This window comes from Rhodococcus sp. NPDC059234, assembly GCF_042754225.1.
Lineage (GTDB): Bacteria > Actinomycetota > Actinomycetes > Mycobacteriales > Mycobacteriaceae > Rhodococcus_G.
In genome coordinates, this window is record NZ_JBHZAH010000014.1 from 1 (window position 1) to 57,671 (window position 57,671).

Sequence of the window (57,671 nt, forward strand, 5' to 3'; positions counted from 1 at the left end):
GCGCGGCCCCGGGGAGAACCCGGTAGGCCGCGCCCCTCGTCGTTTCGGCTCAGGCCTTGATCTCGTCGCCGAGCAGGGCCGCCCCGGCGACCGAGTCGCGGGCGAGCGCCGCGAGGAACGACTTGGCCCAGCGGTCCACGTCGTGCGCGAGGACCTGTCGACGCAACGCGCGCATCCGTCGCCTGCCCTGTTCGCGATCCTGCTCGAGGGCCTCGACCATGCTGTCCTTGACGCCGTCCAGGTCGTGCGGGTTGGTCAGGTAGGCCTGACGCAGTTCCGCTGCGGCACCGGTGAACTCGGACAGCAGCAGCGCCCCTCCGAGGTCGCTGCGGCAGGCCACGTACTCCTTGGCTACGAGGTTCATGCCGTCGCGCAGCGGGGTCACCAGCATGACGTCGGCGGCGACGAAGAAGGCGACCAGTTCCTCCCGCGCGATCGGCCGGTGCAGGTAGTGCACCACCGGCCGCCCGACCTGACCGAACTCGCCGTTGATCCGGCCGACCTGCTGTTCGATGTCGCCGCGCATCTGGATGTAGCTCTCGACCCGCTCACGGCTCGGGGTGGCGAGCTGGACCATGACGTTGTCGGCGGGATCGAGTCTGCCTTCCTCGAGCAGTTCGCGAATGGCGTTGAGCCGGACGTCGATGCCCTTGGTGTAGTCGAGTCGGTCCACGCCGAGCATGATCTTGCGCGGGTTGCCGAGCTCCTTGCGGATCTGCTTGGCGCGGTCGCGGACGGCCTTGGTGCGCGAGAGCTCGTCGAGCTTGCCGGAGTCGATCGAGATGGGGAAGGCCCCGACCCGAACGTTGCGGAAGCCGACCTGGACCACGCCCAGCTTGGATCGGACACCGACATTGCCGCGCGAGGTCGGCTGGCCGGCGAGCCGCCGCGCCAGGTACAGGAAGTTCTGCGCGCCGCCGGGCAGGTGGAATCCGATCAGGTCCGCACCGAGCAGTCCCTCGACGATCTCGGTCCGCCACGGCATCTGCATGAACAGCTCGACCGGCGGGAACGGGATGTGCAGGAAGAACCCGATCGTCAGATCGGGCCGCAGCATGCGCAGCATCTTCGGTACGAGCTGGAGCTGGTAGTCCTGGATCCAGACGGTGGCGCCCTCGGCCGCGGCTTCCGAGGCGGCCTCGGCGAAGCGCCGGTTCACCTCGACGTAGGCGTTCCACCAGCTGCGGTCGTAGACGGGTTTGACGATGACGTCGTGGTAGAGCGGCCACAGGGTGGCGTTGGAGAAGCCCTCGTAGTAGTCGGCGACTTCCTGCGCGCTGAGCCGGACGGGGTGCAGCTCGATGCCGTCCTCGACGATGGGGCCGAGATCGGTGTCGGGCACCCCGGGCCACCCGACCCAGGCGCCGCTCTTGCCGCGAAGAATGGGTTCGAGTGCGGTGACCAGGCCGCCTGGACTGCGCTTCCATCGGGTGCTGCCGTCGGGGAGTTTCTCCAGGTCGACGGGCAGCCGATTGGCGACGACGACAAACTCCGAGGCGGCTGAGCCCACTGTCTTCCTTCGGGTCGGGGGCCGCGTGATCCGTCAGCCCTGAGCTTTCGGAGCTGACGGAAGCGGCGAGCTAGTCGATCTTGGCCGAGGGGCCGATGCCCAGCATAGACAGCAGCATCCGGCATTCGTCGGCGTCTTCCGCATACGCGGCGACGACGCGCTGTGCCTGACGTGCGGTCTCGTCGGCGACCGGTTCGAGCTCCTCGTCGGCGATGTCGTTCTCGGTGGTGGTGTCGGTGGCCATGGTGCTGGTTCCTCCCAGGCGAGCTGCCGAATGTGCAGCTTGTCGTTCGTCTGAGCGACTCTAGGAGAACCAGGCTGTCCTGCGCCAGTTCCCCGTCGGTTAGGGTTCGCTAACTTAACGAAACGAGGGGGTCGGATGGGGCGCACACCCACCCGCATCGGCGGTGGCGCAATCCTGCGTCGCACGCTCGGCAGGCACCGCGGCAGGTTGGCCGTGGGCACGGCGCTGCTGGTCGTGCACCAGCTTGCGGAGACCGCAGTGCCGATCGCGATCGGCGTGATCGTCGGCAGGGCGATCACGACCGGGGCGACGGGTGCTCTGCTGTGGTCGGTGGCGGGACTGGGCGCACTGTTCCTGGTGCTCACCGCCGCGTGGCGCACCGGTGCGCGGCTGATCGTCGCCGCCATGCAGAGCGAGGCGCATCTGCTGCGGGTGGAGGTGGCCGGCCGGATCCTGCATCCGCGCGGTGTCCGGACCGATCTGCGCTCCGGCGAACTGCTGACGGTCGCGACCTCCGACGCGGAGCGTGAGGCGTGGATCCTCGACGTACTGCCGCGGATCGTCGCTGCGCTGACCGGTGTGGTGGCCTCGGCGGTCACGTTGCTGCTCATCGACGTCCCACTGGGCCTGGCGGTCCTGCTGGGCACCCCGGTGATTCTCGGGCTGATGCAACTGGTGGCCCCGCTGATCACCCGCCGGGCCACCGCGCAGCAGGAGGCGACCGCCCGCGCGTCGGGCATGGCGACCGATCTGGTCGCCGGGCTACGGCCGCTGCGCGGGATCGGTGCCGAGGCCGAGGCGACCCGGCGTTACAGGGAGGTCAGCGGGCGCGCGCTCGACGCCACCCTGCGGGCCGCCCGGACCTCCGGCGCGTTCCTCGGCGCGTCGGTGACGGTCAGTGCGTTGCTGGCGGTCGGCGTGGCCGGATTTGCCGGCGCCTTTGCGCTGGAGGGCAGAATCACCGTCGGCGAGCTGATCACCGTGGTCGGGCTCTCGCAGTTCGTCATCGAGCCGCTCGGCATGCTCGCACGGGTGCCGGGGTACGTCGCGAACGCCCGCGCGTCGGCGGACCGCCTCGCCCTGGTGCTCGACGCGGAGCCGATGGTGCCGGCCGGCTCGCATCCGCTGCCCGCCACCGCCGACCTCGAGCTCGCCGACGTGCACTACCGCTCGTTGCGCGGGCTGTCCCTGCGCGCGGAGCCCGGAGAGCTGCTCGGGGTGCTCTCGCACGGCCCGCAGGACGGCGAGGCACTCGCGCAGTTGCTGTCCGGACACGTCCCGCCCGAGGAGTACCTGGGGAAGGTCACCGTCGGCGGTGCGGGCCTGGCCGAACTCGACCTCGCGCAGGCCCGCCGGGCGCTGCTGGTCGAGCCGCACCACACCGACCTGTTCGCCGGCACCGTCGGCTCGAACGTGGCGGCGGGCAGGCCCGACGCGGACCCGGCGGCCGTCCGCCTGGCGCTGGAGGCCTCCGCCGCGTCGGAAGTCGTCGGAGCCCATCCGCACGGACTCGATCTCGCCGTGACCGACCGCGGCTCGAGCCTGTCCGGCGGGCAACGGCAGCGTGTCGCGTTGGCGCGGGCGCTGCTCGCACAGGCGCCGGTGCTCGTGTTGCACGATCCCACCACCGCCGTCGACGCGGTGACCGAACAGGCCATCGCGGAAGGCATCTCGCGGCTGCGGCACGCCTCGGACGAACCCCGGCTGCACACCACCGTGCTGATCACCAGCAGCCCGGCGCTGCTGTCGGTCGCGGACCGCGTCGTCGTGCTCGCCGACGGCCGCGTCGCGGGCGAGGGCACGCACGGCGAACTCGCCGCGGCCGACGAGAACTACCGGAAGGGCGTGCTGCGATGAGCGCACTCGGCGCGGCGACCGATGTGTCGCAGGCGAATGCCGTTGTCCGCCTGCCGATCGCGTCGGCGCGGGAGAGCTGGGCCTGGCTGCGCGCCGAATTCGGCCGAGCCCGAGGGCTGACCGCGGCGACGGTCGCCGTCGGCCTGGTCGGCGCCGCGGTGTCGCTGGTGCCGATCTACGTGTTCGGCGTTCTGGTGGACCAGGTCCGGGCCCACGAGCCCGTGTCCGCGATCGTCGGCGTGGTCGTGGTGATCACCGTCGCCGCGATCGTCGGCGGGGTGTTCGCGGGCTGGGGTTCGGTGCTGATCAGCAGGCTCGGCGAGAGTCTGCTCGCCCGGCTGCGTGAGCGGACGGTCGAGCGGGCCCTGACCCTGCCGGTCTCCACCGTCGAGCGAGTCGGCAAGGGCGACTTGCTCTCCCGGGTCGGTGACGACGTGTCGGTGATCGGCAAGGCGGTGTCCGAGGTGGTGCCGAACCTGGTGTCGGCGGTGCTGCTGGTCGGGCTCAGCATGGTCGCGATGCTCGGCATCGACTGGCGCCTCGGTCTCGCCGGGGCCGTCGCGTTGCCGATGTACGCGCTCGCCCTGCACTGGTACCTGCCGCGGTCCGGACCGATGTTCGCGGCGGAGAGGGTCGCCATGGGGGAGCGGTCCCAGTCGCTGATCGCCAGCATGACCGGCGCCCGCACGGTCCGCGCCTACGGGCTCGAGGAGCAGCACCTGGCCGAGATCGACCAGGCCTCCGGTCGTGCCCGCGACATCGCGACCGGGGTGTTCGCCCTCTTCACCCGGTTCGCGGGCCGCGGCAACCGGGCGGAGTTCGTCGGGCTGTCGTCGATCCTGGTGGTCGGGTTCGTGTTGGTGAAGGGGGAGCTGGCGACGGTCGGCGAGACGACCGCCGCGGCGCTGCTGTTCCATCGGCTCTTCAACCCGATCGGCATGCTGATGTACACCTTCGGCGAGATCCAGTCCGCCGGCGCGAGTCTGGCCCGGCTGGTCGGCGTGGTCAACATCCCGGCACCGCGGACCCAGGCGTCCGGCGCGATGCCCGCGACCGCGGAACTGCGACTGTCCGGCATCCGGCACAGCTACGACGGTGACCGGGAGGTGTTGCGCGGCATCGACCTTCGAGTCGCGCCCGGCGAGCGGGTGGCGTTGGTCGGGTCGACCGGCGCGGGTAAGAGCACGGTGGCCGCCGTCGCGGCGGGTTCGATCGTTCCGGCCGCGGGCTCCGTCACGATCGGCGGTGTGCCGCTCGCGGAGCTGGGCGGCGACCTGCGCGGGCAGGTGGTGATCATCAGCCAGGAGGTGCACGTGTTCGCCGGTCCGCTGATCGAGGACCTGCGCCTGGCCCGGCCGTCGGCGAGTGTGCCCGACGTCGAGGCGGCCCTGGCGACGGTCGGCGCGCTGGAGTGGGTGCGCGCGCTCGACGCCGGGCTCGACACGGTGGTGGGGGAGGGTGGGCACCCGCTCACCGCCGCGCAGGCTCAGCAACTGGCGCTCGCGCGGCTGGTACTGGCCGACCCGCCGGTGGTCGTGCTCGACGAGGCGACGGCCGAGGCGGGCAGCGCCGGTGCCCGCGACCTGGAGGCGGCCGCGGACGCCGCGACGCGAGGGCGCACCGCGTTGGTGGTCGCGCACCGGCTGACCCAGGCCGCGGCCGCCGACCGGGTGCTCGTGCTCGAGCACGGTGAGGTGGTCGAGAGCGGCGCCCATGCGGACCTCGTTGCAGCGCAGGGACGGTACGCACAGTTGTGGGCGGCGTGGGAGGGTCGCTGACCGGTGATGTTTCGACGGGATCGCGGCGCAGCGATGGCGCGCGGTCGGTAAACGTGCGACGCTGGCCCAGCGAGCAGGTCTCCCGAGGATGTGCAGGTGATCGACGATGCCCATCGACAACGATGTGTACGACCGAGTCGGCGCGACCTGGTGGGACGAGGACAACCCGCTCAACATGCTGCACGGGAGCCTGACCCCGGGGCGTTTCGCCTACTTCCGGGAGGTGCTCGCGCAACGGTTGGGACACGACTACGCGGGCCTGCGTGCGCTCGACATCGGCTCGGGCGGCGGCTTCCTCGCGGAGGAGTTCGCCCGCATCGGGTTTCGGGTCGTCGGCGTGGATCCGTCGGTGGTGTCGGTCGACGCGGCCCGACGGCACGCCGCGACCGGTGATCTCGACATCGACTATCGGATCGGGGCCGGTGAGCGGCTGCCGGTGCCGGACAACACCTACGACGTCGCCTACTGCTGCGACGTCCTCGAGCACGTGACCGACCTCGACGCGGTCATCGGTGAGACCGCTCGTGCGTTGAAGCCGGGTGGGCTCTACCTGTTCGACACCATCAACCGGACGATGGTCAGCAGGATCGTGGCCATCAAGATCATGCAGGAGTGGCGGCTGACGCGACTGTTCGACACCGCCGTGCACGACTGGTCCATGTGCATCAGACCCGACGAACTGGTCGTGGCCCTCGACCGGCGCGGGCTGCGGACCGGTCAGGTCGTCGGGCTGGGTCCGCGGTCGAAGAATCCGCTGCGGGTGCTGGACATGGCGCGGGCGGCGCGCGGGCGCCTGTCCTGGGGAGAGGCGAGTCGGCGACTCGACTTCGGCCGGACCAGGACCACCGCCATCTCCTACATGGGCTACGCGGTCAAGGCCTGACGGCAGCCGCTAGGTCAGGAGTTTGGCGCGCAGGGTGTCGATGGTGGCCTGGTCGAGTCCGAGGCCGTCGCGCACGTACTTGTCGAAGCTGCCGTAGATCCGGTTCATCTGGTCGAAAGCCGCGTCGAGCCAGGACAGGTCGACGGCGTCGGTGCGGCCGAGGTAGGTGTTCGACGCCATGAAGTCGGCATTGACCATGTCGCGAGGGACTCCGAGCAGGGTGAGCAGCACCGCGGTGCTCCAGCCGGTGCGGTCCTTGCCTGCGCTGCAGTGGTACATCGTGGCGCCACTGTCGTTGTGCGCGATCGCCTTCAGCAGGTCGCCGAACGCCACGTCCGAGCCGTGGTAGCTGACCATGAAGGGGTACCCGACGGACTGCCCGATGTTCGAGGACCCGCTGACCGCGGCGTCGATCAGCGCGCGTCCGAGCGTGAGCGGCACGAACTCGTGGAACCAGAAGCCGTTGTCCAGGCCGACCACGTCGGCCACCTGATATCGCACGCCCGGCGGAAGCCGGTCCGGCGCCTCGGCGCGTTCGGAGGCGTTGCGCAGGTCCACGTCGAGCGTGACGTTCGCGGCGGTCAGCTTCGCCAGGTCCGAGTCGGTCAGCGAGTCGATCTTGTTGGAGCGGTAGACGACCGCCGTGCGAACCTTCCGGCCGTCGGTCGTGGTGTAGCCGCCGATGTCGCGGAAGTTCTTCGCTCCGTCGAGTCGGACCGCGTCCGGGGCGGGGGCGGGCAGTTCCGGGAGCGGCGCCGACGGCCCGGACGAACCGAACTGCGACGACCCGGACATCAGTGACCCGGCCGAGATGTCGGACGATTGCGCGGCGGCTGTCGCGGGCCCGACGAGGGCAGGTGTCAGGGCGACGAAGGTGGCGATCGCGAGACTCAGGGGCCGTGCCCCTCGGCGTGCTGTCAACGTCGTACTCCCTCGAACGTCCCGGCGGGAGGGTCTGCCCCCGCAAACCCGTGCGAGGTTACAAGCCCGCGGCCGGACGGGGGCCGTTTTCCTGTGACGGGTCATACGCGTGAGACGGCGGCGTCGTCGGTCCTGGTGGTGCGGGTGATCAGCCAGCCGAAGGCCGCGGCCACCGGGAACATCACCACGCCGTACACCGCCGCAGGCACCGCCAGTCGCACGCTGTCGAGCAGGCTGATCGCAATCGTGATGGCGAGCGTGCTGTTGTGGATTCCGATCTCCATCGAGCAGGCGACCGACTGGCGGTCGGTGATCCCCAGTCGGCGCGGCACCACGTAGCCGACGGTGAGGCTCAGGACGCAGAACGCGACGGCGATCAGGCCGATCGCCGCGGCATAGTCGGCGATGTTCTCTCGCTCGGAGACCACGGTGCCGACGATGACGAGCGCCAGCACCGCCGCAGACCCGATCCGCACCGGACGGTCCGCCCGGTCGGCGAGGGCAGGCGACCGGCGTCGGGTCGCGATGCCCAGTGCCACCGGCACCAGCACCACCGAGAAGACCTGCAGCACCTTGGTGAACTGCAACCCGAGGCTGCCGCCGCCGTCCGCCGGATCGAAGTAGCCGAGCGCAAAGTTGGTGATGACCGGCAGTGTCACCACCGCGAGCACCGAATTGACCGCGGTCAGAGTGACATTGAGCGCGACGTCGCCGCGGAAGAGGTGGCTGAACAGGTTGGCGGTGGTGCCGCCGGGCGAGGCCGCGAGCAGCATCATGCCCACGGCGAGCAGGGGGTCGAGGTCGAACGCCGTCACCAGGCCGAAGGCGATCGCCGGCAGCAGCACGAGCTGGCACACCAACGCGATCGCCACCGCCTTGGGATGGCGTGCCACCCGGGCGAAGTCGTCGACGGTCAGGGACAGGCCCAGACCGAACATGATGATCGCCAGCGCGGCGGGCAGCGCGACCGAGGTGAGTGCGGAATCCATGGTGGGCGGCTACTTCCGGGCTCGGCGGTGGGATGTCCGCCCGAAGCTACAGCGCCGCCCGAAATGTCGGGGTCGTTTCCGTCAGGACAACCCGGTGGTGTGCGGGCTCGAATCCGCACACCACCCGAACGACTAGACGCCCAGGTAACCGCCGCCGTGCGGGAAGAACTCCTTGCCGGTCATCTCCGTGCCGTCGTCGAGGCGAACCCGCTCGATGGACAGGCCCTTGTTGCGGCCGCTCCAGGCGTCCGGGCCCGCGACGATGACCATGCCGTCGCCCTCGTGGATGAACACCCGGCCGGGGGTACCGCCGTAGCAGCCCTGCGACACCGACGACTCGAGCACGCGGACGCGCTGACCCTTGAAGGTGGTGAACGCGTTGGGGTACGGATCGGACTGGGCGCGCACGAGACGTTCGATGACCTCGGCGGGCCAGGTCCAGTCGATCCGGCTGTCCTCGGGGGCACGCTTGTGGAAGAAGGTGGCCTGCGAGCGGTCCTGCGGGGTCCAGTCGGTGCGACCGGACTCGATCAGGTCGAGGGCGTCGACGGCGATCGGGCCGATCATGTCCACGGTGCGGTGGAACAGGTCGGTCACGGTGTCCTTCGGCCCGACCGGGGTGGACCGCTGCAGCACGATCGCGCCGGCGTCGAGTTCCTCGTCCATCAGGTGCGCGGTGAGGCCGACCTCGGACTCGCCGTTGAGGAGCGCCCAGATCAGCGGTGAGAAGCCGGTGTACTTCGGCAGCAGCGAGTCGTGGATGTTGAGAGTGCCGTACCGGGGGCGGTCGAAGACGTCCTTCGGCAGCCAGGTCCGCCAGTTGTTGGCGACGATGATGTCCGGGTCGGCCTCGGCGAGGGCGGCCTTGAACGCCTCGTCGGGCTTGTTCGCGATATGCACCGGCACGGAGTGTTCGGCTGCGAGATCGGCGACCGAGTCGGCCCACATCCGCTCGTAGGCGTGATCGCTGCGGGGATGGGTGACCGCGAGTACCACCTCGTGCTTGGAGCCGAGGAGGGCCTGCAGGGTACGGTGACCCCAGGTCTGGTATCCGAGCGTGGCGACTCTCAAGGGTTCTCCTCCTGGGGCGAGCGCGTCTGTGTGCCGTCGAGGGGATCGACGCGGGCTAGCTTAGGCTAACCATATGTTTCGGGTAGCGGGCCGTCCCGGTTCCTCGCCAGAAAGGTTCGTCGATGCCGCTCGCCACGATCAATGGGATTCAGCTGAATTACCAGGTCAAGGGCTCAGGTGACCTGGTCGTGCTGATCATGGGGACGGGCAGCCCCGGGCGGGTGTGGGACCTGCACCAGGTGCCCGCGCTGCTCGAAGCGGGTTACCGCGTGTGCACCTTCGACAACCGTGGCATCGCGCCGACCGACGAGTGCGCGGGCGGCATCAAGATCGAGGAGATGGTCGCGGACACCGCGGCGCTGATCGAGCACCTCGGCGGCGGTCCCGCCTATGTCGTCGGCACCTCCCTCGGTGCCCGCATCGCGCAGGAACTGGCGCTCACGCGCCCCGAGCTCGTGCGCAGGGCCGTGTTCCTCGCGGCGCACGGCAGGCGCGACGCGCTGCAGAAGGCGCTGTCGGAGGGCGAGCGGGAACTCGACCGCAAGGGCATCACGCTGCCGAGCAGTTACCGCGCGGCGATCACCGCGGTGCTGAACCTGTCGCCGGCCTCGATGGTCGACCAGATGGCCGCGCAGGACTGGCTCGACATCTTCGCGTTCTCGAAGTCCGAGACCTCGCCGGGCGTCCGGGCGCAGCAGAATCTCGACGACTTCGGCGACCGGCTGTCGGCGTACGGCAAGATCACCGTGCCGTGCCTGGCGGTCGGCTTCGCCGACGACCGGCTGGTGCCGGCGCATCTCGCGGCCGAGGTGGCCAAGGCGATCCCCGGAGCCCAGTACGTCGAGCTCTCCGACTGCGGCCACTACGGATACCTCGAGCGTCCGGACGCCGTGAACTCCGCGGTGCTCGACTTCCTCGCGGGGGAGTAGATCCGGCAGCTAGTTTGCCTACCCTAATGCGGGATAGCCTATCCTAATCTCCGAACCTGACGCCGAACGTTGGCGTCGCACCACGAGGATCGGACGTGCATGGCTTCCCCCAACGACCTGACGGCAACCCCGAACGTGACCGGCAGCTGGCTGCCGGTCACCGCCGCTCAGTCCGAGGTATGGGTCGCCCAGCGGCTGGCCCCGCAGAGTCCGGCCTACAACATCGCGCTGACCATCGAGGTGAACGGTCCGCTCGACATCGCCCGGTCGGCCGAGTCCGTGTACCTGACCATCCGCCGCGCGGAGGCGCTGCACGTGCGGTTCGCGGTCGGGCCGGACGAGGTGCTGCGGCAGCAACGACTCGATCCGGGCGCGTGGACGCTGCAGGTCGTGGACCTGCGGGACCGGCCGGATCCCGCGGCCGCGGCCCGTGCCTGGGTCGAGAGTGACATGCAGACCGTCGCCGAGCTCGAGAGCGACGAGGCCCTGTTCACCCAGGCGATCCTGCGGATCGACGACGACCTGACCTGGTGGCACCAGCGGTACCACCACAGCATCGTCGACGGGTACGGGATCGTGCTGCTGGTCGAGGAGGTCGTCGGCAGGCAGGAGCACCCGGACCTCCTGTTCGACGAGCGGGACTGGTCGCTGCAGACCGCGATCGATGCGGACGTCGAGTACCGCTCCTCGGGCCGGCTCGAGGCGGACCGCGCGCACTGGCTGGAGTGGCTGGCCGACGCCCCCGAACCTCCCGTGCTGCTGCCGCCGTCCCCGGACCCCTTCGCCCCGCCGATCAAGGCCAGCGTCGAGCTCGACGCCGAGACCGTCGCGGGGCTGTACCGGTTCGCCGACGCCCAGGGCATCCGGCGTACCCGGATCCCGTTCGCGATGATCGCCGCCTACCTGCAGCGGGTCAGCGGGCTGTCCGACCTCATGCTGTCGGTGCCGCTGACCGGCCGCACCGGGCGGGCGCTGCGGCACCTGCCGTCGATGGCCTCGACCATTCTGCCGATGCGGCTGCAGGTCGACGGCGACGGCACGCTCGCCGCGCTGACGGCGGACATCGACCGACGGTTGATCGGCCTGCTCAGGCACGGCCGGTACCGCGGCGAGGACCTCGCCCGGGAGATGCGTGCGCTGGACCCGTCCAGGCGGGTGTTCGGTCCCGGCGTCAACATCGTGCTGTTCGAGCACTCGATGAGCTTCGGCGGCAATCCCGCGTTCGCCCGGAACATGGTCACCGGCGCGACCGGCGAGCTCGACTTCACGGTCCAGCGCGGTCAGGAGGGCGAGTCGATCCGGATCGACCTCCGGGTGGGTGCGGGTCTCGAGGACGACCTCGAACGGCATCGCGTGCAGCTCACCCACTTTCTCGGACAGCTCGCCGCCGACCCGGGCGCGCCGTTCTCGCGCTTCGACGTGATGTCGGACGAGCAGCGCCGCCGCGTGCTGGTGGACTTCAACGACACCGCGCGGCCGCAGCCCGCTCGGACCGTGCCGGACCTGTTCTCGGCGCAGGTGGCCGCGACGCCCGACGCGGAGGCGCTGGTCGCAGGCGAGACGCGGCTGACGTACCGGGATCTGGGCCTGCGGGTCAACCAGTTGGCGCGGCACCTGTCCGATCGTGGACTGCGGCCGGAAGAGGTTGTCGCGGTGGGCTTGCCGCGATCGGCGGAGATGGTCGTCGGGCTGCTCGCGGTCATGGTCGCCGGCGGCGCCTTCGTGCCGCTGGACCCGGCCTGGCCGACCGACCGGCGCGAGCAGGTGCTCGCCGACGCCGGTGCCCGTCTGGTGCTCACCGGCCGGGGCGGCGTCGAGGTCGACGCCGAGTCCGCGGTCGCCGTCGACCTCGGCGACTGGGCGCACGGGGAGCGCTCCGGGGAGCCGGTCCACCCGCGGCTGGACAGCAGATCGCTCGCCTACGTCATCTTCACCTCCGGGTCCACCGGCAGGCCCAAGGGCGCGATGATCCGGCACGAGGCGATCTGCGCGCGGTTGCTCTGGCAGGTCGAGGAGGTGCTGCACTTCGGCGCGGACGACGCGTCGCTGTTCAAGGCGCCGCTGTCCTTCGACATCTCCGTGAACGAGATTCTGCTGCCGCTGGTTTCGGGTGGTCGGCTGGTGGTCGCCGAGGCGGCCGGGGAGCGTGACCCGCACTACCTGCTGGACCTGATCGAACGCGAGCGGGTCACCTTCGTCTACCTGGTGTCCTCGATGCTCGCCGTCCTGCTCGACCTCGCCGAGGACACGGCCGCGCTGGACGGGCTGCGACACGTCTGGTGCGGCGGGGAGGTGCTCACCCCGGAGCTGTTCGACCGGTTCCGGGGTCAACTCGGCACCACGCTCTACCACGGGTACGGGCCTGCGGAGGCGACCATCGGTGTCTCCCATGTGATCTACCGCGAGCGCGCGGAGCGCATCGCCACCTCGATCGGCAGGCCGAACCCGAACACCCAGCTGTACGTGCTCGACTCCCTGCTGCGGCCGGTGCCGCCCGGGGTCGCCGGGGAGCTGTACGCCGGCGGCTACCTGCTCGGCCGCGGCTACGTCGCGGCACAGGCGCTGACCGCCGCCCGCTTCGTCGCGAACCCCTTCGCCGACAATGGTTCCCGCCTCTACCGCACCGGCGACCTGGCGCGCTGGTCGGAGGACGGCACGCTCGACTTCGTGGGCCGTGCCGACAACCAGGTGAAGATTCGCGGCATGCGGCTCGAGCTCGAGGACGTCGAGGCCGCGGTCACCGCCCACCCCGGGGTCCGGCAGTGCGCGGTGCTGGTCCGCGAGAACGGCGGCGCCAGGTACCTGGCCGCGTACGTGCTGCCCGACGGCGACGACCTGGACGGCACCGCGGTCCGGGACTGGGCCGCGACGAAGCTGCCCGACTACATGGTGCCGACCGCGGTGGTCGTCCTCGACGAGTTCCCGCTCACCGCGAACGGCAAGCTGGACCGGCGTGCCCTGCCGGAACCCGATCTGCGCGCGGGTCTTTCGGGGCTGGCGCCGCGGACCGAGCTGGAACGAACGCTGGCGACCGTCGTCGCGGGCGTGCTCGGACTGGACGAGGTCGGCGTCACCGACGACTTCTTCGCCCTCGGAGGCGACAGCATCGTGGCCATCCAGGTGGTCAATCACGCGCGAGCCGCCGGGCTGCGTCTGACCGCCCGCGACATGTTCGCGCTGCGCACGGTGGCCGCGCTCGCCGTCGAGCTCGAGAGCCGGGGCGTCGACGGGGTGGTCGGCATCGAACCGGACACCGAGGACGAACCGCTCGGCGAGATCCCCGCGACCCCGATCGTCGCGCGTGCCCAGGAGACGGGCGAGGCTGTCGCCCGGTTCCATCAGTCGGTGCTGGTGCGCACCCCGGCCGGACTCGCCGAGTCGGCGATCCGGGACGCGCTGGCGGCCCTGCTCGACGGGCACCCCGCCCTGCGGGCCCGGCTGGTGCGGGGCGAGCGCTGGACGCTCGAGGTGACCGAGCCGGGCGTGCCTGACGCCGGGGAGCTGTTGCGCACCACAGTGCTTCCGGGCGCACCTGACCTGGCCGCCGAGGTTTCACGCGAAACATCCTCGGCCGCAGGACGGCTCGACCCGGACGCCGGCGTGATGCTGCAGGCCGTCTGGTTCGACGGCGGCGAGTCCGGACCCGGTCGGCTGCTGCTGGTGGTCAACCACCTGGTCGTGGACGGGGTGTCCTGGCGCATCCTGCTCGAGGACCTGGCCCGGGCGGGCTCGGCCGCGACAGTCGGGGCACCGATCGACCTGCCGCCCACCGGCACCTCCCTGCGGCGCTGGTCGCAGCTGCTCGGCGAGCGCGCGCGAGCCGGTGCGTTCGACCACGAGCTCGACTACTGGCGGTCGGCGGCGCTGCCGGACGTCGCGCAATTGGGAACGCGGGCACTCGATCCCGTCCTCGACTTGTGCGGGGCCGCGGAGTCCCTGACCGTGGACCTGGCGCCCGAACTGACCGGGCCGCTGCTCTCCTCGGTGCCCGCGGCGTTCGGCGGCCACGTCAACGACGTGCTCCTGACGGCACTCTCGGCCGCTCTCACCTCGTGGGGTGGCAACGACTCGGTGGTTGTCGACCTCGAGGGCCACGGACGCGAGGAGGAGGCTGCCGGGCGGCCGGTGGACCTCGGCCGGACCGTCGGCTGGTTCACCAGCCTCTACCCCGTCCGTCTCGACACCGGGCGCCTCGACCCCCGTGACCCCGCCGCGCTCGCGTCCGCGCTCAAGGCGGTCAAGGAACAGCTGCGCGCGGTGCCGGGCAACGGGATCGGCTACGGCGCACTGCGGTACCTCACCGACACCGGCGCCGACCTCGGCCTGGCCGCCGACCCCCAGGTGCTGCTGAACTACCTCGGGCGGGTCACCGCGGGGGCCGGTGCCGACTGGCTGCCCGAGACGATGACCGGCGCCGCGGACCCCGACGCCCCGATGCGGCACGCGATCGAGATCGACGCCGTAGCCGAGGACGGTCCGGCCGGGCCGACGCTGCGCACCACCGTCACGTGGGCGCCCGGCGTCCTGGGCCGCGACCGCGTCGAGGCCCTGACGCGGGAGTGGACCGCGGCGCTGACTGCGCTCGCCGGCGCTGCCCACCTGGGCGGGGCCACCCCGTCCGACTTCCCCTCCGTGCGACTGGCCCAGTCCGACGTGCACCAGCTCGAGACCGCGGTGCCGGAACTCGCGGACGTGCTCGCGATGACACCGCTGCAGGAGGGCATCTACTTCCACAGCGCCTTCGAGGACCAGCGGCCCGATCCGTACGTGGTGCAGCAGATCATCGAGCTGACCGGACCCGCAGAGCCGGCCGCGCTGGCAACCGCGCTGCAGACGCTGGTCGACCGCCATGCGGCGCTGCGCACCGGACTGCACGCGCTCGCCGACGGCCGGGTCGTGCAGGCGGTCGCCACCTCGGTGCCCGTGCCGATGGACCACGTCGACCTGACCGGTCTCGACCCGGACGAGGCGGAGGCCCGGATCCGGCGGATCCTCGACGAGGAACGGGTCCGCGGGTTCGACCTCGAACGGGCGCCGCTGGTGCGGTACGTCCTGGTGACGTTGGGACGGGCGGGCGAAGCTGCGGTCGAGCACCGACTGTTGCAGTCGATCCACCACATCGTGGCCGACGGCTGGTCGGTGCCGGTGATGCTGCGCGAGCTGATGGCGCTCTACGCCCCCGACGGACCAGCGCCCAGCCTGCCGACGCCGGAGCCGTACCGGAACTACCTCGGCTGGTTGGGTTCCCGCGACCGTGAGGCATCGCTCGAGGTGTGGCGGGCCGCGCTCGCCGGGGTGGCCGAGCCGACCGGCGTGAGCAGCGGCGAGCCGACCGGTACCGGCGCCGTCGCCGAGATCACCGTCGCCCTGCCCGCCGACCGGACCGCGGCGCTCGCCGCCTTCGGTCGGTCGCACGGCCTGACGCTGAGCACGATCGTGCACGGCACCTGGGGTCTGCTCCTGGGCCGGCTCACCCACCGTCGCGACGTGCTCTTCGGTTCGACCGTGTCCGGGCGCGGCGGCGACCTGCGCGGCATCGAGTCGATGGTCGGGCTGTTCATCAACACGGTTCCAGCGCGGCTGCGGTTCCGGCCGGAGGAGTCGGCGGTGTCTGCGCTCGCGCGCTGGCAGGACGAGCAGTCGACGCTGCTCGATCACCAGTACCTCGGGCTGAGCGAGCTGCGCCGCCTGACCGGGCTGCAGGAACTCTTCGACACCCTGGTCGTGTTCGAGAACTACCCGATCGGCGAGGGCGCGGTCGCCGACCCGACCGGTCGGCTCGAGATCACCGGCATCACCTTCCAGGAGAACCCGCCGTACCCCGTGACGCTGATCGTCGCACCGGGCAACGAGCTCCGGCTCGAGGTGAAGTACCAGACGGCCGTTGTCGATTCGGCGACCGCCACCTCCCTCGCGAACGGCATGGTCGCCTTCCTCGGCGAGCTCCTGCGCGGCGGCGAGCAGCCGATCTCCGGACTCGCACTGGTCTCCGACCGCGAACGCGAGGAACTCGAGGCGGGATGGGCGGCGTCCGCGAATCCGATCGAATCGCGCACCCTCACCGACCTGCTCGACGAGCAGGCCGCGCGCACACCCGACGCCGTCGCGGTGGAGTTCGGCGACGACTCGCTGACCTACCGGCAGTTGCACGGGCAGGCGAACCGGATGGCGCGCAACCTCGTCGAGCTGGGTGTGGGCCCCGAGTCCGTGGTGGCGATCGCGCTCGGGCGCTCGATCGAGCTGATGGTCGCGCTGCTGGCGGTCGGCAAGGCGGGCGGGGCATACCTGCCGCTGGACCTGGACTACCCCGCCGAGCGGTTGGCGTACATGCTCACCGACGCGTCGCCGGTGTGCGTGCTCACCGACGGGACCGTCGTCGACACCGACGTTCCCCACTTGGTGGTGGATCTGTCGGCACTACAGGGCGATTCGGAGGCCGCCCCGGTGGCCGCAGACGCGGTCGCGACGAACCCCGTCTACGTCATCTACACCTCGGGATCGACCGGCCGGCCGAAGGGCGTGCTGGTGCCGCACCGCGGCGTGGTGAACCGTCTGTTGTGGATGCAGTCCGAGAATCCCCTCGAGGTGGGGGACCGGGTGCTGCAGAAGACGCCGTCGAGCTTCGACGTCTCGGTACCGGAGTTCTTCGGTCCGCTCGTCGCGGGCGCGACGGTGGTGCTGGCCGAGCCCGGCGGGCACCGGGACCCGGCCTACCTGGCGGGGCTGATCGCGGACCGCGGCATCAGCCGGGCCCACTTCGTCCCGTCCATGCTCGAGCTGTTCCTCGCCGAACCCGCTGCCGCCCAGTGCGGCTCGCTCGAACTGGTCGCGTGCTCGGGAGAGGCGCTGCCGGCGACGTCCGCACGCCGGTTCGCTGAGGTGCTCCCCGGCGTGCGGCTCGACAACCTGTACGGGCCGACCGAGGCCGCGGTGGAGGTCAGCTACTTCTTCGGTGCGCAGGCGCTGCCGTCGGACGCGACGACGGTGCCGATCGGGTCGCCGGTCGCGTCGACCCGGCTCTACGTCCTCGACCAGTACCTGAACCTCGTGCCGTCGGGTTCCGAGGGTGAGCTGTATCTGTCGGGGCCGCAGCTGGCGCGCGGCTACCTCGGGCGGTCCGCCCTCACCGCGGACCGTTTCGTCGCCGACCCGTTCGTCTCGGGTGAGCGGATGTACCGCACCGGTGACCTGGTGCGCTGGGCCGATTGGGTCGACGACGCGACGGGGACGACGACACGCGAACTGGAGTACGTCGGCCGCGCCGACGATCAGGTGAAGCTGCACGGCTTCCGGATCGAGCTCGGCGAGGTCGAGGCGGCGCTACTGGCCGCCCCCGGTGTCGCCCGCGCCGCGGTCATGGTGCGTGCGGACGTGCCCGGCCGCCAGCAACTCGTTGCCTACGTGGTGCGCTCCACGCAGTGGAGTGGAACCGGAGTCCAGGATCTCCACAGCCGCACCACCGCGGCGTTGCCGCAGCACATGGTGCCCAGTGCCTTCGTCGAACTCGACGCGCTGCCGCTGACGCCGAGCGGAAAGCTGGACCGGAAGGCGTTGCCCGCGCCCGACTTCTCGGTCGCGGTGTCGGATCGGGCGGCCGGCACCGGCGCCGAGGGTCGGCTCGCCGGGCAGTTCGCGGAGGTGCTCGGCCTCGACCGGGTGGGTGTCGACGACGACTTCTTCACCCTCGGCGGTGACAGCATCCTCGCGATCCGGTTGGTGAACCTGGCTCGGCGCGACGGCATCACGCTGACCCCACGGCAGATCTTCGAGCTGCGCACCCCCGCGGCGATCGCCCGGCTCGTCGACGAGACCGTCGCGGTCGCGGGGGCACCCGCCGCCGACGCGACGCCCGCCGTCGACGGTGTCGGTGAGGTCGTGCCGCTGCCGGTCGTGCACCGGCTGTCCGAATGGTCCGGCGGCACCGACCGTTTCAACCAGGCGATGCTGTTGCACACCCCCGCCGGCGCCGACGCAGCAAGCGTGGCGGCGGCTCTCGGCGCCATCCTCGACCATCACGACGGACTGCGAGCCCGGCTGACCCGGCACGCGCCGGGCGTGTGGACCACCGAGACCACCGGCGCGGGCTCGACCGCCGTCGGCCCGTTGCTGACGGCCGTCACCGTTGAGGACCAGGAGTCGCTGCGCCGCACCGTCACCGAGCAGTCCGAGGCCGCCACCGCACGGCTGGACCCCGCCGCGGGCGTGACGGTGCAGGCAGTCTGGTTCGATCTGGGACCCGACGCGGCGGGCCGGCTGCTGATCGTCGCGCACCATCTCGTCGTCGACGGGGTGTCCTGGCGGATCCTGCTCGAGGACCTTGCGATGGCGTACGTCGCGGTGTCCTCCGGCCAGCAGCCCGTCCTCGACCCGGTGGGTACCTCCCTGCGGGGGTACTCCGCGCTCGTCGCCTCGGACGCCCAGCGGCGGGATCGGGTCACCGAACTCGATCACTGGACCGCGACCACGCGGCCGGGTGCCGCGCTCGTGCCGGAGGCGACCGGGCCCGCCACCGTCGGAACCGGTGCCCAGCACAGGATCTCGCTCTCGATGGACGACACGGTCGCCGTCCTGACCGCGGTGCCGGCGATGGCGCACGCCGACGTGACCGACGTGCTGCTCACCGCGCTGCGGATCGCCGTCACCCGCTGGCACACCGACACCGGTCGCGCCGAGTCGGACCTGCTCGTCGACCTGGAACGGCACGGCCGCGAGGAGCTGGCACCGGGCGTCGACCTGTCCCGGACGGTCGGCTGGTTCACCAGCATCAGCCCGGTCCGGCTCCGTCCGGGCCTCGATCCGCTGGCCGAACTCAAGGACGTCAAGGAGCGCCTGCGCGGTGCGCCGGACGGTGGCATCGGCTACGGCATGCTGCGGTACGCCAACGCCCGCACCGCCGGAGTGCTCGGCGGCCGCGAGCAGTCGCAGATCCTGTTCAACTACCTCGGCAGGATGCCCTCCGCCGAGCTGGGCGGAGCGGCCGCATGGACGCCCGCGCCTGAATCCGACTCGCTGTCAACGGATCCCGACGCCGATATGGGCGGCCCCTACCGGCTGATCGTCAATGCGATGTGCGAGGACACCTCCGACGGACCCGTCCTGACCGCGGTGTTCGGCCGTTCCGAGCTGGGGCTGACGGACTCCGACGGCGACGCGCTGAGCCGTGGCTGGGCCCAGGCCGTGCGCGAGCTGGTCGCGGCCGCGGCACGGCACGACGGTCCGGGCGCGCTGACGCCGTCGGACGTGCCGCTGCTGGCGCTCACCCAGCCCGAACTGGACCGGATCGCCGAGCTGTCCCCGGCCGGCGTCGACGCCGTGTGGCCGCTGTCGCCGCTGCAGGAGGGACTGTACTTCCAGGCGACGTTCGACGCGGGTGCCGACATCTACACCGCGCAGTTCTCGCTGGACTTCGAGCACCACCTCGACGTCGACCGGCTGGATCGGGCCATGCGCACCCTGCAGCGTCGAAACCCAACGCTGCGAGCGGGTTTCGTCAGCGAGGGCCTGGGATCTCCGGTGCAGTTCGTCACCGCCTGCCTCGCCGTCCCGATCACGGAGTACGACCTGCGTGAGCTCGATCCGGCGGACCGGGAGGCCCACGCGGCCGGGCTGTCGGCCACCGACCGGCTCACCCCCTTCGACCTTTCCGCGCCACCGCTGTGGCGCGCGATGGTGATCCGACTCGACGACGATCGCGATCGACTGGTGGTCAACCGGCAGTTCCTGCTGTGGGACGGCTGGTCCAACGGCATCGTGGTCAGTCAGCTGCTCGCGCTGTACGAGTCGGGCGGCGACGACAGCGCGTTCCCGACCGTCACGGGCGGATTCGAGGACTACCTGGATTGGTTGTCGGGACGCGACGCCGACGAGGGGCGCGCCCGGTGGCGCGAGGCGCTGGCCGGACTCGACGAACCCACCCTCGTCGGCTCCGCGGTGCCAGGCGAACCCGTAGCGCCGCAGCGCCGCGACGCGGTGCTGCCGGCGGACCTCGGCGAGCGGTTGCGGACCCGGGCGGCCGGCACCGGGGTCACCCTCAACGCCATGCTGAGTAGCGCGCTGGCGCTGGTCCTCGGCACCCAGACCGGCCGGTCCGACGTGGTGTTCGGTACCACCGTCGCCGGCCGGCCGCCGGAGGTCGAGGGCCTCGACGCGGTCGCGGGACTGTTCCTCAACACCGTCCCGGTCCGGACCACCCTCCGGCCGGCCGAGACAGTCGCGGAACTGCTGCGCCGCAGCCAGTCCGAGCGGCTCGGGCTGATGCCGCACGACTACCTGGGCCTGGCCACCATCCAACGCGAGTCCGAGCATCGCCAGCTCTTCGACGTGCTGTACGTGCTGCAGAACTTCGTCGACGAGAACCAGGTGTCGGCGCTGAACGACGCGCACGACATCAGCGGCGGCGACAGCATCGACCACACCCACTACCCACTCACGGTCGTGGTCACGCCCGGCACCCGGATGCGGGTCAAGTTCGAGTTCCGGCCCGAGCGGATCGAGGCCGAGACGGTCGAGGCGATGCTGGCCCGATTCGTCGCGCTGCTCGAGGGATTCGCCGCCGACGTCAGCGTCGCGGTGGGCTCGTTGGACCTGTCGCTGGCGGGGGAGCGGGTCGCGCTGACCGCCCGGCCCGCCCTGCGGGAGCTGCCCGAGGCGACGATCGCCGACCTGTTCGCGCAGGCCGCCGAGCGCACGCCCGACGAGGTCGCGCTGGTCTTCGGTGCGCGGCGGGTCACGTACCGTGAGCTCGACGGGCGGATCAACGCAGCGGCCCGACTGCTGCTGGCCCACGGCGCCGGCCCGGAACGCATTGTCGCGCTGGGCCTGCCGCGGTCGGTGGACATGGTCGTCGCCCTGTTCGCGGTGCTGCGCACCGGATCGGCGTACCTGCCGCTCGAGCTGGACCATCCCGCGGAGCGGCTGCTCGGGATGCTCGACGACGCACGGCCGGTCGTGCTGGTGACCACGCCGGCGATCCGCGAGACCCTGGCCGGATTCGACGGTGCCACGGTCCTTCTCGACGAAACTGTCGCAGGCCGTGCCTCCGGTGCGTTGACGGACGAGGAACTCGGGGCGTTCGCGCCCGGAACCCCGGGCCGACTCGACCACCCGGCGTACGTCATCTACACCTCCGGTTCGACCGGTAAGCCGAAGGGCGTGGTCACCGGGTACCGCGGGTTGACCAACATGCAGTTCAACCACCGCGCCGAGATCTTCGATCCCACGATCGCGATGACCGGGGGCCGCAGGCTGCGGATCGCGCACACCGTCTCGTTCGCCTTCGACATGTCCTGGGAGGAGTTGCTCTGGCTCGTCGAGGGCCACGAGGTGCACATCTGCGACGAGCACCTGCGCCGCGACGCGGAGGCGCTCGTGGCGTACTGCGACACGCACCGCATCGACGTGGTCAACGTGACTCCGACCTACGCGCAGCACTTGTTCGAGGAGGGCCTGCTGGACGACGGACCGGGCAGGCATCGGCCCCCGCTGGTCCTGCTCGGCGGCGAGGCGGTGCCGGACTCGGTGTGGAATCGCCTGCGAGACACCGACGGAACGTTCGGCTACAACCTGTATGGTCCCACTGAGTACACCATCAACACACTCGGTGCGGGCACCGGTGACTCGGTCACCCCGACCGTCGGCACACCCATCTGGAACACTCGCGCGCACATCCTCGACGGCTGGCTGCGGCCGGTGCCGGACGGAGTGCCGGGTGAGCTGTACATCGCCGGTATCGGTCTGGCGCGGGGCTACCTGGACCGTTTCGGCCTGACCGCGGAGCGATTCGTGGCGGACCCGTTCGAGGTCGGCGGTCGCATGTACCGCACCGGCGATCTGGTGCGTCGCGGCGCTGACGGACAGATCGACTACCTCGGTCGCACCGACGACCAGGTGAAGATCCGCGGCCACCGCATCGAACTCGGCGAGGTCGAGTCGGTGCTCGCCGGGCTCGACGGGGTACGGCAGTGCGCGGTGATCGCGGCACCCGGACCCGGCGGCGTCAAGCGCCTCGTCGCGTACGTCGTGCCCTCCGGGACTGTGAGCGATGTGCACCCCAACTGGGGTGTTCAGCACGCGCAGGCGCTGCGCGCGAGCCTGCCGGAGTACATGGTGCCGAGCGCCTTCGTCGCGACCGAGTCCCTGCCGATGACCGTCAACGGCAAGCTCGACGTGCGCGCGCTGCCTGCGGTCCCGGAGGCGGTGGGCGGCGGTTCCCGCGGGCCGGCTGATCACGTCGAGGAGGTGCTGTGCGCACTGTTCGGTGAGGTGCTCGACGTGACCGAAATCGGCGTAGAGGACAGCTTCTTCGACCTCGGCGGGCATTCGCTGTTGGCGACCCGACTGATCAGTCGCGCCCGGTCGGCCTTGGCCGCCGAGTTGTCCATGCGCGACCTGTTCGAGGCGCCCACCGTGGCGGAACTGGCGCAGCGGGTCCGGGGCCGCGACGGCGCCGTTCGACCGGCGCTGACGGCGACGGCGCGACCGGAGGTCCTGCCGCTGTCCGCCGCCCAGCAACGGCTCTGGCTGATCCAGCAGATCGAGGGGCAGTCGGCCGCCTACAACTTCCCGATCGTGCTGCGCCTGCGCGGTGACCTCGACACCGTGGTGTTCGGCGCCGCGCTCGCCGACGTCGTCGCCAGGCACGAATCGCTGCGCACCGTGTTCACCGAGACCGACGGCGTTCCGGCGCAGCGGATCCTCGACACGGCGACGCCCGAGCTGACGGTGGTCGACGGCACCGAGGACGCCGTCGCGGACCTGGTCCGGGAGGCCGTGCTGCGGCCCTTCGACCTGACTCGCGAGATCCCGGTGCGCGGCAGCGTGATCCGGCTCGGCCGCGATACCGACGGATGCGGCGACCAGGTGCTCGCGCTGGTGCTGCACCACATCGCCACCGACGAGTGGTCCGACCGGCCCTTCCTGCGCGACCTGATGGTGGCGTACGCGGCGCGGTCGGGCGGCCAGGCTCCGCACTGGGAGCCGCTGGCGGTCCAGTACGCCGACTACACGCTCTGGCAGCGTGACCTGCTCGGCGACGCCGCCGACCCGGAATCGGTACTGAGCCGGCAGCTCTCGTACTGGGAGACGCTTCTCGACGGGGCGCCGGAGGAGCTGGCGCTGCCCACCGACCGGGCCCGGCCCGCGCGGCCGAGCTTCGCCGGCGGGGCCGTCGAACTAGACCTCGACGCCGGGACCACCGCGCGACTGCGGGCGATCGCCGCCGAACGGGGCGCGAGCATGTTCATGGTGCTGCACGCCGCCGCGGCAGCGTTGCTCTCCCGGCTCGGTGCGGGCGAGGACCTGCCGCTGGGTGCGCCGATCGCCGGTCGCACGGAGGAGGGACTCGACGACCTGGTCGGCTTCTTCGTCAACACCCTGGTGCTGCGTACCGACGTCTCCGGCAATCCGACCTTCACGCAGCTGCTCGACCGGGTCAGGGAACTGGACCTGGCGGCGTTCGCCAACGCGGACGTCCCCTTCGAGTCGGTGGTCGAGCGCGTGAACCCGGCTCGCACCCTGGCGCGAAACCCGCTGTTCCAGGTGATGGTCGGCTACCACAGCCGCACGGCGGACGTGACCAGCAGCGCTGACTCCCGAGCCGGAGGCCGAGAGGTGGGCGACCTGACGCTCGAGGCGGTGCCGCTCCAGGAGCGCACCGCGAAGTTCGACCTGGTGTTCAACTTCACGGAGTACCTGCACGAGGACCGGATCGCGCTGCGGCTCGAGTACGGCGCGGACCTGTTCGACCGGTCCACCGCCGACGCCGTCGCTCGCCGGCAGCTGGCCCTGCTCGTCGCGGTCGCGCGCGACCCGGAGGCCCCGGTGGGTGCGGTCGACGTCTTCCTGCCGGGCGAGCGGGAGCGGGTTCTGGTGGCGTTCAACGACACCGGTCGCGTGGTGCCGGAGGAGACCCTGGACGAATCGTTCGCGCGCTGGGTGCGGGCCACGCCCGACGCGGTTGCCGTCGTGGACGAGCTGGGCGCCGCGACCTACGCCGAGCTCGATCGGCGATCCGACCGGATCGCCGCGTTGTTGGCCGCGCGCGGCGTCGGCGCGGAATCGGTGGTGGCCCTCGCCGTGCCGCGATCGGTGGACATGGTGGCCTCAGTGCTGGCGGTGCTCAAGGTCGGAGCGGCGTACCTGCCCCTCGACCTCAACCACCCCGCCGACCGGATTGCGTACCTGCTCACCGATTCCGCCACGGCGGTACTGCTGAGCACTCGAGCGGAGTCCGAGCGGATCGCGCAGGTGCCGGGGCTGACCCGGGTGCTGCTGGACGAGCCCGGCACGGTCGCCGAGCTCGCCGCGGCGGTCGCGCCGCGGCGAGTCGTCCCGGCGGGCATCGACCACGCCGCGTACGTCATCTACACGTCCGGTTCCACGGGCCGGCCGAAGGGCGTGGTGGTCTCGCACGAGGGCATCTCGAGCCTCGTCGCGACCGCGGAGGACCGGATGCGGCTGACCCCGGGTTCGGTGGTGATGCAGTTCGCCTCGGTCGGCTTCGACGTCGCCGTGTTCGAGCTGTCGATGGCGCTGTGCACGGGGTCGCGGCTGGTGATCGTGCCGGACCGGTCCCGGGTGGCCGGGCCGGAGCTGACCGACTTCATGCACGAGCACGCGGTGACGCACGCGATCATCCCGCCGTCGCTGATGGCCGCGCTGCCCCCGGGGTGCGTGGTCCCCGAGGGCTGCACCGTGCTGGTGGGCACCGAGACAGTGCCGCCGGACCTGATCGGTCGGTGGGCGGAGCGGCTGAATCTGCTTGCCGCCTACGGCCTCACCGAAGCCACGGTGAACAACACGCTGTGGCAGGCGCAGCCCGGATGGAACCAGGCGGTCCCGATCGGCATCCCCGACCCCAACGAGCAGGCGTTCGTCCTCGACGCGCGGCTGCGGCCCGTTCCGGTCGGTGTGGCGGGCGAGTTGTACATCGCCGGTCGTGGCCTGGCCCGCGGGTACCTCGGGAAGCCCGGTCTGACGGCGGGACGGTTCGTCGCCAACCCGTTCGGGCCCGGCCGGATGTACCGCACCGGTGACCTGGCGCGTTGGCGAGCGGACGGCAACGTGGACTTCCTCGGTCGCGTCGACGACCAGGTGAAGATCCGGGGCTTCCGGATCGAGCTCGGCGAGATCGTCGCCGCGCTGGCCGATCACCCGGAGGTGAACCAGGCCACCGTGATCGCCGATCGGGACGGCGGAATCGCCCGACTGATCGGGTACGTGGTGCCCGTCGACGGCGCGGTCGTGGACCCCGCCTCGGTGCGTGCGCACGTGGCGGCGTCGCTGCCCGACTACATGGTGCCGAGCGTGGTGATCGCGTTGGTCGGGGCGTTGCCGCTGACCCCGAACGGGAAGCTGGACCGGAAGGCGCTGCCCGCGCCGGACTGGGCCGAGCTGACCGGTGACGTCGCGCCGCGCACGGAACGCGAACGGGTGCTCGCGGAACTGTTCGCGGAGATCCTGCACCTGCCCTCGATCGGCGTGCACGACAACTTCTTCGAACTCGGCGGGCACTCGATGGCCTCGATGCAGTTGGTCGGGCGGGTGCGGGCCCGGCTCGGCGCGCAGCTGAGCATCCGGGAGGTGTTCGACTCGCCCACCGTCGCGGAGCTCGCCGCGCTGACCGAACGGGCCGGGGCGGGGGAGCGACCGCTGCTCGTCCCGGTGCCGAGAAGCGATGGCGACGTGCGGTTGTCGCCCCCGCAGCGCAGGCAGTGGCGGCACTACCGGGACTCCGCGACCGCCAGCCACGCCCTGTCGCTGTACCCGGAGCGTCCGCTGGACGCCACCGCGCTGGCGGCGGCCCTGGCCGACGTGGTCTCCCGGCACGAGCCGCTGCGGACCGGGTTCGTCGAGCGCGACGACTGTGCCGAAGGTCGCTCCGCGGGCTCCGCTCCTGCCGTGTTCGGCCGGGCGGTGCCCGCGCCGGAGCTCGATCTCCTCGACGCGGGCGACGGGGACCTGCGCGCGCTCGTCTACGAGCTCGCTCAGCGTCCGATGGACCTGGGCGCGAATGCGCCCCTGCGTGTCCACCTGGTCGAGGGCGCCGGCGGCGAGCAGGCGCTGCTGTTGGTGATGCACTACCTCGCCGTCGACGAGTGGTCGGTGGTGCCGCTGCTCGGCGAGCTGCTCGCGGCCTATACCGCCCGCGTCGCGGGATCGGCACCGGTGCTGCCGGAGTTGCCGGTGGGCTACCGCGACTACGTGGCGTGGTCGGATCAGGTGCTCGGCGATCCCGCGGACGAGTCGAGCAGGCACGCAACCCAACTCGCTTACTGGCGGGACCGACTGTCCGGGCTGCCGGAGCATCTCGCCCTGCCGGGCGAGCGGCCCGGTGGTGCGCCGCGCGGCGAGGTGGTCGGCCTGCCCATCGACGAGCGGCTGCACGAGGACATCGACGCACTGGCGCGCCGGACCGGGTCCTCGATGTTCATGGTCCTGCAATCCGCTCTGGCGGTAGTGCTGACGGAATCGGGTGTGGGCGAAGACCTTCCGATCGGAGCCCTCGTCGCCGGTAGGCCGGAGGAGGCGTTGTCGGGGTTGATCGGTTGCTTCTTCGGCACTGTCGTGCTGCGGACCGACACCTCCGGAGATCCGACCTTCGCCGAGCTGCTGGCGCGGGTCCGTGAGAGCAACCTGTCGGCCCTCGATCACCAGGACGTCGGGTTCGACGAGGTGGCAAGTGATCTCGGCGGTGACGTGTTGCGCCCCCAGGTGACGATCGTGCATCACGAGCAGGCTCGCCTCGACGTGGTGGACGGCGTGTTCGGCGGTCTCCTGCCGGTCCCGGTCGGCGCACCCGTCTCGGACCTGACCTTGAGCTTCTACGAACCCGTGGGACCGGGGCCGGTGCACGCGGTGCTGGGCTATCGGGCCGACGCGCTGGAGCAGGATCGGGTACGTGCGCTCGCCGATCGGCTGCACGCGGTGCTCGTCGCCGTGTGCGCGGACGAGGGGCTTCGGGTCGGGGAGGTGGGCCGGTGAGGGCGAGCGTCTTCTTAATTAGGATAGGCTGCGCTACTATTCGGCGCGGGCCGAGTGTCGGGGCCCGAGCATTGTCAGCAACGAGCACCGCGGCCGCCGGACCATCCGGCGAGGATGGATAACTGTCATGGAATCGACACGCACGGACGAGGTGCTGGACATCGTCGGCGTGGGCTTCGGCCCGTCGAACCTCGCGTTGGCCATCGCCATCGAGGAGCACAACGCCACGTGTGCGCCCGCCGACCGGATCACCGCGCGGTTCGTCGAACGCCAGGAGCGGTTCGTCTGGCACCCGGGCATGCTGCTCGACGGGGCGACCATGCAGATCGCGTTCCCCAAGGATCTGGTGACATTCCGCAACCCGGCGAGCACGTTCAGCTTCTTCTCGTACCTGTTCGACCGCGGCCGGCTCGTCGACTTCGTCAACCACCAGACCTTCTTCCCGACCCGGCACGAGTTCAACGACTACCTGCAGTGGGCCGCGGGCCGAGTGCACGCCGACGTCCGCTACGGCGCGGCGGTCACCGGGGTGACCGGCGTGCGCGGGCCGGACGGCGTCGTCGACGAGTTCGAGGTCGCGACGGCGGACGGGCAGATCGCCCGGGCCCGCAACGTCGCGGTCGGGGCGGGCCTGCGCGAGCGCATCCCGGAGTGGGCGACGACGTCGCCGCGGTGCTTCCACAACCACCAGTTCCTGTTCCGCATCGAGGAACTGCCCGAGGTGCGGCACCAGCGCTTCGTGGTCCTCGGTGCCGGGCAGAGCGCGGCGGAGGTGGTCCAGTACCTGCACCGCCACTACCCGCAGGCCGAGGTGCACAGTGTCTTCGCGCGCTACGGGTACAGCCCCGCCGACGACAGCCCGTACGCGAACCGGATCTTCGACCCGGCCACCGTCGACGAGTTGCACGGCGCCGCGCGCGAGGAGCGGGAGCGCCTGCTGTCGCTGCACCGCAGCACCAACTACTCGGTCGTCGACATCGAGCTGATCAACGAGCTGTACACGACCGAGTACCAGGAGATGGTCCGGGGCGCGCGCCGGCTCTTCATGCGCCGCGCGTCCGAGATCTCGTCCGTCGTGGACGGGCCGGACGGTATCGAGGTCAGCGTCCGCAGCAACCTCGACGGGCTCACGGACACGCTGATGTGCGACGCGGTGGTCCTTGCCACCGGGTTCACCCCGACCCCGCTCAGCACCCTGATCGGCGATCTCGCGCCCGCGGGCGGCGAGGTGACCGAGGTGCGACGGGACTACCGGCTGGTGACCTCGCCGGACGTTCGGGGCGGGATCTACCTGCAGGGTGGCACCGAGAAGACACACGGGCTGACCGCCTCGCTGCTGTCCAATGTCGCGGTTCGGGCGGGTGAGATTCTCACTTCGGTGCTGGTTAACCGATCCGGTTCGCCCGTTGTTGATATTGTCGAGGCTTCCACAGGGGTGGATAGTTCGAAGAACGAGTTTGCGACAAGCGAGGCCAGATGAGCACCAATCCTTTTGACGACGAAGACGGTCGCTTCTACGTTCTCGTCAACGACGAGGACCAGCACTCGCTGTGGCCGACCTTCTCCGAGGTGCCGCAGGGTTGGCGTGTGGTCTTCGGCGAGGACAGCCGACAGGCGTGCGTCGAGTACGTAGAGAAGAACTGGACCGACATGCGTCCGAAGAGCCTGCGAGAGGCCATGGAGAAGGACAAGGCCGCCGGTAACGGCTAGGACCTTTCCTTTCGGTCGACCCGCTCCGGGTCCGTTCTGCGGTGACGCAGGATCGGACGCCGGAGCGCGTCTGTTTTACGGAGCATGCGCGGCCGACGGAGGGTGCGCGCCGCCCACTCGCCGAGCGTGACGCCCGCCGCGAGCGCCACTCCGATGCCGAACGCGGACAGCAACGACCCCAGCCCGTCCAGCAGCTGGTCGTTGAGCAGCGCGTACAGGCTGCGGTACAGGGCCAGGCCGGGTAGCAGCGGTGTGATGCCGGCGACGGCGATGACCTGCGGCGGGGTCAACGCGCGGCGGGCCATCAGGCCGCCGACGAATCCGACCACCGTCGCGGCGACGGCCGAACTGATCACCGGACCGACGCCCAGGCCCAGGACCAGGTAGTACACCAGAATTCCGGCCGCACCGCCCAGTCCGGCCGCGGTCAGCGCACGCCTCTCCGCGTAGCAGGCGACGGCGAAGAACAGGGACGTGAACGCGCCGGCGACGACCTGCACGTGGATCTGGGTCAAGGCCGGCGAGAGTGCGGGTGGCACCGTCACTGGCAGGGTCGAGCCCGCCGCCGCCGCGATGCGCAGCGTGATCGCGACACCCGCGATGATCCCGCCCGTCATCATGAGGACCTCGAAGAACCGGGCGACGGCGGTGACCGGCGCGCCGGTGATCGCGTCCTGGACCGAGCCGACCAGCGCCAATCCGGACAGCAGGACTATGACGCCCGCGGCGATGACCAGGGAGGGCTGGATGCCGGATCCGATGTGGTCGCGGAAGGCGTAGAGCACGCCGGCGGGCGCCGCCGCGATCATGCCGCCGGTGACCTGCTGGAAGAAAAACGGCAGACCGATCCGGTTGAGCCTGCGGTTGACGCGGTCGATCACCATCGTGGTCAGGAAGCTGATGATGGCGACCAGCCAGTTGCCGCCCAGCAGCACCGACGCCGACCCGGCCATCGCGGCCCAGGCGAAGGTCGCGGTCCAGCGGTTGTAGGGATGTGCGGCCGCGGTGATCGCCTCGAGCGCCGCGAGTGCCTCGTCCGGCTCGACGGCCTCGGTGCGCAGCCGACGGGTGAGCCTGTCGACAGCGGCGAGGCGGGTGAAGTCCAGCGACCGGTAGTGCACGACCCGCATGCTGGTGGCGGGCGGCATGGTGGGGCCGCGTTGTGCGCTGACGCGGATCGCGTTGTAGGTGACGTCGACGTCGCACCGGGCGAGCCCGTAGGTCGCGGCCACGAACAGCACCTGGTTGGTGGTGTCGATGGCGGAGGTGCCCGACGCGAGCAGTACTTCGCCCGACCGCACCGCCAGGTCGAGCACCTCGGCGACGCGGGCGTCGTCAGTGAGGTCGATCGGTCGCAGCGGGGTGGGCGCGGCGGTCGGGGCGTCGACCACCGCGCGCTCCTCGCCGATGAGCTTGTTCAGCGAGGTGACTGCGCCGCGCCACCTCGACACGTCAGGAGACCGCGTCCTTTTCGCTGAGATCGGTTGCGGCGAAAGCAGATTCGAGAGAATCGTGCCGGAAGACGGAGGTGACCTGGTCGTCCACCACGCGGAAGGCCGTCGCGGTGGTCGAGGTCTGGCCGTCGAGCGTGGTCTGCTCCTCGACCACCACCACCCCGTGGTGCACGAACATCCGGCCCGGCGTCATGGTCAGCCCGGAGGTCGAGGCCCACTCGCGCAGGGTGGTCAGGCCCTGGCCGGCCCCGGTGTGGTCGCCGATCTCGACGTCGTCGCTGGACAGTGCCAGGAGAGTGTCGATGTCGGAGTCGTTGAGCGCGTCATGCCACGCGAGGACCGTGGCGATCTCGGAGGTACTCATGACGCTCACGCTAATCGGTTTCGGGCCGCCTGGTGGGGCAGGAAACGGGTTTATGCTGCTTGAGTGTCGACGCGGGACGTCGGCGCGTGCACGATCCGGAACGGGGCAGCCCGATGGTCGCGAATCGTCGAAGGCCGATCACCGTCGTCGCGTCGCTGATCGCGTCGATGGTGCTGATTCTCGCCGGATGCAGTTCGGGTGGATCGGGCACGAGCACCACGCCGGGCGTCAACGTAGGTGCCCACGGTGCCCCGGCCGCGTACCGGGAGCCGGTCAAGCTGTCGAGCAGGGACGGCGTGCTCGAGGTGCGACTGTCGGCGCACCAGGGCACAGTGGCCCTCGACACGACCTCGCGCCCGGTCTCCAACTTCCTGGTGTTCGCGTACGAGCTGATCCGTGGGACCGCCTCGGACGGGTCCACGAAAGGCGACGACCTCTATCCGGCACCCACACTGCGGGTCGATCCGGGCGAGCGGTTGATCGTGCACTACGACAACGACCTGCAGGGCCTGACGATCGCGGACTTCTACGACCCGGCCTTCACCCCCGCGGGCGGGGACGTGCCGGTCTACCCGCCGGCGCTCACGTCCGCGCCGCTCAACCTGCACACCCACGGGGTCCACGTGAGCCCGGACGGCAACGCCGACAACGTCCTGCTCGACATCCCCGCGGGCATGGGCAACGTCTACGACTACGCGGTGCCGACGGACATGCCGAATGGCATGTACTGGTATCACAGTCACCGGCACACGGTCACCGCACAGCAGACCTACCTGGGGCTCGCCGGTATGCTCGAGATCGGCCGGCCCGACGGCAACCTGCCGCTGGTGACGCGGAACGACGTCCCGATCCGAGACATGGCGCTGCAGTACAACTTCGTGTTCGACCGAAGGGGCGGCAGCCACCAGCTCAACGACCCGAGCTGGCCGCAGTACGTGAGTACCCTCGAGCCTCCGCAGGGCTCGCAGCTCGCCGACGGCACCTACACGCCGAGCCTGGCCCCCGTGAACTTCTCGCAGACGACGAAGGGTTCCCGGTACGTCACCAACTGGTATGCCGGACCGCTGTCGCCGGCAAACCACCGTGGAGAGAACCAGTTCGTGCCCGGCAACCTGCAGACCTTCGCCGGCGACACGACGACGGTACCCGCGGACCCGTCGCTGCCGGACAACGAGCGCGACGTGCAGTACACGATCAACGGGCAGTTCCAGCCGGAACTGAGACTGAAGCCGGGCCAGACTGAGATCTGGGTGCTGGCGAACATCAGCGACTTCGCATACATGCCGGTCCGGCTGACCGAGACGGCGACGGGCCGCCACCCGACGTTCGCGATCGTCGGGCAGGACGGCAACCCCTACACCCGGGTGGAGCGACCGGTCGGCGGCGACGGGACCAGGCTCGTCATCCCGCCGGCGTCGCGGTACGCGATCGCGGTGACGATGCCGAAGACCGGCGACCTCGTGCTCGACATGCCGCCGCTCGAAGGTGCGAAGCCCGTCACCAATCCCGGAGTGCTGTACACGAACAACGGTACCGAGCATCCGCCGGCCGTCCTGGGTACGGTGACCGTCGACCCGTCGGCGATCAGCTACGCCGACGGCTTCTTCACCTTCCCCACCCAGACCCTCCTGCATGTGACGCCCGACCGCGGTGAGGGACGGACCACGCCGTTCGAGCCGGGTCAGAACCTCGACGCCTTCACCTCTTTCGTGGACACCTCGGTGATGACGCCGGACGTGAAGCGCACGCTCACGGTCGCGGGCGGGTTCGGCAACGAGAAGGCCAGCAAGAGCGATCCCAAGGCCTTCACCTATCAGTTCGACGACAACACCTTCCCGAACATCCCGCTGATCCAGCCGCGGCTGAACTCCGTGGAGGAGTGGTCGATCACCAACCTCAACAACGACGAGCATCCGATGCACATCCACGTCAACGACTTCCAGGTGATGGACATCGTGGATCCGGTGGCCGGCACCAGGACCGGGGTGCAGCCGTGGGGAGTGGACAACATCAATGTTCCGGCACCGGTGACCGACGAGCACGAGAACCCGTTGGTCCCTGCCTCGTTGACGCTGCGGATGAAGTTCAGCGAGTACACCGGGACGTTCGTGATCCACTGCCACCGGCTCAACCACGAGGACAACGGGCTGATGGCGCTCGTCAACGTGATTCCCGAGGTCTCGACCTATGCGGTGGCGGTGCCGGGGTCGCCGGGCACTCCCGCGACCGTGCAGGTCCACGACGGCAACGGCGACAGGGTGATTGCCGCCGTGACGCCGTTCCCGTCCTTCGAGGGCACGCCGACGGCGGCGATGGCGGACGTGAACGGCGACGGGGTGCTCGACCTCGTAGTCGGCACGGGCCCCGGCGCGGCGCCGGAGGTCGTCGTCTACGACGGCGCCGACCGCGCCGACGGCTCGTTCAGCGCCGAGCTGTCCCGGTTCGCCCCGTTCGATACCGGTTTCCGCGGTGGACTGACCGTCGCCGGCGCCGGAATCGACGGAAACCCCTTGGCCGACAACATCGTCGTGGGCACCGGCCCGGGCGCCCCGTCGCAGGTCAAGGTGTTCTCCTCCGCCCTGCCCGCTGACAAGCACGCGGCGCCCGAGGTGTTCTCCACCTTCACGCCGTACCCCGGATCGACGTCCGGGGTCAGCGTCGCCACCGGCATGGTCGACGCCTCGTCCGGCCGGGCCAGCATCGTCACCGCCCCCGGCCGGGGCGAGGCTCCGAGCGTGAAGACGTTCCGTTACGACCTGTTCCAGCCGACCGCCGCGGCCGCGGCGAAGAGCGGGCACGGCGCGCACGGGGGAGCGGCGGAGCGCACCGTCGAGCCGAGGATGACCTCGGAGTTCCTGGCCTTCGACGAGAGCTATCGCGGCGGCGTCTCACTCTCGACGGGCTGGGTGGCCGGCGCGGAGGGCGGCGCGAAGAGCATCGTCACGGGGATGGCCGACGGCGCGGGCACGGTGCGAGTGTGGTCGAGCGGGTTGCGGCTGGACGGCGAGCCGGGGATGTACCTGTCGAGCCCGAATCATCATGCAGGCGAAGTGGATTTCCGGCAGATCGCCTCGTTCGAGCCGTTCGGGGGCGGCGGTGTGCAGGTGGCCACGACCAGTACGACGACGGGTGCGGACCTGCTCGTCAGCGGCAGGGATGCCGCGGGTGCCGAGGTGCGCAAGTTCGGGATGGGCCGAGCGGATCCGCAGGCGACGACGGTGGTGCCGTCGCTGCTGGGGACGTTGCCGCCGCTGCCCGCCGGCCCACTGCCGCTCGGTGGTCGGTAGCGCCGCGATCATCTGATCAGGGCACGTAGAACGTGGCGAATCCCGCGCGGAAGAACTTCGTTCGGCGCATGTATCCGATGCTGGTCGCGGGTCGTCCGGTTGTGCAGCAATCGAATCCGTGGTGGCTTCGCCCTGCGTCAGTCCTTCGATTGCGTTCGGACGACGGCCTGTTCGCCGCGCGGGCCGAACAGGTGCAAGATCTCCACGGAAGACCCGTTCGCGGGGCCGAACCAGTGCGGCTCGGTGGTGTCGAATTCGGCAATCTCGCCGGGCCGAAGGGTGAATTCCCGCTCTCCGAGGACGAGGCGCAGTTCGCCCGCGAGTACGTACAGCCACTCGTAACCGGTGTGAGAAACCAACTTCTGCTCACGGGGAGCGAGTATCTCCTTGAACACCTGCACCCGGCCCGGGTACTGGGTCAACGGCACGAGCGTGGTGCCGCGGCGTTTGTGGACGGGGGCGAGGTGGACCCGGGGGTCCCCGGTGGCGGGCGCGGCGATCAACTGATCGATCGCGACGCGATGTGCCCGTGCGAGCGGGATGAGCAGGTCGAGGGTGGGGCGACGGCGGCCGGACTCGAGCCGAGACAGTGCGCTCAGCGAGATGCCGGTGTCGGCCGACAGCGCCTCCAGGGTGAGGCCACGGTCCTTGCGCAGCCTGCGTAGTCGCGGGCCGATGTCTCCGAGTATCCGGTCCAGGTCGTCGTCCACCCCACCATTTTGCAGTCTTCGCAAATGTGCTGGGGGATCGACGGGGTCGGCCGTGAGCATTCGGTGGTGAACAACTACCGAAGGGACCGCCGATGACGAACCGGACCGCACTGCTCGCCCCGCGCCCCTCGAGCGCGCGCAGACGTCGGGCGGTGCTGGCCGTCTGCTGTTCGAGCATGTTCCTCGTCGGCATGGACACGACGATCGTCAACATTGCCTTGCCTGCGATCGGGTCGGACCTGCACATGGGAACGCTCGGGCTCGAATGGACCGTCGACGCGTACACGCTGGTGCTGGCCGGACTCCTGATCTCCTCGGGTGCACTGGCGGACCGATTCGGGCGTCGACGGGTGTTCCAGCTCGGATTGGTGGTGTTCGGGCTCGCCTCGCTGGCCTGCGGGCTCGCGCCCTCGACCGGCCCGCTGATCGCGGCCCGCGCCGTCCAGGGCGTGGGCGCCTCGATGCTCAGTCCGGTGGCCCTCGCGATCGTCGTGAACGTGATCACCGATCCGAAGGAGCGCGCGCGGGCGATCGGCGTGTGGGCATCGGCCTTCGGGCTCAGCATGGCCGCGGGACCCGTCGTGGGCGGCGCCCTCGTGGCGAGCCTCGGGTGGCGATCGGTGTTCTGGATCAACGCGCCGATCATCGTGGCGGCCCTCATTCTCAGTGCGGTGTTCGTGCCGGAGTCCCGGGCGCAACCAGCGCGGAAGCCGGACCTTCCTGGTCAGGTCCTGTTGGCGGTCATCGTCGGCGTTGCGGTCGCGGTGCTGATCGAGGGGCCGCGAATCGGATGGGCCTCCACGGCGGCGCTGATCGGGTACTGCTGCGTCGCCGCAGCGACGGTCGCCTTCGTCCGAATCGAATCCCGCCGGCCTGAGCCCCTGGTTGATCCGCGCCTCTTCCGGCGGCCTTCCTTCACTGCAGCGGTGGTGGGCGCGGTCGCGGTATTCGTCGCCCTCAACGCAACGCTGCTGATCAACACCCTCTACCTACAGCCTGCTCGCGGAATGACCCCGGTTGTCGCCGGGACGGCCACCCTTCCGCTGGCGCTCGGGGCGACGGTCTGCGCGCCCCTGTCGGGCCGCCTGGTCGGGCGCCTCGGGCCGCGGCCGCCACTGCTGCTGGCCGGCGGCTTCCTCGCCGCGGGCGGGCTTGTGCTCGTTCCACTCGACAGCGACACCGGGTTGTGGCACCTGCTGCTGGCGTACCTGCTCATCGGCATCGGGTTCGGCTTCGCCAACGCGCCGATCACCAACACCGCGGTCGGCGGACTGCCTTCCGATCGCGCGGGCGTCGCCGGCGCGATCACGTCCACCGCACGTCAGCTCGGCGCGGCCGTCGGGGTCGCGATCGCGGGCAGCATCGTCGCGGGTGCGACCGGGACGGATCTCGCGCAGGCGTCCCGTCCCGTCTGGGCGCTTGTCACCGCGTGCGGGCTCACGCTGTTCGTGGTCGCCCGGGCGTCGGGGCGGCCCGCCACGGAATTCTCGCCGCCGCACCGGCGGTGACGTGCGCTGCGGCTGTCGCCGTCGGCGGCGGGCCGGTTCCGCTCGGCGGTCGGTAGCGGCGACTTCGGCGATTTCGCGCAGGTCGAACAGCGGACGAAAAACCTCGGTACTCGGTGTTGCTAACTACCGGTACTCAGTGTTACTTTGTACCGGTAGTCATCAACACTGAGTACTGGGAGGAGGTTCGATGAGCAAGCAAGCGACCGAGATGCTCAAGGGAGTCCTCGAGGGCATCGTGCTGGCGATTCTGGCGGTGCGACCCGCCTACGGATACGAGATCACGGCCCGGCTGCGCGATCAGGGCTTCGCGGACATCGCGGAGGGCACCGTCTATGCCCTGCTCGTCAGGGTCGAGCAGCGTGACCTCGTCGACGTGGAGAAGGTTCCGTCGGAGAAGGGGCCGCCGCGCAAGGTGTACACCCTCAACGCGCGAGGACGAGATCAACTCAGCGAGTTCTGGAGGAACTGGAGCTTCCTCGCCGAACGAATCGAACACCTACACGAAGGAGAGAAGTGACCATGGGCGCCAAGTGGATCGAGACCCTCACCGGCTCGCTCGAGCAGAAGAAGCAGTTCAAGCGGGACAAGGCTCGCATCGAGGCCCTCCCCGAACCGTACGCGACCGCCGCGAAGGCGATTCAGCGGTACCTCACCTACTACGGCGGCGTCACCGACGGCGACACCCTCCTGACGATGTTCGGCGACTCCGCCGACCTCTGGGAGCGCGCCGCGGCCGACGGCACGCCGGTGCGGGCGATCGTCGGCGACGACCCGGTCGAGTTCGCCGAGACGTTCGCGCAGGCCTACACCGGCAAGCAGTGGATCGACAAGGAGCGCGCTCGCCTCACCAAGGCGATCGACGACGTCGAGCGGACAGAGCGGCGATGACCACCCCGGCGGCCATCCGGGTGCAGGGCGTCGAGAAGTCCTACGAGCAGCTCCACGTGCTGCGCGGCGTGGACTTCGAGGTCGAGCGGGGCAGCATCTTCGCCCTGCTCGGCTCGAACGGGGCCGGCAAGACCACCCTGGTGAAGATTCTGGCCACGTTGCTGAAGGCGGACGCCGGCACGGCGACGGTCGACGGCTTCGACGTCGCCGCGCAGGCGGCGAACGTTCGCGAATCCATCAGTCTCACAGGACAGTTCGCCGCGGTCGACGAGATACTCAGCGGCCGTGAGAATCTCGTGCTGGTTGCCAAACTCCGGCACCTGAGCAATCCGGGGGCGATCGCGGACGAGCTGCTCGCGCGCTTCTCGCTGACCGACGCCGGCAACCGGAAGGTCTCGACCTACTCGGGGGGTATGCGTCGGCGCCTCGACATTGCGATGAGCCTCATCGGGGACCCGCCCGTCATCTTCCTCGACGAACCGACGACGGGACTCGATCCCCAGGCGCGCAACGAGGTGTGGCAGGCGGTGCGGGACCTCGCCGAGAGCGGCACGACGGTGCTCCTGACGACGCAGTACCTGGAGGAGGCCGAGCAGCTCGCCGACCGGATCGCGATCCTGCACCAGGGCCGGATCATCGTCGACGGCACGCTCGCCGAACTCAAGGCACTGCTTCCGCCCGCGAAGGTGGAGTACGTCGAGAAGCAGCCGACCCTCGAGGAGGTCTTCCTCAGCATCGTCGGTGCCGACGCACTGGCGAGCGCCGACACCGCAGGCTCCGACCGAAAGGAACGATGATGACCACCCACGTCCTCGGCGACACCGCCGCCCTCACCGGGCGCTCCCTGCGCCACATCACCCGCAGTCCGGACACGATCATCACCACCGCGGTCACACCGGTCGCGATCATGCTGCTGTTCGTGTTCGTGTTCGGGGGCGCCATCGACACCGGCACGGAATCGTATGTGAGCTACCTGCTCCCCGGCATCCTGCTCATCACCATCGCATCGGGTGTCGCGTACACCTCCGTGCGGCTGTTCAACGACCTGCAGGGCGGCATCGTCGAACGGTTCCAGTCGATGCCGATCGCCCGATCGTCGGTGCTGTGGTCGCACGTGCTGACCTCGCTGGTCGCCAACGTGTCGGCGGTCGTGATCGTCGTCGGCGTCGCCATCCTCATGGGGTTCCGTTCGGGGGCGAACGTGCTCGAATGGGGTGCGGTCGCCGGCATCCTGATCCTGTTCACGCTGGCGCTGACCTGGCTCGCCGTGATCGCCGGTCTCTCGGCGAACTCGGTGGACGGCGCGGGCGCGTTCGCCTACCCGCTCATCTTCCTGCCGTTCGTCAGCTCCGCGTTCGTCCCCACGGAGTCCATGCCCGGACCGGTGCGCGCCTTCGCCGACAACCAGCCCGTGACGTCGATCGTGAACGCGATCCGCGACCTGCTCGCGAGTCAGCCGGTCGACTCCGACATCTGGGTCGCACTCGGCTGGTGCGTCGGCATCCTTGTCGCCTCGTACGCTGCCGCGAACGTGATCTACCGACGAAAGTTCGCCTAGCCCAACGATGTCTCACCGGTCGACGGCGTACCGCCCGGCGAGCTCGGCGCCGATCCGCGCCAGCTCGCCGCGCACCGCCTCCGGTTCGAGGACCTCCACCGCCGCGCCCCAGCCGGCGAGGTTGCGGGCGATGTCCAGCGGGGTCGGCGCGGCGAGGCGGACCCGGGCTCGGGCGCCATCGACCTCGCCGTCGGCGTGGCAGTGCCTGCCGAAGTGGTCGCGCAGGATCGGCACGAACCGCGCCTCGATGAGCACGGTGGCCCAGGTGCGTGAGCGTCTCTCCTCCATCTTCCCGACCACCTCGTCCCAGGCTGCGGCAAGCTCGAAATCGTCGGGGCGGTCGGCGGATTCATCGGTCGTCTCGACCTCCGCGATCCGGTCCACGCGGAAGGTGGGCCGACCGCGTTCGGTCCCGGCGATCAGGTACCAGGTGTCGTCCTTGTCGACCAGGCCCCACGGGTCGACTAGCCGATCGCTGCGTTCCCTCGCGCCGCTGACGTAGCCGATCCGCACCTTCCGCCGCCGGACCACGGCCGTCTGCAACAGGTCCACCATCGCGGGCCGGTCGCGCTCGCGCTCGCCCCACCGGGTGGGGTCGATCATGGTGGCCTCGGCGGCGGCCTCCGCCTCGGCCCGGAAGGTCTGCGGCAGTGCCCGCACCAGTTTGCGCAGCGCGGCCTTGGCCTCGCCCGACACGGCAGCCGCAGGGCCGACCAGCAGGAACAGTGCCCGCGCCTCGGTGGCCGACAGGCCCGACAGATCGGTGCGGGCGCCGCCTACGAGCGACCATCCGCCGCCGCGGCCGGCCTGCGGTAGACCGGAATGCCGGCAGTGGACAACGCCTCCAGGTCACGGCGGGCTGTGGCGACCGACACCTCGAGCTCGCCGGCCAGTTCGGCGGCCGTGACCCGGCCTCGGGCCTGCATGAGCAGGAGGGTGGCCACGAGCCGGTCTGCACGCATGATCCTCATCTTCCCCGGAAAAGTGCTCAGTTGGTGAGCACTTTGATCGGCAGGATTGTTGTTGTCACCAACCGAACGAGGGAAGGAACCACCGATGTTGCGAGGACTCACCACCGTCAGCTTCTTCGCCGACGACGTCGCGGCCGCTCAGGCCTGGTACACCGAGGTGCTCGGCACCGAGGCGTACTTCGCCCACGAGGTCGACGGCCACACCGCGTATGTCGAGTTCCGCATCGGCGACTTCCAGCACGAGCTCGGCATCGTCGACGGCCGGTTCGCGCCGCACGGTCGTCCGGGGCAGCCCGCCGGTCCGGTCACCTACTGGCACGTGGACGACGTCGACGCCGGCTTCGAGCGGCTCCTGTCTCTCGGCGCCACCGTGCACGAGAAGCCGGTCGAACGCGGCCCCGGATTCGTCACCGCCTCCGTCGTCGATCCGTTCGGCAACATCCTCGGCGTGATGTACAACCAGCACTACCTGGAGGTTCTCGCCGCGGCCAGGCCGTGATCGAGCTCAGTGTGAGTCGTTGCGGCGAAACACCGTTGCCCGCACCAACTTCGACAGGTTCCCGTCGTCGAAGCGGCTGATCCTGGAGTGGATCGCGACGGTGAGGAAGCCTCAGGCCCGGCAGCGCCGGATCGATCCGACGATCGCGCTCGCGAACGAGAACCTCCGGGCCGACCGCCCCGGCGTACGCGGCGGGCGCTGATCGCCGAGGGGTGCGCCTCAGTGGTCGGGCACGACCGTGCCGGTGACGGCGTTGACGTTCACGTCGTAGTCCCAGCCCTGGGTGTTGCGGATGTGGACGTGCCAGACCGTCTTTCCGTCGTGCTGATTCATCTCGGAGGAGACGACCGTGCCGCCGGGGACGGTCGCGACGGCGGTCTGCTCGGCCTGCTCCTTGGTGACCTGCCCCGCGGCGTTCGGTGCGGCGGGGGACGTCGAGGATTCTCCGTGGCCGTCCTGGTTGTCGGGTACGACCGCGCCGGTGGCGGCGTCGACGTTCACGTCGTAGTCCCAGCCCTGGGTGTTGCGGATGTGGACGTGCCACACGGGTTTTCCGTCGTGCTGGACGAGTTCGGACGAGGCGACCGTGCCGCCGGGGACGGTCGCGACGGCGGTCTGCTCCGCCTGCTCCTTGGTGACAGCGTGCATCGACGCGCTACCCGTGGGCATCGACATCGAGGGGGCGGCGGCGCTCACAGAAGTGGTGGGGGTGGTGTTATTGCCGCTCGAGCCGCATCCCGCCAGCAGCAACGCCGATGCCGCGGCAAGGGGGATCAGGCTCGCACATCGCACACTTCTCGTGGTCATCGTGAGTCCTCGATCCCATCGAAGGCGTGAACCTGCCTGCCAGAGTACGGCAGGGGTGGCTCGCCGGGAGGGGCATTGCGGTCGGGTCCGTCCTGGTCCCGGCCGGTAGCGAGGTCCTCGCACTGCACCCTGGTCGGCATCTCGCCGTGGCGTCGCAGGTACTCGCGCGCTCCCGTCTCGCCTGCTGCCGCGCCGGCCATCGGCTCCCAGTGCCGCCTGGCCGCGACGACCGGATGGCCGGGTCGGCCGCCGTAGAAGGCGCGCGCCAGTCCGTTCGGGGAGTCGGCCGCGGCCAACAGCACGCGGGCCACGACATCGCTGCCGACGTCCGGCAGGTCGACCAGGTGAATGACCGCACAGCGCGCGTCGGCGTGGTCGGCGGCGGCGCGCAACCCCGCACGCAGGGATTCGCCCACGCCGTCGGCCCATCGGTGCGCGTGCACGGCCTCGGCCCCGGGGGGAAGGGGTGTCTCGGCGGCGCCCAGCACCACCAGTACGTGTCCACAGCCGCCGCCCAAGAGCGCTTCGACGGCGGATCGCAGCCAGAGTCCCTCGTGAGCAAGCACTTTGGGCGACCCGTACCGACTGCCGGAGCCGGCGGCGAGGAGCAGCCCGAGCGCCTCGCGCCGGCGCACGGCCGCCGCCGGTCGCCGGTCGCCGTTCGATTCGGCGACCTGTTGCGGAATCTCGCGCATCGGAGGTGTCCGTTCGCTCGTGGTCCGGCGTTCTCTGCGGTGTCGTCTCAGGGCAGGGTCCAGAACTGCCTCGTCACCAGGTAGAAGACGAGGACCCAGAGCGTCATGGCCCCGGCGACGACGGCGATCCCCCGCAGGTTCGTCCTTGGCTCCGGCGCGTCCGGCGGCGGTCGCAGCCAGCGTCCCAGCATCCGGTTCACGTAGTGCGGCATGGTCACGAAGGTCATGATGAAGCTGGACAACAGGTTTCCGACGAGCAGGCCGAGCCAGAGCGGCATTCCGATCGGGGACAGCGCGAGGGTGAGCAGCACGACGGTGGGGTAGAGGCCGACCCAGACGGCGACGGAGGTCTTGACGTCAGACGGTGGCGGCGCCTCGGCGCCCTTCTCGTCGAACGCGAACCAGCTGCCGAAGGAGTTGTCGACGGTCCGCGAGGTGAACTCGTGGAACCTCTCGCCCTCGGCGAGGAGTTGCCGTCGCTTCGCCGAGGTGAGCCAGGTGAAGAGGTTCGCAGCGTTGTCGTACCGGTAGAGGGCGGTCCAGTCGTCCTGAACGCCCTCGATGGGACGGAAGAGTTCACTGCCGCGAAATCCCTCGAATCGGCGCTCTGCCAACTGCATACGGTTCTGCCAGTCGAGGAAGTCGTCGATGCACTCCGCGCCCACACGATGGGTCACGACGACCGTCACCAGTTGGTCGTTCGGTCGTGAGCCGCCGGTGATCACCTGCTGGGTCGCGGGGCCGTCGAGGTACCGCTGTCCCTTGTCGAGCCAGTCCTGGCGGGTGGCGCTGTTGATCCACGCCTGGACGTTGGCGACGGAATCGAAGCGGTAGACCACCACCCAGTCGGGTTGCACGGCGGTGGGTGCGGCGATCTGGGCCCCGAGGAATCCGGCGTACCGCGAGGCAGCGGCGTTGATCTCCTCCTGCCAGGCGGTGAACGCCGCCTCGAACCCGGGACGCACCCGCTGCCCGATGATGACGGTCGCGGTGTCGCGGATGGGTTCCTCGGCATCCATCGGGCCCTCCTACCGTCGCTCCGGCAGATCGCCTGGCCGTGATTCGACCAGACGGCGGTAGATGCGTTCGGGGGTCAGCGGCAGGGCGCGGTAACGCAGCCCGGTCGCGTTCTCGAGGGCGTTGGCGAGCGCGGGTGCCACCGGGTTGATGCAGCACTCCGCCATGCCCTTTGCGCCCATCGGCCCGACCGAGTCCGACGAGCCGACCAGGAGCACCTCGGTGCGGGGGATGTCGGCGTAGGTGGGAATCCGGTAGTTACGCAGGTTCGGGTTGAGCATCACCCCGGCAGCGTCCACGTGGAAGTTCTCGGTCAATGCGAAGCCGATGCCCTGCGCCACGCCGCCTTCGATCTGTCCTCGCACCTGCGCCGGGTTGATGACGACGCCCGCGTCGGTCGCCTGCACGCTGCGGAGGATGCGGATCTCGCCGGTGACCCGGTGCACGGCGATCCGGAAGCCGTGGGTGTTGGACACCACGCTGCGGGGCGACCCGTAGGCCTTGCGCGCGGCGGTGAACCGGATGCCGCGGGCACGGGCGGCATCGACGAGATCGGACAGCGTCACGCTGGTGCCGCCACAGCGCACCCGGTCGTCGTCCATCGAACACGCCGCGGCATCGAACCCGGTGTGCGCGGCGGCGAATGCCAGGATGCGGTCGCGCAGTGCCGTCGTCGCGTGCAGCACGGCATTGCCGGCGACGGACAGACCCGCGCTGGCGAAGGCACCGGTGTCGAATCCCGTTCGGTCGGTGTCGGATTGCACGAGCCGAACCCGCGACGGCGTGGTGCCGAGAACGGCGGCCGCGATCTGCACGTGCGCGGTGGAGGTGCCCTCGCCGAACTCGACCGTGCCGACGGCGATCTCGTAGGTACCGTCGTCTCCGAGGGTGGCCCATGCTTCGGAGACGTGTTCGGTCGGGGGCGCGGTTTCGTGCAGCGAACTGGCGGAGCCGGTCCCGACCAGCCAGTCGTCGCCAGGGGGCGGCACGGAGCCGTCCCGCCGCAGGGCCTCGTCGACGAGATCGATGCACCGCGCGAGGCCGTCCTCGGCGAACACGACGTCGTCGGGACCGTCGTCGAAGGCGACGAGCGAATCGCCGGGTCGCACGATGTTGCGGCGGCGCAGTTCGAGCGGGTCCATGCCGAGGGTGACCGCCAGCTCGTGCATGGCGGACTCGACGGCGAACGCGGGCTGGGTCATGCCGTAGCCGCGCAGCGCGCCGCTGGGCACGTTGTTGGTGTACACCGAGTACGCGTCGTACTTCTTGTTGGCGCAGCGGTAGAGCATGACGGCGGCACCGCCCGCGAACAGCGTTTCGCCGCCGTGGTTTCCGTAGGCGCCGGTGTTCGAGACGTTGCGCACCTGGACGGCGGTCAGGGTGCCGTCGGCCCGGGCACCGAGCCTGACCGTGAGCGTCATCGGGTGCCGCGGCGAGGCCGTCGTGAACTCCTCCTCCCGGGTGTACTCCAGGCAGGCCGGGCGCCCGGTGTCCAATGTCGCAAGGGCGACCAGGTCCTCGGCGATCACCTCCTGCTTGCCGCCGAAGCCGCCGCCGACCCGCTTGCAGAACACCCGCAGCTGATCGGGACGCAGGTCGAACAGGTGCGCCAGCTTGACCTTCGCGATCGAGGGAGACTGCGAGCTGGTCCGCACGTTCAGGCGGCCGTTCTCCATCCAGGCGATGGACCCGTGGGTCTCGAGGTGCGCGTGCTGCACGCGCGGCGAGAAGTAGGTGCCCTCGTGGATCACGTCGGCCTGCGCGAACCCGGCCTCGACGTCGCCGACGTGCCCGTGCAGCTCGAGCAGGATGTTGTGCACCGGATCCCGCACGAACGGGTCGTCCGAGCCGTGCAGCGAAGGGGCGCCGTCGGTCATCGCTTCCTCGGGATCGAACACCGCCGGCAACGGCTCGTACTCGACCACCACTCGGCGGCAGCCCTCCTCCGCGGCCCCGACCGTCTCGGCCAGGACCGCGACGACGCGCTGCCCGACGAAACGGACCGTGTCGTCGAGGATGTAGGTGTCGTCGGGGTCGACGAGGTGGTCGGTGTGGATCGCGGTGGTGAACGGCTTGCGCGGTACGTCCTGCCAGGTGTAGACGCGGTGCACGCCGGGCACCGCGAGCGCGGCCGTCTTGTCGATCGAGACGATGCGGGCATGGGCGTGCGTGGAGTGCAGCACCTTCAGATGCAGCATGCCCTCGATCGCGGTGTCCATCGTGAACTCGGCGCGGCCGGTCACCACGGCGGTGGCGGCCGGCGCGCCGACGCTGGTTCCGACGGCCCCGCCCGGGGGCGCGTCCTCGATCCCGGTCACCCCGTTCACGGCGTCCTCGACGGCACGGTAGCCGGTACAGCGGCACAGGTTGCCCTTGAGCGCGCGGGGCAGATCGTCGCGCTGCGCGTCGGTGAACGTCGCCGCCGTCATGATCATGCCCGCGGTGCAGAAGCCGCACTGGAACCCAGGGGAATCGCGGAACTGTCGCTGCACCGGGTGCAAGTTCTCGGGGGAGCCGAGGCCTTCGATCGTGGTCACCTCGCGGCCGTCCGCGCGGAACGCGGGCGTGATGCAGCTGTGCACCGGGTTGCCGTCGAGCCATACCGTGCAGGCACCGCAGTCGCCTGCGTCGCAACCCTTCTTGACACCGTGGTGGCCCAGCTCGCGCACGAACGTCCGCAGGCACTGGCCGGGGTCCGGCTCCTCGTCGAATGTCCGGCCGTTCACGCGGTAAGCCATGGCCGTTCTCCCTACCCGAGTTCGACGCGGATCTCTTCGGCGAAATGCGTCGCCAGGTGATGCCGGTGCTCGGGGCTGCCGTTCGGGTCGTCGAACCACACGTCGTCGGGCAGTGCGTCGATGCGGCCGCGCAGCGTCTCGGCGTCGGGCGAGGTGGCGAACGACAGGCGGACGGGGCGGGTGGTGCCCGCGGTGACGGTGAGCGTCAGGTCGCCGGTGCCGGGCGTCCGTGTGCCGACGACGAACATCGTGGACCGTCCCAGGCGGGTCAGCGTGAAGCGGCGGTGGGTGTGGCACTTGCGCAGTGCATCGACGGGAATGTCGATGTGCCGCAGGATCTCGCCCGGGGCGAGGATGTTCTCGTGGTCGCCGGTGACGAAGTCGGCAGCGTCGACGGTACGTTGCGACCCGTCGGTCGCCCACAGGGTGTAGGTGGCCTCCAGCGCGACCGTCATCGTGATCATCGGGCCCGCGGGCAGCGCCATGCAGATGTTGCCGCCCACCGTCGCCGAGTTCCACACCTTGAACGACGACAGGAAGGCCTCGCAGCTCGTCGTCAGCAGCGGGGCGGCGAGCCAATCGCTGTGCGGGGCAAGCTCGTACAGCTCTCGAATCGTGCAGGTCGCGCCGATCCGCAGGCCGGCCTCGCTGGGCACCAGCGCGTCCCAGCCGAGGGCGGTGAGGTCGACGAGGCGGCGCAGGGAGGGCTGCGGGACGGAGAACAGCCAGGTTCCGCCGGCCAGCCAGGCGTCTCCGTCTCGCCACTGCACGCCCGGGCGGTCGAGTGGCCGCCGCACGACATCGGTGATGGTGTTGAGATCCATGGGACCGCTCCCGTCAGGGAATGTGTCGTGCCAAAGATATCGGACCGGCTCGGCCTGAGGTCGGGGTTTCACGGTATGCACGCTCCGGCGCACCGTCGGTTGTTCGGGTCCCGGGGCTTGCGGATATGATGGGCGCGCTTTGTACGCCTCCTTAGCTCAGTGGTAGAGCACTCGCCTTGTAAGCGAAAGGTCGTCAGTTCAATCCTGACAGGGGGCTCCACGGGGCCGACCAGCGCAGACGCGGCCGGCCCGGGCGGTCGCGGAGCCGGACGGACCGTCCGGTGCGGTCGCTCAGCGCATGGCGGGCAGGCCGAATCCCTTGACCGCGGCGGCGAGTAGGCCCACGGCCAGGACGACACCTGCGGTGAGTCGAATCGCGGCGGACTTGGCGCGAGTGGTCGAGGTCAGCGTCACGGTAGCTATCTCCTTGGTCGCTCGGTTCGGATGGCCGGACTCGACTGATCGCGCTGTTGGAGGGGAGGGGTCGGGGGGTCGGTGCCGGCTCCGGATCAGGTGGTGGAACCCGACTGTAGCCACCGTCACCGCGATTGGCTACCAAAGGACCAGTTGGTATTCATCGACTCGGGCGGACCTGCGAATCCCTCCCTGAAGGGGCGGCCCGGCACACTCTCAGTTACCCAGTTCATCGGGTGGGGATCGGCAGTCGAAAGCCCCCGACCGACGGGAGTCGGGCGGGGGCTTTCGGGGGAAATCAGGTCAGCACTTGCCTTCGACGCCGGCGGTGACGCCGCGCTGGAAGTCGGCCTTGTCCTTCTCGGACTTCGCGTCCCAGTCCGGAGCCGTCTTCGCGAGATTGACGAACTCCTCGCCGATGGCCTGCGGCGAGTTGGCGCCGTCGGTCAGTCCGGAAGCCTGCAGCGTCTTGACGTAGTTCAAGACGCCGTTGCACGTGTCGAGGTAGGTGTCGCCGGTGGATGCGACCTCCGACGCGGCACCCAGCGCGGTGGCGTCGGAGGTCGGGGCGGCGCTCGTCGCCGCGGACGTGGACTCGGAATCGGACCCGCAACCGGCGGCGAACAGGGAGACGGTGGCGAGGGCCACGACAGCAAGCGTGATGCGTTTCATGCGGGTATCTGTATCAGACGAACCGGGCGCGGTCGGCACCGGTGCGAACAGTTGACGCTCCGGGGGCAAATCGATCGCCTGGACTGTTGCTATCCGGTGGGTCGAGGACGACCGTGGAAGGAGTAATCCCACGTGGGGCTGCCCCACGTCGAGGTCGCCCCGGCAATCGACTCGACGAGCTACGGAGGAGTCATGCTCGGACTCGCAATTGGCCTGGCAGGCGCAGCGGCAGCGATCGGTCTCGGGTTGCTCGGGGCCGGTGTCGGCATCCTGCTCAGCGACGCATCGGCCAAGCATCACATTCGTCCACTCGAGCGCTGATCCGCCATGGCGGATCGGTCCACCGTTCCCGGCCGGCGGATCGACTCCGATCGGGAGGAAAGGAAGACTCGAGCACCGTCTGTGGCGCAGCATCCGTTCGAATGGCTGCGATCCCACGCCAGCCGCCGTCGCGGCGTTCGAGGTGAGCGACCGGTTCCGGTCGGCGCGAACGATGTGCTCGAACGCCTCGCGACGTTGCCCGTGAGCGTGTGGAGCTATCGATTCGACCACGACTCGGTGCGGCACATGGGCCCGATGGCGCAGGACTTCGCCGCGACGTTCGGTCTCGGCTCCTCGGATCGGACCATCGCTCTGGTCGACGCCAACGGCGTCTGCATGGCCAGCATCCAGGCGCTGCATCGCAGGCTGGTCGAGGTCGAGGCGGAATTGGCACGGCTTCGTGGCGGGCAGCCGGAGGAGGGAGGTTCCTCGCGATAGGTCGAGCCGTCGCGCCGCCGTCGATCGGGCGCTATCGTTCGGTGCGGAAGCAGACGCCCGGCTGAGGAGTGCGATGCCTGCCATCACCCTGGACGCCCCCGACGGTCCGCTCGGTGCGGTTCTCGAATCACCCTCCGGCAGCGGGCCGTTCCCCGGCGTGGTGGTCGTGCACGACATGCTGGGCCTGAGTGTGGACATCCGGAACATCGCTCGCAGCATCGCCGATCACGGCTACCTCGCACTCGCCCCCGACCTCTACTCGCGTGGCGGCCGGGTGCGTTGCGTGCCACGGGTGTTCCGCGAGTTGATCGGTCGCCGCGGCCGGGCCGTCGAAGACCTGCTCGCCGCGCGCGAGCGCCTCGTCGCCGACGAGCGCTGCACGGGCACCGTGGCGGTGGTCGGATTCTGCATGGGCGGTGGCTTCGCGCTGGTGATGGCGCCCAAGGGGTTCGACGTCTCGGCGCCGTTCTACGGTGTGCTGCCGCGGCAGCTCGACGAGGCCCTCGGCGGGGCCTGCCCGATCGTCGCGAGCTTCGGCACCCGCGACCCCTTCCTCCGCGGCGCCGGCGCCAAGCTGTCGGGCGCGCTGGACAGGCTCGACGTCCCGCACGACGTGAAGACGTATTCCGGTGTCGGTCACAGCTTCGCGAATCACCTGCCGGCGCCGGAACCTCTGCTGCGGATCACCGGTTTCGCCTACGGACCCGAGCAGTCCGAGGACGCGTGGCGGCGGGTGTTCGCGTTCCTCGAGACCCACCTGCACGCGCCGGGCGCCGAAGGCTCGCCGTAGCGAGGACGACGAGTAGCCGGTGCCGGTCCGCCGGCGTCGCCGCCAACACCGACGGAGGGTACTGCCGTGACGGTCATCGACATTCCTGCCGGATCGCTGTTCGGCGTCGGCAACCTGCCGTACGGCGTGTTCTCGACCGCCGATGCGTCCCCGAGGGTTGGTGTGCGGGTGGGTGATTCGGTGGTTGATCTGTCCGTCGCGCTCGGCGATCCGGTGTTCGCGCTGCCGATCCTCAACTCCTTCATGGCGCAGGGCCGGGCTCGCTGGATCGAGGTGCGTCAGCAGGTCGCCGATCTGGTCACGCGCGACATCGCCGATGCCGCCGTTCATCCGATCGATGCGGTGACGATGCACCTGCCCGTCGGGGTCGCCGACTACGTGGACTTCTACGCGTCGGAGCACCACGCCACCAACCTGGGCCGGCTCTTTCGTCCGGGCACCCCGCCGTTGATGCCGAACTGGAAGCATCTGCCGGTCGGCTACCACGGGCGGTCGAGCACCGTCGTGGTGTCCGGCACGGACATCGTCCGTCCCTGCGGACAGCGCAAGAGCCCGGAGCGCGACGCCCCCGACTTCGGTCCCACGCGCCGCCTCGACATCGAGGCCGAGATGGGCTTCATCGTCGGTGTGCCGTCGACGATGGGCGAGTCGGTGAGCCCGGACCAGTTCGCGGAGCATGTGTTCGGCGCCGTGGTGGTCAACGACTGGTCGGCGCGGGACATCCAGAGCTGGGAGTACGTGCCGCTGGGCCCCTTCCTCGGGAAGTCGTTCGCCACTTCCATCTCGCCGTGGGTGGTGCCGATGCTCGCCCTCGAGGCGGCTCGGGTCGACACCCCGGTACAGGATCCGAAGCCGCTGCCGTACCTGCGGGGCGAGCAGCGTTGGGGCCTCGACATCGACATGGCCGTCGAGTGGAACGGCCATGTCGTGTCGCGTCCGCCCTATGCCCAGATGTACTGGTCGCCGGCTCAGATGTTGGCCCATATCACCATCAACGGCGCGGCGGCGAGTACCGGTGACCTGTTCGCATCCGGGACGGTGTCGGGTCCTGCCGTGGACCAGCGCGGTGCGTTCATCGAAATGTCCTGGGGTGGTGCGGAACCCATCGCGGTCGGCGACGAGTCCCGCACCTTCCTCGAAGACGGCGACGAGATTCTGATCTCGGCGACGGCTCCCGGGGCCGACGGCGCCAGAATCGGATTCGGCGAGGTTCGCGGGCGCATCCTGCCCGCCACGCAGGCGCTCAGATGAGCGCCCTCTTTCGCGGGCGCTGGCGCCGCGGTTACGAGTGTCGAGCCGGTCCGCCGGAAATCGGTCCTGAGGAGCGGCAGGTCAGTACTCGGCGCCGTTGCTCCGGCCGCCCTTGAGCCACCGGCCGGGCAGTCGTCCGGCCAACTCGCCGAGCGGGCCGACGGCCGAACTGAGCACGCCGACGGTCTCGCGGAGCAGTTCGATGCTGTCGCCCATCTTCTCCAGGTTGGGTGCGAGCGCGGCGAGCGTCTCCGACAACGAGACGATCTGATCGAGGGGCCCGCCCTCGACGATGATCCGTTCGAGCGCGCCGTCCTCGGCGAGCAGCGTCTCCAGGATGCCGCCCTCCTCGAGCGCCCGGTCGATCAGGCCACCCTCCTTGGTGAGCGTCTCGAGCGGACCGGCGGTGGCGGTGAGCCGTTCGAGCGGACCGTCCTCGGCGGTGATCCGGTCGAGCAGACCGCCGCGGGCGAGCAGTCGCTCGATCGGGCCGTCCTCGTCGAGCAGTCGGTCCACCGGTCCGCCGGTGGCCAGGACGCGCTCGAGCGGCCCGCCTGGCTCGATGATCCGCTCGAGGGTGCCGCCGGGTGCGGTCAGGCGGTCGACTACGCCGCCGGGCTCGAGCAGCCGGTCGAGCGGTCCGCCCGGTCGCATCGCCTGACCGAGCGGGCGCTCGTCCGAGGCCAGCTCGGCGACCTGTTGCAGCAGTTTCAGCGGACCGGACGGGTTGGCCGTGGCGAGCCCACCGAGACTCGCCGCGCCCGGTCCCGTCGAGGCGGCGAGCAGGACGCGGGCGGCGCCGAGGGCGGTTTCGGCAACTCCCAACGCCGAATCGGTGAGCGCGAGGCCGGCCCGCGCAGGGAGTGTGACCATCGCCACCAGGTTCATGGGGTAACTGTAACCCTGAGGTGACGGGCAACACGGCCGGTCCGGGTGCGGCGACGGGTCAGTGCAGCGCCTTGAGGCCGATGACGCAGCCGACGATGCCGAGGATGAGCAGGATCTTCACGATCGACGACGACTCGGAGCCGGTGATCATCGCGTAGGCGACAGTGAGAGAGGCGCCGATCCCGACCCAGACCGCATACGAGGTGCCGATGGGAAGGGTGCGCATGGCGTAGGCGAGCCCGCCCATGCTGATCACGAGGGCGACGCCGAACACGATCGAGGGGACCAGCTTCGAGAAGCCCTCGGACTTGCCGAGTGCGGTGGCCCAGACGGCCTCGAAGATTCCGGATATGACGAGCACAATCCATGCCATGGTGTGATTCTCCCAAGGCACCGTCTTGTCGCTGGCCGGGTACGGTGCTGCTCGTCCGGGTGTCGTATTGACGTCTTTACCGTAGCAAACGACGTGTCCCGGCCACGGGTGTGTTCGGTCACCCTCGGTCGGAGATGCCGAGTGCTAGCGCTGCGGTGCGCGCGAGATCTGAACGATCGCAAGCCGATTGCCCAGGCCGCCGGGATAGGGCGAGATGCGCAGGCGCGACAGCGCCCACTCGTCCTCGCCCGCCCGAAGCCGAACCTGCGCATCGACGGGCTCGGTGGACCCCGCCTCGAATCGCGAGCGGGCCAGTTCCAGCACGCCCTGATCGTCCGGGTGGATGATCCGGTCGCCGCCCTCGATACCGCGCCAGTGCACCCAGGGGGCGGGCTCCGCCAACCACATGGTCAGCAGGCCCAGTTCGGTCTCGAACAGTGCGGTGTAGATCCCCGCCCCGCGCATCACCTCTTGCATGCCGAGTTCGGCGAGCGTGGGTCGGCGCGGTTCCACCGTGTCGGTGACGTCGTGCCAGAGCAGCCGCAGGCCGGTCTGCCCCGGTTCGGTTCTGGCCCTGGCCCAGCAGTGCCACCGCATGATCCGGCCGTCCGCGTGCAGCACGCTCATGTCGGCGTCCCACCGTGCGCCCGGCTGGGGGTTGAAGGCCAGCGCGAACAGCGACTCCGACTCGTCGAACTTCACCGCCTTGGCGTAGTACTCGGCGGGCGTCCGTTCGGTGACGTGATCCTCCGGGAGGACGCCGGACATCATCGAGGCCTCGAGGGTCTGTGCGATCATGAGTCGTTCGAGCAGCCAGGAGATTCCGGACGCGATCCGCGGCGCGGTCGGCTCGACCCCGGCGTCTCCGATCCACAGCTGGACGCCGTGGGCTTCCCCGGACGGACCGAGGACCGGGAACGCCTCGAGGCGGTACCGCCGGCGTTCGCCCCGATGGCTCTGCGCCTCCAGGACTTCTCGACGCCGGCCGGACCGCACGGCCTCGACCAGCGGTTCGACCCGGACGTCGGGGCGGGGCGACAGTCGGCCGGTCGAGGTCCACGCGCGCACGGTTCCGCCGGTGCTGACCACGGTCGGCGAGTCCTCGGCCAACGTCTCGATCAGGTGCCATTCGTTCACGGTGTGTCGACGCTCCCGGTCATCGCGATCGGACCCGGAGGGTGAAGCCGCGTGGCTTGAGGGTGACCGCTTCCTGGACGTCGAGAGTGTACGTCGGATCGGCCTCGAACTCGTACCGGCGCAGCAGATCCGCCAGCGTCAGCACCGCCTCGTGCAGCGCGAACTGGCGTCCGATACAGGACCGGGGGCCGGTCCCGAACGGCCGGTACGCGTCGCGCGGACGCTTGCGTACCTGCTCGGGCAGGAACCGGTCCGGATCGAACGTTTCGGTGTCGTTGCCCCACACCGGGTCTCGATGCAGCTGCGGCAGCAGCACGAACACCCACGAACCGAGCGGCATCGGGTACCGGCCGCCGAGCACCGTGTCGACCCGGACCTTGCGGAAGTAGCCCGGCGCCGCCGGCCACAGTCGCAGGGTTTCGTCGACGACCCGGCGCAGGTGCCGCATTTTCCCGACCTGGTCGAACGAGAGGGGACCGTCGCCGGGTGCCACGTCGTCGATCTCCGCGCGAGCGGTCGCCGCGATCTCGGGGTGCTTTGTGAGGTAGTAGAGGGCGAATCCGAGTGTCCCCGCGGTGGTCTCGTTCCCGGCGACCAGGAAGGTGATCACCTGGTTGCGGATGTTCACCGGGTCGAGCGATTCCCCGCTGTCCGGATCGACGGTGCCCAGCATCAGGTCGAGGAGGTCGTCGTGACCGCCCGGGTTGCGACTGCGTTCGGCGATCACGTCGTCGACGACCGAGCGCATCAGCGCGATGTCCGCCCGGTGCTGGGAGGCGGCCTTGCGGCCGAACAGCTTACGCACGAACGGCAGGTCGTTGGAGGTGCGGTTGACGTGTTCGAGTGCCCGCGACATGGCCGTCACGAACGGATCTTCCGACTTCGTGAACGAGCCGAAGTCGTATCCGAACCCGGCGAGTCCGATCACGTCGAGGGTGAGCCGGTTCATGTCCCGAGCGACGTCGACCGGGAGGCCGGTCTCCGCGGCGCCGTCCCACGCGGACCGGAGGCCGTCGAGGGCCCGGAGCATCGAGCCGTGATAGCCGCGCAGCGCCGCCTGGCTGAAGCCGGGGTTCAGGATGTTGTGGGCCTTCGCCCAGTTCGGCTCGTTGTTGAACGCGGTGAACAGTCCGTCCTCCGCGATGCCGCGGAGTTTCCGGATCGGCTGGCCGAGGGACTTCGCCCAGGTGGACTCGTCGTTGACCTCGGAGACCAGGTCGACCCCGGAGACGACGACGAGGCGCTGATTGACGATCTTGCGTTCGAAGATGGGACCCAGCGCGGCGGCCATCCGCATTTCCTTCTGCACCGGCTTGGCGGGGTCGACGCTCAGCAGATCGCCTAGCACCGGCAGGCGGTGGCGTGGCTTCGGGATGGCGACCCTCGGCCCGATGGGCGTGGCAGGCACCGGGGCGGCCGCGGGGGACAGCCCTGAGGTGGCGTGCGGGCACTTGTCGGAAGTCACACCCAGAGTGTGCCGCATCGGCGGATGCGTCGAACCCCGATGTCGGCAGGTGATCGACAGGTGGTCGTCCGCCGGGCGAATCCCTGGTGGGACCGCCCGGCGGACGCTTCGCGATCCGGACCCCTCGCGGATGCGTGAACACCCGATCCCGGATCGAGTCGGAGGACGGCACGAACCGGACACCGGACGGTGGGCGTCCGGTGCGGTGACCGTCGAGGTCGGTGCGCTCGAAGACGAACAGGTTGAGCCACACCGCGAGTGCTGCGTCCGGTTCCGACGTCGACAGGAACCGGGGAACTCCCGGGGAGGGAGCGCAGGTTAACCCTAGCGCACGGACCGGCGACCGACTCACAGGAAGCTCCCAGCAAACCATCAGGCGGAGTCCAGCACGCGCGGTGATGATGAGGACGTGAGTGCCAACCGAACCGAGGCCCGTGTCCTGATCGTCGACGACGAACCCAACATCGTCGAACTGCTGTCCGTGAGCCTGCGATTCCAGGGGTTCGAGGTCGAGGTCGCCGGCAACGGACCGGAAGGGCTCGACAAGGCCCGCGCCTTCCGGCCGGACGCGATGATCCTCGACGTGATGATGCCGGGCATGGACGGCTTCGGTCTGCTTCGTCGTCTTCGTGCGGACGGCGTCGACGCGCCGGTGCTGTTCCTGACCGCCAAGGATGCGGTCGAGGACAAGGTCACCGGGCTCACCCTCGGCGCCGACGACTACGTCACCAAACCGTTCAGCCTCGAGGAGGTCGTTGCGCGACTGCGGGTGATCCTGCGCCGCGTCTCGCGGGATCCGGACGCCGCCGAGCCGTCCCGGATCCGGTTCGCGGACCTCGAACTCGACGACGACACGCACGAGGTGTGGAAGGGCGGCGATCCGGTCTCGCTCTCGCCGACCGAGTTCACCCTGCTGCGGTACTTCATGGTCAACGCCGGTGTGGTGCTGAGCAAGCCACGGATCCTCGACCACGTGTGGCACTACGACTTCGGCGGGGAGGTCGGGGTGGTCGAGTCGTACGTGTCGTACCTGCGTCGCAAGGTCGACACCGGCGACAGGCGGTTGATCCACACGCTGCGCGGGGTCGGCTACGTGATGCGCGAGCCGAGGTAGCCGCGGTGCGCCGCCTCCACCGGATGCCGCTGCGCTTCACCCTGGTCGCCGCGCTCCTCGTGCTCGCCGCGCTCGGCCTGACCGCATCCGGGATCGCGGTGACCTCCGCGATGAAGAACTCGCTGATCGCGCGCACGGACACGTCCCTGCGCGAGGCCGCGCACGGCTGGGCCAAGCCTCGCGAGGGCAGGCCGCTGCCGCCGCCACCGACCACCGAACCCGGACCGGCCCGTCCGCCGAGCCCGTTCTACGTCCGCAGCGAGACGCCCGACGGCGCCACCCGGCTGGTGATCAACGACCTGTCGGGTGTCGAGCCGGAGCTGCCCGCGAACCCCGGCCCCGACCCGGTCACCGTCGGGTCGATCGGCCACCCCGACGAACACTGGCGGGCGCTGACCGTCACCACGCCGAACGGGACCGTCACCGTCGCGATGCGACTGGCGGACATCGACCTGACCGTGGAGCGGCTGATCGGCCTGCAGGTCGGCATCGGGGTGGCGGTGCTCGTCGCGCTCGGCGTGGCCGGTTACTTCGTGGTGCGGCGCAGCCTGCGGCCGCTCGCGGAGGTCGAGAAGACCGCCGCCGCGATCGCTGCGGGCCGGCTGCACCAGCGAATCCCGGTGCGCGAGGACCGGACCGAGGTCGGCAGGCTGACCGTCGCGCTGAACGGCATGCTCGCGCAGATTCAGACCGCGTTCGCCGCGACCGAGGCCTCCGAGGAATCCGCCCGCCGGTCCGAGGAGAGGATGCGTCGCTTCGTCGCGGACGCCAGCCACGAGCTGCGTACCCCGTTGACGACGATCCGAGGCTTCGCCGAGTTGTACCGGCAGGGTGCGATGACCGACACCGAACTGGTGATGTCGCGGATCGAGGGCGAGGCATCCCGGATGGGGCTGCTCGTCGAGGACCTGTTGATGCTGGCCCGGCTCGACGCCCAGCGTCCGCTCGAGCGGAAACCGGTGGATCTGCTCGCGGTGGCCTCCGACACGGTGCACGACGCGCGGGCCGTCGCGCCGGACCGTGACATCAGCCTCGAGGTCGTGGACGGTCCCGGCTTCCCCGAGGTGCTCGGGGACGACGCGCGGCTGCGGCAGGTGCTCTCGAACCTGGTGAGCAACGCCCTCGGGCACACCCCGGCGGACGCGGCGGTCACGGTGCGGGTCGGCACGGTCGGCGCCGATGCCTTGCTCGAGGTCGCCGACACCGGGCCAGGGCTGGGGCCGGAGGAGCGCGAGCGGGTCTTCGAACGGTTCTATCGCGGGGACTCCTCTCGGACCCGGGGATCCGGCGGCACCGGGCTGGGGCTCTCGATCGTGGCGGCGCTCGTGGCCGCGCACGAGGGCACCGTGACGGTGGCGTCCGAACCGGGCGCCGGCACGGTGTTCCGGGTGCGGCTGCCGCGAATCGACCCGGGCTGACCCGTCTCCGGCCGCCGAGCGGGATCGGACGGCATCACCGTTGTGTGAAGCCGTCCCGATGTGGTCGCCGAACGGCTCGTCGCGTTCTCGGACGGATTCGCGGAAACCGGCAGTGGCGGAGCGCAACTGGAATCCGTATCCCTCCCTGGTGTGGCGGGAGACCCCGTCGAAGACGGTGCTGACCATCGTCGAGTTGGCCACGCCCTGGGCCAGCAACGTGCTGTTGAGCGCGAGCTTGACCTTCATCAGCTGGTTGATCGGCATCATCGCGATCCGGCCGACCAGATCCCTCGGTCTGGGCATCCAGTTCCTCGGGGGGAGCGGACTCGACAGCGAGGCCCCAGTCGACGGCCTGCCGCCGATGCAGTCGCCGGTGAGCAGCAGTCGTTGGACGTGATCCGCGCGATGCGACCGGTCACCTCGTAGGTCAGCGTCTTGTACTCGACCTGCTGTGCGGCCGTGTCCATCTCGCGCCCGGCGAACAGGGAGTCGTCGCCCTCGTCCCAGCCCTCGCGCCACGCCGCCGGGCGGGTGCCGGCGTGGTCGCTCACGAGCCGACCTTCGGTGTGGCGCGGGCGATGATCGCCGCGGTGTCCACGCCGGTCGGGAGGGTTCCGAGGACGCTGCCCCAGTCGCCCGACAGTCGGCTGACGCAGAACGCGTCGGCCACCGCGGGGTGCCCGTGCCGGACGAGCAGCGACCCCTGCAGTGCGAGCGCCATGTCGCCCACGATCCGGCGGGCCCGGTGCGCCGCCGTCTCGAGGTCGCCGAAGCTCGCCTTCAGCGTGGCCACCGCGGCGTCCAAGCGAGCGTCGGCGCCGGCCGCGGTGTCGAGTTCGTCGAAGAAGACCTGCAGGGTCTCGGGCTGTTTCGCGATCGCCCGCAAGGTGTCGAGGGCGGCCACGTTGCCGGAGCCCTCCCACACCGACAACAGGGGAGCCTCCCGGTAGAGCCGCGGCATCCGCGAGTCCTCGACGTATCCGTTGCCGCCCAGGCATTCCAGTGCCTCCGCCGCGTGGATCGGACCGCGCTTGCACACGAAGTACTTGCTGACCGCGAGGGAGATCCGGCGCAGTGCGATCGCACGCCCGTCGCCCGCCGTCGCGCGATCGGTGAGCGCTGCCAGCCACAGGGCGACCGTGGTCGATGCCTCGGATTCCACCGCGAGGTCCGCGAACACGTTCCTCATCAGCGGCTG

General features: G+C 70.2%; 41 protein-coding genes, 1 tRNA gene, 2 pseudogenes and 1 riboswitch (1 of these 45 running past the window's edge). Of the genes and pseudogenes, 22 read left to right on the plus strand and 22 right to left on the minus strand.

All coding sequences use genetic code 11. The features are described 5' to 3' along the window. Positions 1-49: 49 nt before the first annotated feature. Together ACFXGJ_RS05005 and ACFXGJ_RS05010 are read right to left on the minus strand one after the other, a co-directional pair. A complete protein-coding gene (locus ACFXGJ_RS05005) occupies positions 50-1,510 on the minus strand; it encodes a trehalose-6-phosphate synthase (RefSeq protein WP_378425683.1) in 1,461 nt (486 codons plus the stop codon). Positions 1,511-1,580: 70 nt separating this feature from the next. Further along, positions 1,581-1,754, minus strand: a complete 174-nt coding sequence (locus ACFXGJ_RS05010) for a hypothetical protein (protein ID WP_181762798.1) — start codon at positions 1,752-1,754, stop codon at positions 1,581-1,583. Positions 1,755-1,889: 135 nt separating this feature from the next. On the opposite strand from ACFXGJ_RS05010, the gene ACFXGJ_RS05015 reads away from it, so the two are divergent. The 3 genes from ACFXGJ_RS05015 (at position 1,890) to ubiG (ending at position 6,272) form a co-directional block, all read left to right on the plus strand. Next, positions 1,890-3,611: an ABC transporter ATP-binding protein gene (locus ACFXGJ_RS05015; protein ID WP_378617105.1), complete on the plus strand. Its 1,722-nt coding sequence runs from the start codon at positions 1,890-1,892 to the stop codon at positions 3,609-3,611. After that, positions 3,608-5,389, plus strand: a complete 1,782-nt coding sequence (locus ACFXGJ_RS05020) for an ABC transporter ATP-binding protein (RefSeq protein ID WP_378617107.1) — start codon at positions 3,608-3,610, stop codon at positions 5,387-5,389. Before ACFXGJ_RS05015 ends, ACFXGJ_RS05020 begins: the two co-directional genes overlap by 4 nt. Positions 5,390-5,495: 106 nt before the next feature. Beyond that, positions 5,496-6,272, plus strand: a complete 777-nt coding sequence (gene ubiG / locus ACFXGJ_RS05025; protein ID WP_378617109.1) for a bifunctional 2-polyprenyl-6-hydroxyphenol methylase/3-demethylubiquinol 3-O-methyltransferase UbiG — start codon at positions 5,496-5,498, stop codon at positions 6,270-6,272. A 9-nt stretch (positions 6,273-6,281) separates the two neighbouring features. Here ubiG and ACFXGJ_RS05030 read toward each other — a convergent pair whose 3' ends face one another. From ACFXGJ_RS05030 to ACFXGJ_RS05040, 3 genes are all read right to left on the minus strand, one after another. After that, complete coding sequence (locus tag ACFXGJ_RS05030) at positions 6,282-7,193, minus strand: tyrosine-protein phosphatase (protein ID WP_378617111.1); 912 nt, start codon at positions 7,191-7,193, stop codon at positions 6,282-6,284. 101 nt (positions 7,194-7,294) lie between these two features. Further along, the gene (locus ACFXGJ_RS05035) at positions 7,295-8,182 is read right to left on the minus strand and encodes a bile acid:sodium symporter family protein (protein ID WP_378617114.1); all 888 of its coding nucleotides are present in this window, start codon (positions 8,180-8,182) and stop codon (positions 7,295-7,297) included. A 132-nt stretch (positions 8,183-8,314) separates the two neighbouring features. Then, positions 8,315-9,253, minus strand: coding sequence for a methionyl-tRNA formyltransferase (locus ACFXGJ_RS05040; RefSeq protein WP_378617116.1), 939 nt, complete (start codon positions 9,251-9,253; stop codon positions 8,315-8,317). A 122-nt stretch (positions 9,254-9,375) separates the two neighbouring features. Here ACFXGJ_RS05040 and ACFXGJ_RS05045 point away from each other — a divergent pair, with 122 nt between their 5' ends. From ACFXGJ_RS05045 to ACFXGJ_RS05060, 4 genes are all read left to right on the plus strand, one after another. Further along, entirely contained in the window at positions 9,376-10,182 is an 807-nt protein-coding gene (locus tag ACFXGJ_RS05045) for an alpha/beta fold hydrolase (protein WP_378617118.1), read from the plus strand. A gap of 99 nt (positions 10,183-10,281) precedes the next feature. After that, a complete protein-coding gene (locus ACFXGJ_RS05050; RefSeq protein WP_378617120.1) occupies positions 10,282-27,162 on the plus strand; it encodes an amino acid adenylation domain-containing protein in 16,881 nt (5,626 codons plus the stop codon). Between the two features lie 127 nt (positions 27,163-27,289). Continuing rightward, the gene (locus ACFXGJ_RS05055) at positions 27,290-28,642 is read left to right on the plus strand and encodes a lysine N(6)-hydroxylase/L-ornithine N(5)-oxygenase family protein (protein WP_378617122.1); all 1,353 of its coding nucleotides are present in this window, start codon (positions 27,290-27,292) and stop codon (positions 28,640-28,642) included. Further along, entirely contained in the window at positions 28,639-28,872 is a 234-nt protein-coding gene (locus tag ACFXGJ_RS05060) for an MbtH family protein (RefSeq protein WP_007532125.1), read from the plus strand. Before ACFXGJ_RS05055 ends, ACFXGJ_RS05060 begins: the two co-directional genes overlap by 4 nt. On the opposite strand, the gene ACFXGJ_RS05065 is transcribed toward ACFXGJ_RS05060, so the two are convergent. After that, positions 28,869-30,323 carry a threonine/serine exporter ThrE family protein gene (locus tag ACFXGJ_RS05065; protein ID WP_378617124.1) on the minus strand — a complete coding sequence of 485 codons (1,455 nt, stop codon included), beginning with the start codon at positions 30,321-30,323 and terminating at the stop codon, positions 28,869-28,871. The genes ACFXGJ_RS05060 and ACFXGJ_RS05065 overlap by 4 nt on opposite strands. Position 30,324: 1 nt before the next feature. Next, positions 30,325-30,690, minus strand: coding sequence for a nuclear transport factor 2 family protein (locus ACFXGJ_RS05070; RefSeq protein WP_378425661.1), 366 nt, complete (start codon positions 30,688-30,690; stop codon positions 30,325-30,327). Between the two features lie 113 nt (positions 30,691-30,803). Here ACFXGJ_RS05070 and ACFXGJ_RS05075 point away from each other — a divergent pair, with 113 nt between their 5' ends. Further along, positions 30,804-33,977 carry a multicopper oxidase domain-containing protein gene (locus ACFXGJ_RS05075; protein ID WP_378617184.1) on the plus strand — a complete coding sequence of 1,058 codons (3,174 nt, stop codon included), beginning with the start codon at positions 30,804-30,806 and terminating at the stop codon, positions 33,975-33,977. A gap of 137 nt (positions 33,978-34,114) precedes the next feature. On the opposite strand, the gene ACFXGJ_RS05080 is transcribed toward ACFXGJ_RS05075, so the two are convergent. Continuing rightward, complete coding sequence (locus tag ACFXGJ_RS05080; protein WP_378617126.1) at positions 34,115-34,687, minus strand: helix-turn-helix domain-containing protein; 573 nt, start codon at positions 34,685-34,687, stop codon at positions 34,115-34,117. A gap of 92 nt (positions 34,688-34,779) precedes the next feature. Between ACFXGJ_RS05080 and ACFXGJ_RS05085 the strand changes: the two genes are divergently transcribed. The 5 genes from ACFXGJ_RS05085 (at position 34,780) to ACFXGJ_RS05105 (ending at position 38,641) form a co-directional block, all read left to right on the plus strand. Beyond that, complete coding sequence (locus ACFXGJ_RS05085) at positions 34,780-36,195, plus strand: MFS transporter (RefSeq protein WP_378617129.1); 1,416 nt, start codon at positions 34,780-34,782, stop codon at positions 36,193-36,195. A 187-nt stretch (positions 36,196-36,382) separates the two neighbouring features. Next, entirely contained in the window at positions 36,383-36,712 is a 330-nt protein-coding gene (locus tag ACFXGJ_RS05090; RefSeq protein ID WP_378617131.1) for a PadR family transcriptional regulator, read from the plus strand. Between the two features lie 2 nt (positions 36,713-36,714). Then, complete coding sequence (locus ACFXGJ_RS05095) at positions 36,715-37,083, plus strand: DUF1048 domain-containing protein (RefSeq protein WP_378617133.1); 369 nt, start codon at positions 36,715-36,717, stop codon at positions 37,081-37,083. Next, a complete protein-coding gene (locus ACFXGJ_RS05100) occupies positions 37,080-37,880 on the plus strand; it encodes an ABC transporter ATP-binding protein (protein ID WP_378617135.1) in 801 nt (266 codons plus the stop codon). The genes ACFXGJ_RS05095 and ACFXGJ_RS05100 overlap by 4 nt, the downstream gene beginning before the upstream one ends. Continuing rightward, positions 37,880-38,641 carry an ABC transporter permease gene (locus ACFXGJ_RS05105; RefSeq protein ID WP_378617137.1) on the plus strand — a complete coding sequence of 254 codons (762 nt, stop codon included), beginning with the start codon at positions 37,880-37,882 and terminating at the stop codon, positions 38,639-38,641. Before ACFXGJ_RS05100 ends, ACFXGJ_RS05105 begins: the two co-directional genes overlap by 1 nt. 12 nt (positions 38,642-38,653) lie before the next feature. On the opposite strand, the pseudogene ACFXGJ_RS05110 reads toward ACFXGJ_RS05105, so the two are convergent. After that, positions 38,654-39,603: pseudogene (locus ACFXGJ_RS05110) on the minus strand (helix-turn-helix transcriptional regulator). Between the two features lie 94 nt (positions 39,604-39,697). Between ACFXGJ_RS05110 and ACFXGJ_RS05115 the strand changes: the two are divergent. Both ACFXGJ_RS05115 and ACFXGJ_RS05120 read left to right on the plus strand, forming a co-directional pair. Next, positions 39,698-40,111, plus strand: a complete 414-nt coding sequence (locus tag ACFXGJ_RS05115) for a VOC family protein (RefSeq protein WP_378617138.1) — start codon at positions 39,698-39,700, stop codon at positions 40,109-40,111. Positions 40,112-40,130: 19 nt separating this feature from the next. Beyond that, positions 40,131-40,313 (plus strand): YdeI/OmpD-associated family protein, encoded by a 183-nt coding sequence (locus ACFXGJ_RS05120; protein WP_378617140.1) that lies wholly within the window; start codon positions 40,131-40,133, stop codon positions 40,311-40,313. Positions 40,314-40,330: 17 nt separating this feature from the next. On the opposite strand, the gene ACFXGJ_RS05125 is transcribed toward ACFXGJ_RS05120, so the two are convergent. From ACFXGJ_RS05125 to ACFXGJ_RS05145, 5 genes are read right to left on the minus strand one after another with little or no spacing between them, the layout of a single operon-like run. Continuing rightward, complete coding sequence (locus ACFXGJ_RS05125; protein ID WP_378617142.1) at positions 40,331-40,918, minus strand: PepSY domain-containing protein; 588 nt, start codon at positions 40,916-40,918, stop codon at positions 40,331-40,333. Continuing rightward, on the minus strand, positions 40,915-41,613 hold the full coding sequence (locus ACFXGJ_RS05130; RefSeq protein ID WP_378617144.1) for an NTP transferase domain-containing protein: 699 nt from the start codon (positions 41,611-41,613) through the stop codon (positions 40,915-40,917). Before ACFXGJ_RS05130 ends, ACFXGJ_RS05125 begins: the two co-directional genes overlap by 4 nt. Before the next feature lie 47 nt (positions 41,614-41,660). Further along, entirely contained in the window at positions 41,661-42,632 is a 972-nt protein-coding gene (locus ACFXGJ_RS05135) for an antibiotic biosynthesis monooxygenase (RefSeq protein WP_378617146.1), read from the minus strand. Positions 42,633-42,641: 9 nt separating this feature from the next. Continuing rightward, entirely contained in the window at positions 42,642-45,368 is a 2,727-nt protein-coding gene (locus ACFXGJ_RS05140) for a molybdopterin-dependent oxidoreductase (RefSeq protein WP_378617148.1), read from the minus strand. Positions 45,369-45,379: 11 nt separating this feature from the next. After that, on the minus strand, positions 45,380-46,192 hold the full coding sequence (locus ACFXGJ_RS05145; protein ID WP_378617150.1) for an FAD binding domain-containing protein: 813 nt from the start codon (positions 46,190-46,192) through the stop codon (positions 45,380-45,382). A 145-nt stretch (positions 46,193-46,337) separates the two neighbouring features. Between ACFXGJ_RS05145 and ACFXGJ_RS05150 the strand changes: the two genes are divergently transcribed. Continuing rightward, positions 46,338-46,412: transfer RNA gene (locus ACFXGJ_RS05150), tRNA-Thr, on the plus strand. A gap of 71 nt (positions 46,413-46,483) precedes the next feature. Here ACFXGJ_RS05150 and ACFXGJ_RS05155 read toward each other — a convergent pair. Together ACFXGJ_RS05155 and ACFXGJ_RS05160 are read right to left on the minus strand one after the other, a co-directional pair. After that, on the minus strand, positions 46,484-46,606 hold the full coding sequence (locus ACFXGJ_RS05155; RefSeq protein WP_378617152.1) for a hypothetical protein: 123 nt from the start codon (positions 46,604-46,606) through the stop codon (positions 46,484-46,486). Between the two features lie 303 nt (positions 46,607-46,909). Further along, positions 46,910-47,278, minus strand: coding sequence for a hypothetical protein (locus tag ACFXGJ_RS05160; RefSeq protein WP_378617154.1), 369 nt, complete (start codon positions 47,276-47,278; stop codon positions 46,910-46,912). 132 nt (positions 47,279-47,410) lie between these two features. Between ACFXGJ_RS05160 and ACFXGJ_RS05165 the strand changes: the two genes are divergently transcribed. The 4 genes from ACFXGJ_RS05165 (at position 47,411) to fahA (ending at position 50,078) form a co-directional block, all read left to right on the plus strand. After that, entirely contained in the window at positions 47,411-47,599 is a 189-nt protein-coding gene (locus tag ACFXGJ_RS05165; RefSeq protein WP_378617156.1) for a hypothetical protein, read from the plus strand. Between the two features lie 174 nt (positions 47,600-47,773). Further along, positions 47,774-48,037, plus strand: a complete 264-nt coding sequence (locus ACFXGJ_RS05170; protein ID WP_378617158.1) for a hypothetical protein — start codon at positions 47,774-47,776, stop codon at positions 48,035-48,037. Between the two features lie 73 nt (positions 48,038-48,110). After that, positions 48,111-48,827, plus strand: coding sequence for a dienelactone hydrolase family protein (locus ACFXGJ_RS05175; RefSeq protein ID WP_378617160.1), 717 nt, complete (start codon positions 48,111-48,113; stop codon positions 48,825-48,827). 66 nt (positions 48,828-48,893) lie between these two features. Then, positions 48,894-50,078 carry a fumarylacetoacetase gene (gene fahA, locus ACFXGJ_RS05180; RefSeq protein ID WP_378617162.1) on the plus strand — a complete coding sequence of 395 codons (1,185 nt, stop codon included), beginning with the start codon at positions 48,894-48,896 and terminating at the stop codon, positions 50,076-50,078. 81 nt (positions 50,079-50,159) lie between these two features. On the opposite strand, the gene ACFXGJ_RS05185 is transcribed toward fahA, so the two are convergent. From ACFXGJ_RS05185 to ACFXGJ_RS05200, 4 genes are all read right to left on the minus strand, one after another. Further along, complete coding sequence (locus ACFXGJ_RS05185; RefSeq protein WP_378617164.1) at positions 50,160-50,966, minus strand: ABC transporter; 807 nt, start codon at positions 50,964-50,966, stop codon at positions 50,160-50,162. Positions 50,967-51,024: 58 nt separating this feature from the next. After that, positions 51,025-51,339: a DMT family transporter gene (locus tag ACFXGJ_RS05190; protein ID WP_378617166.1), complete on the minus strand. Its 315-nt coding sequence runs from the start codon at positions 51,337-51,339 to the stop codon at positions 51,025-51,027. Between the two features lie 14 nt (positions 51,340-51,353). Beyond that, a riboswitch (guanidine-III (ykkC-III) riboswitch) is annotated at positions 51,354-51,419 on the minus strand. A 64-nt stretch (positions 51,420-51,483) separates the two neighbouring features. Beyond that, positions 51,484-52,476 carry a GAF domain-containing protein gene (locus ACFXGJ_RS05195; protein ID WP_378617168.1) on the minus strand — a complete coding sequence of 331 codons (993 nt, stop codon included), beginning with the start codon at positions 52,474-52,476 and terminating at the stop codon, positions 51,484-51,486. A gap of 19 nt (positions 52,477-52,495) precedes the next feature. Beyond that, a complete protein-coding gene (locus ACFXGJ_RS05200; RefSeq protein WP_378617170.1) occupies positions 52,496-53,941 on the minus strand; it encodes a cytochrome P450 in 1,446 nt (481 codons plus the stop codon). 409 nt (positions 53,942-54,350) lie between these two features. Here ACFXGJ_RS05200 and ACFXGJ_RS05205 point away from each other — a divergent pair, with 409 nt between their 5' ends. Together ACFXGJ_RS05205 and ACFXGJ_RS05210 are read left to right on the plus strand one after the other, a co-directional pair. Then, on the plus strand, positions 54,351-55,055 hold the full coding sequence (locus ACFXGJ_RS05205; protein ID WP_378617172.1) for a response regulator transcription factor: 705 nt from the start codon (positions 54,351-54,353) through the stop codon (positions 55,053-55,055). Between the two features lie 23 nt (positions 55,056-55,078). Next, complete coding sequence (locus tag ACFXGJ_RS05210; RefSeq protein ID WP_378617186.1) at positions 55,079-56,473, plus strand: sensor histidine kinase; 1,395 nt, start codon at positions 55,079-55,081, stop codon at positions 56,471-56,473. A gap of 45 nt (positions 56,474-56,518) precedes the next feature. On the opposite strand, the pseudogene ACFXGJ_RS05215 reads toward ACFXGJ_RS05210, so the two are convergent. After that, positions 56,519-56,863, minus strand: a pseudogene (locus tag ACFXGJ_RS05215) (enoyl-CoA hydratase); the annotation flags it as partial. 157 nt (positions 56,864-57,020) lie between these two features. Next, on the minus strand, positions 57,021-57,671 hold the 3' portion of the coding sequence (locus tag ACFXGJ_RS05220) for an acyl-CoA dehydrogenase family protein (protein ID WP_378617174.1). Its footprint extends 987 nt past the window's final position; the window shows 651 of its 1,638 coding nt (coding positions 988-1,638); its start codon lies beyond the right edge, outside the window; the stop codon is at positions 57,021-57,023.

What these genes read in the sequence shown, in the direction of transcription:
- ACFXGJ_RS05160 (WP_378617154.1), bottom strand. Translation starts at nt 47,278, where the DNA reads ATGAAACGCATCACGCTTGCTGTCGTGGCCCTCGCCACCGTCTCCCTG.
- ACFXGJ_RS05060 (WP_007532125.1), top strand. Translation starts at nt 28,639, where the DNA reads ATGAGCACCAATCCTTTTGACGACGAAGACGGTCGCTTCTACGTTCTC.
- ACFXGJ_RS05185 (WP_378617164.1), bottom strand. Translation starts at nt 50,966, where the DNA reads ATGAACCTGGTGGCGATGGTCACACTCCCTGCGCGGGCCGGCCTCGCG.
- ACFXGJ_RS05095 (WP_378617133.1), top strand. Translation starts at nt 36,715, where the DNA reads ATGGGCGCCAAGTGGATCGAGACCCTCACCGGCTCGCTCGAGCAGAAG.
- ACFXGJ_RS05035 (WP_378617114.1), bottom strand. Translation starts at nt 8,182, where the DNA reads ATGGATTCCGCACTCACCTCGGTCGCGCTGCCCGCCGCGCTGGCGATC.
- ACFXGJ_RS05085 (WP_378617129.1), top strand. Translation starts at nt 34,780, where the DNA reads ATGACGAACCGGACCGCACTGCTCGCCCCGCGCCCCTCGAGCGCGCGC.
- ACFXGJ_RS05140 (WP_378617148.1), bottom strand. Translation starts at nt 45,368, where the DNA reads ATGGCTTACCGCGTGAACGGCCGGACATTCGACGAGGAGCCGGACCCC.
- ACFXGJ_RS05020 (WP_378617107.1), top strand. Translation starts at nt 3,608, where the DNA reads ATGAGCGCACTCGGCGCGGCGACCGATGTGTCGCAGGCGAATGCCGTT.
- ACFXGJ_RS05145 (WP_378617150.1), bottom strand. Translation starts at nt 46,192, where the DNA reads ATGGATCTCAACACCATCACCGATGTCGTGCGGCGGCCACTCGACCGC.
- ACFXGJ_RS05055 (WP_378617122.1), top strand. Translation starts at nt 27,290, where the DNA reads ATGGAATCGACACGCACGGACGAGGTGCTGGACATCGTCGGCGTGGGC.
- ACFXGJ_RS05125 (WP_378617142.1), bottom strand. Translation starts at nt 40,918, where the DNA reads ATGACCACGAGAAGTGTGCGATGTGCGAGCCTGATCCCCCTTGCCGCG.
- ACFXGJ_RS05210 (WP_378617186.1), top strand. Translation starts at nt 55,079, where the DNA reads ATGCCGCTGCGCTTCACCCTGGTCGCCGCGCTCCTCGTGCTCGCCGCG.
- ACFXGJ_RS05130 (WP_378617144.1), bottom strand. Translation starts at nt 41,613, where the DNA reads ATGCGCGAGATTCCGCAACAGGTCGCCGAATCGAACGGCGACCGGCGA.
- ACFXGJ_RS05045 (WP_378617118.1), top strand. Translation starts at nt 9,376, where the DNA reads ATGCCGCTCGCCACGATCAATGGGATTCAGCTGAATTACCAGGTCAAG.
- ACFXGJ_RS05105 (WP_378617137.1), top strand. Translation starts at nt 37,880, where the DNA reads ATGACCACCCACGTCCTCGGCGACACCGCCGCCCTCACCGGGCGCTCC.
- ACFXGJ_RS05070 (WP_378425661.1), bottom strand. Translation starts at nt 30,690, where the DNA reads ATGAGTACCTCCGAGATCGCCACGGTCCTCGCGTGGCATGACGCGCTC.
- ACFXGJ_RS05090 (WP_378617131.1), top strand. Translation starts at nt 36,383, where the DNA reads ATGAGCAAGCAAGCGACCGAGATGCTCAAGGGAGTCCTCGAGGGCATC.
- ACFXGJ_RS05015 (WP_378617105.1), top strand. Translation starts at nt 1,890, where the DNA reads ATGGGGCGCACACCCACCCGCATCGGCGGTGGCGCAATCCTGCGTCGC.
- ACFXGJ_RS05050 (WP_378617120.1), top strand. Translation starts at nt 10,282, where the DNA reads ATGGCTTCCCCCAACGACCTGACGGCAACCCCGAACGTGACCGGCAGC.
- ACFXGJ_RS05075 (WP_378617184.1), top strand. Translation starts at nt 30,804, where the DNA reads ATGGTCGCGAATCGTCGAAGGCCGATCACCGTCGTCGCGTCGCTGATC.
- ACFXGJ_RS05135 (WP_378617146.1), bottom strand. Translation starts at nt 42,632, where the DNA reads ATGGATGCCGAGGAACCCATCCGCGACACCGCGACCGTCATCATCGGG.
- ACFXGJ_RS05175 (WP_378617160.1), top strand. Translation starts at nt 48,111, where the DNA reads ATGCCTGCCATCACCCTGGACGCCCCCGACGGTCCGCTCGGTGCGGTT.
- ACFXGJ_RS05010 (WP_181762798.1), bottom strand. Translation starts at nt 1,754, where the DNA reads ATGGCCACCGACACCACCACCGAGAACGACATCGCCGACGAGGAGCTC.
- ACFXGJ_RS05100 (WP_378617135.1), top strand. Translation starts at nt 37,080, where the DNA reads ATGACCACCCCGGCGGCCATCCGGGTGCAGGGCGTCGAGAAGTCCTAC.
- ACFXGJ_RS05190 (WP_378617166.1), bottom strand. Translation starts at nt 51,339, where the DNA reads ATGGCATGGATTGTGCTCGTCATATCCGGAATCTTCGAGGCCGTCTGG.
- ubiG (WP_378617109.1), top strand. Translation starts at nt 5,496, where the DNA reads ATGCCCATCGACAACGATGTGTACGACCGAGTCGGCGCGACCTGGTGG.
- ACFXGJ_RS05115 (WP_378617138.1), top strand. Translation starts at nt 39,698, where the DNA reads ATGTTGCGAGGACTCACCACCGTCAGCTTCTTCGCCGACGACGTCGCG.